At 59.1% G+C, this 56,247-nt stretch carries 52 protein-coding genes and 9 pseudogenes (1 of these 61 only partly in view); 39 read left to right on the top strand and 22 right to left on the bottom strand.

What is annotated here, in order from left to right; translation table 11 throughout:
* Both QDY28_RS25445 and QDY28_RS25450 read left to right on the top strand, forming a co-directional pair.
* Window positions 1-234, top strand: a pseudogene (locus QDY28_RS25445) (transposase domain-containing protein); the annotation flags it as partial.
* 4 nt (window positions 235-238) lie between these two features.
* Window positions 239-411 (top strand): annotated as a pseudogene (locus tag QDY28_RS25450) (IS21 family transposase); the annotation flags it as partial.
* Here the strand turns inward: QDY28_RS25450 and QDY28_RS25455 are convergent.
* A pseudogene (locus tag QDY28_RS25455) lies at window positions 408-1,250 on the bottom strand (aminotransferase class III-fold pyridoxal phosphate-dependent enzyme); the annotation flags it as partial. The pseudogenes QDY28_RS25450 and QDY28_RS25455 overlap by 4 nt on opposite strands.
* Window positions 1,251-1,255: 5 nt before the next feature.
* The gene (locus QDY28_RS25460) at window positions 1,256-1,849 is read right to left on the bottom strand and encodes an amino acid synthesis family protein (RefSeq protein WP_331384161.1); all 594 of its coding nucleotides are present in this window, start codon (window positions 1,847-1,849) and stop codon (window positions 1,256-1,258) included.
* Between the two features lie 165 nt (window positions 1,850-2,014).
* Here QDY28_RS25460 and QDY28_RS25465 point away from each other — a divergent pair, with 165 nt between their 5' ends.
* From QDY28_RS25465 to QDY28_RS25505, 9 genes are all read left to right on the top strand, one after another.
* Entirely contained in the window at window positions 2,015-3,817 is a 1,803-nt protein-coding gene (locus QDY28_RS25465; protein ID WP_331384162.1) for a helix-turn-helix domain-containing protein, read from the top strand.
* 165 nt (window positions 3,818-3,982) lie between these two features.
* Entirely contained in the window at window positions 3,983-4,975 is a 993-nt protein-coding gene (locus QDY28_RS25470) for a flavin reductase (protein ID WP_331384163.1), read from the top strand.
* Between the two features lies 1 nt (window position 4,976).
* Complete coding sequence (locus QDY28_RS25475; RefSeq protein ID WP_331384164.1) at window positions 4,977-6,491, top strand: aldehyde dehydrogenase; 1,515 nt, start codon at window positions 4,977-4,979, stop codon at window positions 6,489-6,491.
* A 39-nt stretch (window positions 6,492-6,530) separates the two neighbouring features.
* Window positions 6,531-7,607, top strand: a complete 1,077-nt coding sequence (locus QDY28_RS25480; protein ID WP_331384165.1) for an LLM class flavin-dependent oxidoreductase — start codon at window positions 6,531-6,533, stop codon at window positions 7,605-7,607.
* 1 nt (window position 7,608) lies between these two features.
* Window positions 7,609-8,418 carry an alpha/beta fold hydrolase gene (locus QDY28_RS25485; protein ID WP_331384166.1) on the top strand — a complete coding sequence of 270 codons (810 nt, stop codon included), beginning with the start codon at window positions 7,609-7,611 and terminating at the stop codon, window positions 8,416-8,418.
* Window positions 8,411-8,800 carry a carboxymuconolactone decarboxylase family protein gene (locus QDY28_RS25490; RefSeq protein WP_331384167.1) on the top strand — a complete coding sequence of 130 codons (390 nt, stop codon included), beginning with the start codon at window positions 8,411-8,413 and terminating at the stop codon, window positions 8,798-8,800. The genes QDY28_RS25485 and QDY28_RS25490 overlap by 8 nt, the downstream gene beginning before the upstream one ends.
* A 144-nt stretch (window positions 8,801-8,944) precedes the next feature.
* On the top strand, window positions 8,945-9,778 hold the full coding sequence (locus QDY28_RS25495; RefSeq protein ID WP_331384168.1) for a transporter substrate-binding domain-containing protein: 834 nt from the start codon (window positions 8,945-8,947) through the stop codon (window positions 9,776-9,778).
* Window positions 9,779-9,839: 61 nt separating this feature from the next.
* Window positions 9,840-10,814, top strand: coding sequence for an amino acid ABC transporter permease (locus QDY28_RS25500; RefSeq protein ID WP_331384169.1), 975 nt, complete (start codon window positions 9,840-9,842; stop codon window positions 10,812-10,814).
* Entirely contained in the window at window positions 10,811-11,557 is a 747-nt protein-coding gene (locus tag QDY28_RS25505) for an amino acid ABC transporter ATP-binding protein (protein ID WP_331384170.1), read from the top strand. Before QDY28_RS25500 ends, QDY28_RS25505 begins: the two co-directional genes overlap by 4 nt.
* Window positions 11,558-11,838: 281 nt before the next feature.
* Here the strand turns inward: QDY28_RS25505 and QDY28_RS25510 are convergent, their stop codons facing one another.
* From QDY28_RS25510 to QDY28_RS25525, 4 genes are all read right to left on the bottom strand, one after another.
* Complete coding sequence (locus QDY28_RS25510) at window positions 11,839-12,756, bottom strand: LysR family transcriptional regulator (protein WP_331384171.1); 918 nt, start codon at window positions 12,754-12,756, stop codon at window positions 11,839-11,841.
* Between the two features lie 357 nt (window positions 12,757-13,113).
* A complete protein-coding gene (gene kynU, locus QDY28_RS25515; protein ID WP_331384172.1) occupies window positions 13,114-14,373 on the bottom strand; it encodes a kynureninase in 1,260 nt (419 codons plus the stop codon).
* A gap of 14 nt (window positions 14,374-14,387) precedes the next feature.
* Window positions 14,388-15,326, bottom strand: coding sequence for a tryptophan 2,3-dioxygenase (locus QDY28_RS25520; protein ID WP_331384173.1), 939 nt, complete (start codon window positions 15,324-15,326; stop codon window positions 14,388-14,390).
* On the bottom strand, window positions 15,326-15,997 hold the full coding sequence (locus QDY28_RS25525) for an alpha/beta hydrolase (RefSeq protein ID WP_331384174.1): 672 nt from the start codon (window positions 15,995-15,997) through the stop codon (window positions 15,326-15,328). Before QDY28_RS25525 ends, QDY28_RS25520 begins: the two co-directional genes overlap by 1 nt.
* A gap of 85 nt (window positions 15,998-16,082) precedes the next feature.
* Between QDY28_RS25525 and QDY28_RS25530 the strand changes: the two genes are divergently transcribed.
* From QDY28_RS25530 to QDY28_RS25565, 8 genes are all read left to right on the top strand, one after another.
* On the top strand, window positions 16,083-16,394 hold the full coding sequence (locus tag QDY28_RS25530; RefSeq protein ID WP_331384175.1) for a hypothetical protein: 312 nt from the start codon (window positions 16,083-16,085) through the stop codon (window positions 16,392-16,394).
* A 105-nt stretch (window positions 16,395-16,499) separates the two neighbouring features.
* Window positions 16,500-17,456 (top strand): ABC transporter substrate-binding protein, encoded by a 957-nt coding sequence (locus QDY28_RS25535; RefSeq protein ID WP_331384176.1) that lies wholly within the window; start codon window positions 16,500-16,502, stop codon window positions 17,454-17,456.
* Window positions 17,457-17,486: 30 nt separating this feature from the next.
* A complete protein-coding gene (locus QDY28_RS25540) occupies window positions 17,487-18,416 on the top strand; it encodes an ABC transporter permease (protein ID WP_331384177.1) in 930 nt (309 codons plus the stop codon).
* Complete coding sequence (locus QDY28_RS25545; protein ID WP_331384178.1) at window positions 18,413-19,207, top strand: ABC transporter ATP-binding protein; 795 nt, start codon at window positions 18,413-18,415, stop codon at window positions 19,205-19,207. Before QDY28_RS25540 ends, QDY28_RS25545 begins: the two co-directional genes overlap by 4 nt.
* A 37-nt stretch (window positions 19,208-19,244) precedes the next feature.
* Window positions 19,245-20,708: an NAD-dependent succinate-semialdehyde dehydrogenase gene (locus QDY28_RS25550; protein WP_331384179.1), complete on the top strand. Its 1,464-nt coding sequence runs from the start codon at window positions 19,245-19,247 to the stop codon at window positions 20,706-20,708.
* Window positions 20,708-21,661: a dihydrodipicolinate synthase family protein gene (locus QDY28_RS25555; RefSeq protein WP_331384208.1), complete on the top strand. Its 954-nt coding sequence runs from the start codon at window positions 20,708-20,710 to the stop codon at window positions 21,659-21,661. Before QDY28_RS25550 ends, QDY28_RS25555 begins: the two co-directional genes overlap by 1 nt.
* Before the next feature lie 42 nt (window positions 21,662-21,703).
* Window positions 21,704-22,255 carry a 3-hydroxyanthranilate 3,4-dioxygenase gene (locus QDY28_RS25560; protein WP_442967584.1) on the top strand — a complete coding sequence of 184 codons (552 nt, stop codon included), beginning with the start codon at window positions 21,704-21,706 and terminating at the stop codon, window positions 22,253-22,255.
* A 105-nt stretch (window positions 22,256-22,360) separates the two neighbouring features.
* Complete coding sequence (locus QDY28_RS25565) at window positions 22,361-23,176, top strand: aspartate dehydrogenase (protein WP_331384180.1); 816 nt, start codon at window positions 22,361-22,363, stop codon at window positions 23,174-23,176.
* 368 nt (window positions 23,177-23,544) lie between these two features.
* On the opposite strand, the pseudogene QDY28_RS25570 reads toward QDY28_RS25565, so the two are convergent.
* A pseudogene (locus QDY28_RS25570) lies at window positions 23,545-24,633 on the bottom strand (IS110 family transposase); the annotation flags it as partial.
* Between the two features lie 349 nt (window positions 24,634-24,982).
* Between QDY28_RS25570 and QDY28_RS25575 the strand changes: the two are divergent.
* Window positions 24,983-25,645 (top strand): annotated as a pseudogene (locus QDY28_RS25575) (IS110 family transposase); the annotation flags it as partial.
* Between the two features lie 340 nt (window positions 25,646-25,985).
* Here the strand turns inward: QDY28_RS25575 and QDY28_RS25580 are convergent.
* From QDY28_RS25580 to QDY28_RS25600, 5 genes and pseudogenes are all read right to left on the bottom strand, one after another.
* Window positions 25,986-26,234, bottom strand: coding sequence for a hypothetical protein (locus QDY28_RS25580; RefSeq protein ID WP_331384181.1), 249 nt, complete (start codon window positions 26,232-26,234; stop codon window positions 25,986-25,988).
* Between the two features lie 64 nt (window positions 26,235-26,298).
* Window positions 26,299-26,383, bottom strand: a pseudogene (locus QDY28_RS25585) (nucleoside kinase); the annotation flags it as partial.
* A 211-nt stretch (window positions 26,384-26,594) separates the two neighbouring features.
* Window positions 26,595-27,089, bottom strand: coding sequence for an SRPBCC family protein (locus tag QDY28_RS25590; protein ID WP_331384182.1), 495 nt, complete (start codon window positions 27,087-27,089; stop codon window positions 26,595-26,597).
* Window positions 27,090-27,109: 20 nt separating this feature from the next.
* Window positions 27,110-27,295 (bottom strand): hypothetical protein, encoded by a 186-nt coding sequence (locus QDY28_RS25595; RefSeq protein ID WP_331384183.1) that lies wholly within the window; start codon window positions 27,293-27,295, stop codon window positions 27,110-27,112.
* A 152-nt stretch (window positions 27,296-27,447) separates the two neighbouring features.
* On the bottom strand, window positions 27,448-27,900 hold the full coding sequence (locus QDY28_RS25600; RefSeq protein ID WP_331384184.1) for an SMP-30/gluconolactonase/LRE family protein: 453 nt from the start codon (window positions 27,898-27,900) through the stop codon (window positions 27,448-27,450).
* Between the two features lie 325 nt (window positions 27,901-28,225).
* On the opposite strand from QDY28_RS25600, the gene QDY28_RS25605 reads away from it, so the two are divergent.
* The 4 genes and pseudogenes from QDY28_RS25605 to QDY28_RS25620 form a co-directional block, all read left to right on the top strand.
* Window positions 28,226-28,825, top strand: coding sequence for a Crp/Fnr family transcriptional regulator (locus QDY28_RS25605; protein WP_331384185.1), 600 nt, complete (start codon window positions 28,226-28,228; stop codon window positions 28,823-28,825).
* A 152-nt stretch (window positions 28,826-28,977) separates the two neighbouring features.
* The gene (locus QDY28_RS25610) at window positions 28,978-29,388 is read left to right on the top strand and encodes a VOC family protein (protein WP_331384186.1); all 411 of its coding nucleotides are present in this window, start codon (window positions 28,978-28,980) and stop codon (window positions 29,386-29,388) included.
* 614 nt (window positions 29,389-30,002) lie between these two features.
* The gene (locus QDY28_RS25615; RefSeq protein ID WP_331384187.1) at window positions 30,003-30,899 is read left to right on the top strand and encodes a phosphotransferase; all 897 of its coding nucleotides are present in this window, start codon (window positions 30,003-30,005) and stop codon (window positions 30,897-30,899) included.
* Window positions 30,900-30,937: 38 nt separating this feature from the next.
* Window positions 30,938-31,294 (top strand): annotated as a pseudogene (locus tag QDY28_RS25620) (RES family NAD+ phosphorylase); the annotation flags it as partial.
* Window positions 31,295-31,419: 125 nt separating this feature from the next.
* On the opposite strand, the gene QDY28_RS25625 reads toward QDY28_RS25620, so the two are convergent.
* Both QDY28_RS25625 and QDY28_RS25630 read right to left on the bottom strand, forming a co-directional pair.
* Window positions 31,420-32,061 carry a peroxiredoxin-like family protein gene (locus tag QDY28_RS25625; protein ID WP_331384188.1) on the bottom strand — a complete coding sequence of 214 codons (642 nt, stop codon included), beginning with the start codon at window positions 32,059-32,061 and terminating at the stop codon, window positions 31,420-31,422.
* A 347-nt stretch (window positions 32,062-32,408) separates the two neighbouring features.
* Window positions 32,409-32,873 carry a BA14K family protein gene (locus QDY28_RS25630; RefSeq protein ID WP_331384189.1) on the bottom strand — a complete coding sequence of 155 codons (465 nt, stop codon included), beginning with the start codon at window positions 32,871-32,873 and terminating at the stop codon, window positions 32,409-32,411.
* Between the two features lie 147 nt (window positions 32,874-33,020).
* On the opposite strand from QDY28_RS25630, the pseudogene QDY28_RS25635 reads away from it, so the two are divergent.
* From QDY28_RS25635 to QDY28_RS25645, 3 genes and pseudogenes are all read left to right on the top strand, one after another.
* Window positions 33,021-33,920 (top strand): annotated as a pseudogene (locus QDY28_RS25635) (Mu transposase domain-containing protein); the annotation flags it as partial.
* Window positions 33,917-34,756, top strand: a complete 840-nt coding sequence (istB, locus tag QDY28_RS25640) for an IS21-like element helper ATPase IstB (RefSeq protein WP_331384190.1) — start codon at window positions 33,917-33,919, stop codon at window positions 34,754-34,756. The pseudogene QDY28_RS25635 and the gene istB, both read left to right, overlap by 4 nt.
* A gap of 737 nt (window positions 34,757-35,493) precedes the next feature.
* On the top strand, window positions 35,494-35,886 hold the full coding sequence (locus QDY28_RS25645) for an ester cyclase (protein WP_331384191.1): 393 nt from the start codon (window positions 35,494-35,496) through the stop codon (window positions 35,884-35,886).
* Window positions 35,887-36,091: 205 nt separating this feature from the next.
* Here the strand turns inward: QDY28_RS25645 and QDY28_RS25650 are convergent, their stop codons facing one another.
* Together QDY28_RS25650 and QDY28_RS25655 are read right to left on the bottom strand one after the other, a co-directional pair.
* Window positions 36,092-36,880: a DDE-type integrase/transposase/recombinase gene (locus QDY28_RS25650; protein ID WP_331384192.1), complete on the bottom strand. Its 789-nt coding sequence runs from the start codon at window positions 36,878-36,880 to the stop codon at window positions 36,092-36,094.
* A 310-nt stretch (window positions 36,881-37,190) separates the two neighbouring features.
* Window positions 37,191-38,186 carry a LacI family DNA-binding transcriptional regulator gene (locus QDY28_RS25655; protein WP_331384193.1) on the bottom strand — a complete coding sequence of 332 codons (996 nt, stop codon included), beginning with the start codon at window positions 38,184-38,186 and terminating at the stop codon, window positions 37,191-37,193.
* A 172-nt stretch (window positions 38,187-38,358) separates the two neighbouring features.
* On the opposite strand from QDY28_RS25655, the gene QDY28_RS25660 reads away from it, so the two are divergent.
* The 6 genes from QDY28_RS25660 to QDY28_RS25685 all read left to right on the top strand — a co-directional run bounded on the left by QDY28_RS25660 (window position 38,359) and on the right by QDY28_RS25685 (window position 43,731).
* Window positions 38,359-39,306 carry a sugar ABC transporter substrate-binding protein gene (locus tag QDY28_RS25660; protein WP_331384194.1) on the top strand — a complete coding sequence of 316 codons (948 nt, stop codon included), beginning with the start codon at window positions 38,359-38,361 and terminating at the stop codon, window positions 39,304-39,306.
* A 125-nt stretch (window positions 39,307-39,431) separates the two neighbouring features.
* A complete protein-coding gene (locus QDY28_RS25665) occupies window positions 39,432-40,553 on the top strand; it encodes an ABC transporter permease (RefSeq protein ID WP_331384195.1) in 1,122 nt (373 codons plus the stop codon).
* 2 nt (window positions 40,554-40,555) lie between these two features.
* Window positions 40,556-41,350 (top strand): ATP-binding cassette domain-containing protein, encoded by a 795-nt coding sequence (locus QDY28_RS25670; protein ID WP_331384196.1) that lies wholly within the window; start codon window positions 40,556-40,558, stop codon window positions 41,348-41,350.
* 74 nt (window positions 41,351-41,424) lie between these two features.
* Window positions 41,425-42,228, top strand: a complete 804-nt coding sequence (locus tag QDY28_RS25675) for a TIM barrel protein (protein WP_331384197.1) — start codon at window positions 41,425-41,427, stop codon at window positions 42,226-42,228.
* Window positions 42,229-42,270: 42 nt separating this feature from the next.
* Entirely contained in the window at window positions 42,271-43,263 is a 993-nt protein-coding gene (gene iolG / locus QDY28_RS25680; protein ID WP_331384198.1) for an inositol 2-dehydrogenase, read from the top strand.
* 129 nt (window positions 43,264-43,392) lie between these two features.
* The gene (locus QDY28_RS25685; protein ID WP_331384199.1) at window positions 43,393-43,731 is read left to right on the top strand and encodes a MurR/RpiR family transcriptional regulator; all 339 of its coding nucleotides are present in this window, start codon (window positions 43,393-43,395) and stop codon (window positions 43,729-43,731) included.
* A gap of 222 nt (window positions 43,732-43,953) precedes the next feature.
* Here the strand turns inward: QDY28_RS25685 and fabF are convergent, their stop codons facing one another.
* Together fabF and QDY28_RS25695 are read right to left on the bottom strand one after the other, a co-directional pair.
* Entirely contained in the window at window positions 43,954-45,252 is a 1,299-nt protein-coding gene (fabF, locus tag QDY28_RS25690; protein ID WP_331384200.1) for a beta-ketoacyl-ACP synthase II, read from the bottom strand.
* 181 nt (window positions 45,253-45,433) lie between these two features.
* A complete protein-coding gene (locus QDY28_RS25695; RefSeq protein WP_331384201.1) occupies window positions 45,434-46,021 on the bottom strand; it encodes a TetR/AcrR family transcriptional regulator in 588 nt (195 codons plus the stop codon).
* 96 nt (window positions 46,022-46,117) lie between these two features.
* Here QDY28_RS25695 and QDY28_RS25700 point away from each other — a divergent pair, with 96 nt between their 5' ends.
* The 5 genes from QDY28_RS25700 to QDY28_RS25720 all read left to right on the top strand — a co-directional run bounded on the left by QDY28_RS25700 (window position 46,118) and on the right by QDY28_RS25720 (window position 52,427).
* On the top strand, window positions 46,118-47,233 hold the full coding sequence (locus QDY28_RS25700; protein ID WP_331384202.1) for an efflux RND transporter periplasmic adaptor subunit: 1,116 nt from the start codon (window positions 46,118-46,120) through the stop codon (window positions 47,231-47,233).
* Window positions 47,230-50,340 (top strand): efflux RND transporter permease subunit, encoded by a 3,111-nt coding sequence (locus QDY28_RS25705; protein ID WP_331384203.1) that lies wholly within the window; start codon window positions 47,230-47,232, stop codon window positions 50,338-50,340. Before QDY28_RS25700 ends, QDY28_RS25705 begins: the two co-directional genes overlap by 4 nt.
* Window positions 50,341-50,365: 25 nt before the next feature.
* Window positions 50,366-51,124, top strand: a complete 759-nt coding sequence (locus QDY28_RS25710) for a TetR/AcrR family transcriptional regulator (RefSeq protein WP_331384204.1) — start codon at window positions 50,366-50,368, stop codon at window positions 51,122-51,124.
* A gap of 83 nt (window positions 51,125-51,207) precedes the next feature.
* The gene (locus tag QDY28_RS25715; protein WP_442967587.1) at window positions 51,208-51,684 is read left to right on the top strand and encodes a MarR family winged helix-turn-helix transcriptional regulator; all 477 of its coding nucleotides are present in this window, start codon (window positions 51,208-51,210) and stop codon (window positions 51,682-51,684) included.
* Entirely contained in the window at window positions 51,681-52,427 is a 747-nt protein-coding gene (locus QDY28_RS25720; RefSeq protein WP_331384205.1) for an NADPH-dependent F420 reductase, read from the top strand. Before QDY28_RS25715 ends, QDY28_RS25720 begins: the two co-directional genes overlap by 4 nt.
* Before the next feature lie 247 nt (window positions 52,428-52,674).
* On the opposite strand, the gene QDY28_RS25725 is transcribed toward QDY28_RS25720, so the two are convergent.
* Window positions 52,675-52,986, bottom strand: coding sequence for a PaaI family thioesterase (locus QDY28_RS25725; RefSeq protein WP_331384206.1), 312 nt, complete (start codon window positions 52,984-52,986; stop codon window positions 52,675-52,677).
* A 380-nt stretch (window positions 52,987-53,366) separates the two neighbouring features.
* Between QDY28_RS25725 and QDY28_RS25730 the strand changes: the two genes are divergently transcribed.
* On the top strand, window positions 53,367-54,176 hold the full coding sequence (locus QDY28_RS25730) for an oxidoreductase (protein ID WP_331384207.1): 810 nt from the start codon (window positions 53,367-53,369) through the stop codon (window positions 54,174-54,176).
* Between the two features lie 457 nt (window positions 54,177-54,633).
* Here QDY28_RS25730 and QDY28_RS25735 read toward each other — a convergent pair whose 3' ends face one another.
* The 3 genes and pseudogenes from QDY28_RS25735 to QDY28_RS31060 form a co-directional block, all read right to left on the bottom strand.
* Window positions 54,634-55,881 (bottom strand): ISL3 family transposase, encoded by a 1,248-nt coding sequence (locus QDY28_RS25735; RefSeq protein WP_442967588.1) that lies wholly within the window; start codon window positions 55,879-55,881, stop codon window positions 54,634-54,636.
* Window positions 55,820-55,975 (bottom strand): hypothetical protein, encoded by a 156-nt coding sequence (locus QDY28_RS31055; RefSeq protein WP_442967589.1) that lies wholly within the window; start codon window positions 55,973-55,975, stop codon window positions 55,820-55,822. Before QDY28_RS31055 ends, QDY28_RS25735 begins: the two co-directional genes overlap by 62 nt.
* Window positions 55,976-56,173: 198 nt before the next feature.
* Window positions 56,174-56,247, bottom strand: a pseudogene (locus QDY28_RS31060) (ISL3 family transposase) (its annotated part continues 100 nt past the right edge of the window); the annotation flags it as partial.

Raw genomic sequence — 56,247 nt, forward strand, 5'->3', positions numbered from 1 at the left:
GCGTTGCGCGGTGTGGCGTTAGGAAGAAAAAACTGGAGCTTCGCCGGTTCCCAGCGTGGGGCCGAGCGTGCCGCCGTCATGCTGACCGTCATTACCACATGCCGGCTTAATGATGTCGACCCAAAGGTCTGGCTTGCCGATGTCTTTGCCCGCATCGCCGATCTTCCCGTCTCCCGCCTGCACGAACTCCTCCCATGGGAATGGAAGGCCCAAAAGACCGCTATTGCGGCGGCGGCCGCGCACGAAGCTGCAGGTCGCCCATATCAAGCTGTCGCACAGCCGGGCGTTTCTGATCAGGGCCTACCTGCTGCAAACGCACGAGATGCTCTTCGACGCCCACTGGCACGGCTTCCGCGTGTTCGGTGGCGTACCGGTCGCGGCATTTACGATAACATGAAGACGGCGGTCGAGCCGAGCATGGTGCCGAGGCGGCCGAAGCCGGTGACGACTTCGTCGGCGACGAGCATCACGTCGTACTTGTCGAGAACCGCATGGATTTTCTGCCAGTAGCCCTTCGGCGGCGGGACGATACCGCCGGTGCCAAGGATCGGCTCGCCGATGAAGGCGGCAACCGTATCCGGGCCTTCGGCGAGGATCATCTCTTCCAGCTTGTCGGCGCAATATTGCGAGAACTGCTCCTCATCCATCGAACGGTCAGGACGGCGGAAGTAATAGGGCGCTTCGGTGTGCAGGATTGGCGCACGCGGCAGGTCGAAGGCCTTGTGGAAGAGCTCGAGCCCGGTCAGCGAACCGGTCATGACGCCGGAGCCGTGATAGCCGCGCCAGAGCGAGATGATCTTCTTCTTCTCCGGGCGGCCGAGGATGTTGTTGTAGTACCAGATCAGCTTGATGTTGGTCTCGTTGGCATCTGAACCCGACAGGCCGAAATAGACGCGGCTCATGCCTCCCGGTGCGCGGTCGATGATCATCTTCGACAGCGTGATCGAGGCTTCCGTGTCGTGGCCGACATAGGCGTGGTAATAGGCGAGGTTCTTTGCCTGGTTGGCGATCGCATCGGCGATCTTCTGGCGGCCGTAGCCGACATTGACGCAATAGAGGCCAGCAAAGGCATCCAGGCTGGTGCGGCCGTTGGTATCGGTGATGTAGGCGCCTTCCCCCGACGAGATGACGCGTGTCGGGGTCTCGCCGCGGGCATGCAATCCCATATGCGTCGAGGGGTGGAAGAAGTGGTCGCGGCCATCTCGCTGAATCGCATCGAGAATTCTGAGGTCGACCGCATCGATCTTCATTGCCGCTAACCCTGCACTACCTTTTCAGCTTCCATCTCGGCAATATCCTGGAAACGATCGGCGATACGCGCATGCGGCCTGCCGCCATCGGCGGCGCCGATCGCCACGATGATTTCGTCCTGGCCAGGCGCGTCGGGGACCACAAAATTCGCGGTCAGGAAATGCGAGCGCTTGCCGCTCTCGCTCTTGTGCATCATCGGCAGCGACAGAAGCGCGCCGGCGCCGTTGCGGGTATTGGCGAATTCCAGGTAGTTGGTGCCGCCGATCGCTTCGCGGAACGGATTGCCGAAGCGCAACGTATGGATCATCGCCGACGCATGTTCGATCTCGCCGTTGATGCCGACCGCTGCCGCCTTGCCGCAGGCCTCGATCTTATCGGCATCCATCTGGCGCAGCAGCCGCGTCGTCATCTCGTGGCTGAGGTCGCCGGCGATGCGGATGATCTCCGGCCGCAGGTTCTCGACGAAGCCGCGCCCGGCCCACGGGTTCTGGATGACGGCCGCGACGACGACCATGGTCACCGGCCGGGCTGCCGCCTTGCCGCCTTCGACATGCGTTTCTTCGAGGAAGGTGGAAATCTTTCTGATGCCGAGTGTCATGCCTTGCGCCGATACGAAATGTTGAAACTCGCAAAAGCCTAGCGGCTAAACGGCGAACGTCTTCCTCCGATCAGCGGAAGTGCATAGCCTTTGCTTTCATCGAAACGGAGTAGATTTCCGCTGAATGCGCGCGCATGATGCGACAGCTAGAGGGAGCCAGGGAGTTTGGATCAGAAGTCTCAGATATTGGCGCTCCGGGACGTCGCAAGCCAGATCAACAGTGGCGGTGATCTGCAGAGGGTGCTGCAGCACCTGATTGCGGCGGCCTGTCGTCATGCCCGTTGGTCGCTCGGTTCTATCATGGGGATCGATGCGGCGCATGGCTATGCTTATGTCATCGTTCGTTATGACCCGACGCTGATCGAGCGGCAGCTGCCGGACAGGTGGGAACTCGCGACCAGCCCGTCGCTGATCGCCCTGCAGCGCAACGAGCCCGTCTATATTCGCGACGCCCGCGAGTCCGTCGAGTTTCCCGGCTACCGAAAGGAAGCCTTCGAGCGCGACTACCGCACAGTCGTCGTCATGCCGATGAACTGCAAGGACGCCGAGGGCCGGCCGATGGTGCTGAGTGTCATTTCGCGCCAGATTACCGAAGTCTCCGAAGACGACCTCGCCTTTCTCGGCGCCATCATCCATATGGGCGCCATCGCGGTCGAGCGCGAACACCGGCTGGAGGCCGAGAAGCGTGGGGCGCAGCGGCTCGAACGGGCGCTGCAGGCGCATACGTTGCTGCTCGAATATGTCTTGAGCGACGGTGCCGTCGCGCCGCTCTCGGCCATGGTCGGCATGATGCTGCCCAACCCGACCGTCGTCGTCGATTTCACTGCTAATCAGGTGATCGCCGGGCGCCCGCCGAATGCGCTCTATGACGAGGCCTCCTGGCAAGCGGCGGCAGCGACGACGCTCGCCCGTTCCTTAATGAAGGCGGCGCGCGAGGCGATCGACCGCGGCGCGACCGATGCCGCCAGCCTGTTTCTCGATGACGGCGCGCAACGCTTCAAGATCTCCGCGCGCATCGAGCCGCTGACGGTCGATAATCAGCTCGTCGGCGCATTGATCATCTTCCCGACCTCGCGCGAATTCAGCGATCTCGATCTCTTGATGCTCGACAGCGCAAAGTTCGCGCTCAGCGTCCAGATGATGCGCAGCTTCATCCGCTTCCGCTTTGAAACCCGCACCCAGACCGAACTATTCTTCGAGATCGTCGAGGCACGCTGGCGCAATGCCGGCGATGTCGCCCACCGCGCTCAGCGGCTGGGGCTGAATTTCTCGCAGCCGCAGCAGATGATCGTCGTCGATTTTCCCGACAAGACGAAAGCCTTCGGGGGGGCCTCCGTCGATGTCGAGCATACGCTTGCCCGCATCATGCAGCAGGCCTCGCTACAGGCAAACCTGATCGCCATCGATGGCGGCGTTGTCTGCCTCGTGCCCTATGATGCCAGCAAGAAGCAGGAGCGGACAGGCAAGCTGACGCGCCGTATCGCCGAGGAGCTCGGCCGCTATTTCGATGAGGCGCCTGTTGTCGTTGCGGGCAATCGTTGCGCCGCGCTGTCCGATTATCCGGCCGCGTGGCAACGTTGCAGCCGGATGATCCGCATCGGCCGTTCCTTCGGCTTGACGGGCGCCGTTTCCGCACAGGATTTCGGGCCGCTGCCGATGCTGGTTGCGGCGTCCGAGGCAGGCGACGTGCGCAGCTTCGTGCAGGAAAGCGTCGGCGCCATCGCCGAGCATGATCGCGAGAATGGCACGCCCTATCTGGAAACACTCTCTACCTATCTGCACGAGGGCTGCCGCAGCCAAGCCTGCGCCGATACGATGGGCCTGCATGTGACGACGCTGCGCTACCGCCTGTCACGTATCCAGGAACTTTTCGGTGTCGATGTCGAAACGCCGGAAAAGCGCTTCGCCGTCGAGCTCGCCATCCGCCTGCACGGCGTCATCGACAATCGCGTCAGCGCCGAAAAATAACATCCGCCAACCGGTATCCGTGGTTTTGCAGCGCATGCTGCTGGCCGCTTTTCGTCTCCTACGGATCACAGCAGAAGTTTTCCGCTTACTCCGTCGAAGCCAAGGAAGAACGGCCGCACCGGCAACGATAGCCTCTCCTCATCAAGCACGAGGAGGCACGAAAGCATGGCGGAGACAGCGGCAAAGGCGGATGCGCCGATCGACCCGATCGCATTGCGGCGGGCGTTCGGAACCTTCGTGACGGGCGTCACCGTCATCACCACCCGTGACGAGGATGGCACGCCGCGCGGCATGACCGCGAACTCCTTCACCTCCGTCTCCCTCGACCCGCCGCTGCTGCTGGTCTGCATCGCAAAGTCGGCTTCCAGCTATCAGGCTTTCACCGGCGCCGGCTGCTTCGCGGTCAATATCCTCCACGAGGGACAGGTCGATGTATCCGCGACCTTTGCCTCCAAATCGCCGGACAAGTTCCAATCCGTCACACACGATCATATTCATACCGGCGCACCCGTCTTGACCGACAGCCTCACCTGGTTCGATTGCACGACCTACGATACCGTCGATGCCGGTGATCATGCGGTTCTGATCGGCGAGGTCCGCGCTTTTGGCACCAGCCCGACGGCGCCGCTCGGCTTCTGCCGCGGCCGTTATGCCAGCGTCAAGGATCCGCTGCCATCAGGCTGGCTCGCATCGCATGGCATGATCATCGGCTATCTCATCGAAGCCGGCGATGGCCTGTTGCTGCGCTCGGATGGCAAGGGTGGTTGGGTGCTTCCGTCGGCGCGCCGCCGCAAGGCCGACAGCCAACTCGTCGTCGAAGGCGGCGATGCACTGCGGTTGATGCCGGAGGAGACCTTCCTCTATTCCGTCTTCGACGTGGCCGATAGCGATCCCGGCTATCTCGTCTATCGTGCCCGGCTGGCGGGTGAGGGCGCCGGCGTCACCCTGCCTGCCGATCTCCGCTTCTTCGCTATCGACGATCTGCCCTATAAGGCGATCGCCACCCACGAACTGCGCTCCATGCTGCGCCGCTATGTGCGCGAGCGACAGGCCGGCAGGTTCGGCATCTACATGGATTCAGACGACGGCGGCCGCGTCGCGATGATCGACGGCGGAGCCCGCGCCTGGATCCAAGCCTCCCAAGACCAAGGACAGTGACATGAAGACGACGGTGAGCTCCATCGAAGGTTCGCGACAGGGCCTGTTCATCAATGGCGAATTCGTGGCGCCGAAGAACGGCAACTATATCGCTAGCTACGACCCGACCACCGGCGAGCGCTGGTACGATCTGGCCGAAGCCGATGCCGATGATGTCGCGGCGGCTGTCGCGGCCGCAAATGCCGCCTTCCGCAATCCGGCCTGGCGGCGCATGACGCAGACTGACCGCGGTGCCCTAGTGCGTAAGCTCGCAGAACTCGTCCGCGCCAATGCCGATACACTTGCCGAAATCGAAACGCGCGACAACGGCAAGCTGCTCAAGGAAACCCGAGCGCAGATGCGCTCGATGCCGGATAGCTACCACTACTTCGCCGGCATGGCCGACAAGCTGCAGGGCGACACCATTCCGATCAATCGGGCCGATACGCTAAACATCAACCTGCGCGAACCGCTCGGCGTCGTCGGCATGATCACGCCCTGGAATTCGCCGCTGATGCTTCTGACCGGCACGCTGGCGCCATGCCTGGCGATCGGCAACACCGTCGTCATCAAGCCATCGGAACATGCGACCGCCTCGACGCTTGCGCTGTCAGAACTCATCCATGAAGCCGGCTTCCCGGCAGGTGTCGTCAACGTCGTCACCGGCACCGGCAAGAGCGCCGGCGAGGCGCTGACCCGCCATCCGGGCGTCGCCAAATATGTGTTCACCGGCAGCACCGCGACCGGCCGCCGTATCGCCGGCAATGCGGCCCAAAACCTCGTGCCCTGCTCGATGGAGCTCGGCGGAAAGTCGCCGCATGTGGTCTTCGGCGATGTCGAGATCGAGCATGCGGTCAACGGCGTCGTCTCCGGCGTCTTCGCCGCTGCCGGGCAGACCTGCGTTGCCGGTTCGCGCTGCTTCGTCGAAGCCAGCATCTACGACAAGTTTATCGATGCGCTGATTGCCCGTACCGCCCGCATCCGCGTCGGCCTGCCGACGGTCGATGAAACCGATATCGGCCCGCTGGCGCTCGCCGACCAGCTTTCCAAGGTCGAGGGTTATGTGGCCTCGGGCGTCAAGGAAGGCGCAAAGGTTGCGGCCGGTGGACGCCGGCCGCAGAAGGAAGGCCTTTCGAGCGGCGGCTGGTACTACGAGCCGACTGTCATGGTCGATGCGCAGAACGACATGGGCTTCATGCGCGCCGAGATCTTCGGTCCCGTGGTCGGCGTCATGCCGTTCCGCGACGAGGCGGAAATGATCGCGCTTGCCAATGACAGCCATTACGGCCTCGCCTCCGGCATCTGGACCAAGGACATCGATCGGGCGCTTCGCTTCGCCAACCAGATCGAAGCCGGCACTGTGTGGGTCAATACCTACCGGTCCGCCTCCTTCATGTCCGCCAATGGCGGCTTCAAGGAAAGCGGTTACGGCCGGCGTGGCGGCTTCGAGGTGATGCATGAATTCTCACGCCTGAAGAACGTCATCATCGATTATTCCGGGGCGATGCAGGACCCCTTCGTCATCCGTCTGAAGTGACGGCTCAAAGAACATAGAGCCCGAAAGGGAGGCTAGCAGATGAAATTCGCAGTATCGCTGACTATGGAACGCTTCTCGCCCGACATTCCGATGTCGACGGTCAAGAACAACCTCCTGGAACTGGCCCGCATGGCCGACGAAGGCGGCTTCGAGGCTTTGTGGACTGCCGAGCACCACACGATCGAGTGCACGATCTCTCCCAATCCGTTCCAGACGCTGGTCTGGCTGGCGCAGCACACTGAGCAGATCCGCCTGGGTACCTCGACGCTGGTTGCGCCCTACTGGACGCCGATTCGCCTCGCCGGTGAATCCGCGCTCTGCGATCATCTGACCAACGGTCGCCTGGAATTCGGCATCGCCCGCGGCTCCTATCAGTACGAGTTCGACCGGATGGCCGGCGGCATGCCGCAGCAGGAAGGCGTCGCCTACATGAAGGAGATCGTCCCGGCTGTGAAGAAGCTCTGGGCCGGCGACTATGCCCATGACGGGCACTACTGGAAATTCCCGACCGCCACGTCGGTGCCAAAGCCGCTGCAGCAGCCGCATCCGCCGATCTGGGTTGCGGCCCGCGATCCGGGCTCCTTCAACTGGGCGATCGCCAATGGCGCCAGCATCCTCTCCACGCCGCTCTCGCAGCCGGCAGCCGAGATCCAGGTTCTGGCCGACAAGTTTAACAAGGCGGTTGCCGATCATCCCGAGGTTCCGCGCCCGCGCTTCATGATGCAGCGCCGCACCTGCGTCTACGACAAGGCCGACGGCTGGGAACTGGCGGTCAAGCACAGCATGGATTACGGCCGCGCCTTCGAAAACCTGATGCAGAATATCGGCAATGTCCGCGAAGGCTTCCCGGAAGCGGTGCCCTATGAAGCGGTCAAGGGCAAGGACAACTACAATCCGGACAATATCCGCAAGAACCTGATGTTCGGCACGCCCGACGAGGCGATCGAGAAGCTGCTGGTTTATGAAGAAGCCGGTGTCGATCAATACTGCCTCGGCCTGACCTTCAACCTGCCCTTCGAGCTGCAGAAGCGGACGATCGAGCTGTTCGTCCAGGAGATCATGCCCTTCTTCGCCGCGCGAGAAAAGGACAAGCACCGCAAGGCGGCGGCAGGCTGACATGGCAGAGGCACAGCGCCATACCGTCGGAGACGTGACGCTCAACTACCGGATCGACGGTAGTGGCGATCCGCTGGTCTGCATCCACGGCGTCGGCTCCTATCTCGAGGCGTGGTCGGGTGTGGTCGAGCGCCTGAAGGACAGATTCACGATTCTGACCTTCGACCTGCGCGGCCACGGCCAATCGAGCCGGGTGAAGGGCCGCTACGAGATCGACGATTTCGTCAACGAGGCGCTGGCGCTGGCCGACGAGGCAGGCTTTTCGACCTTCAATCTCGCCGGCTTTTCGCTCGGCGGGCTGATCGCCCAGCGCCTGGCGCTCACGCACCTGGACCGGCTGGGCAAGCTGGTGCTGCTCTCCACGGTGGCCGGCCGCACGCCGGAGGAGCGGACGCGGGTTCTGGAGCGTCTCGCGGCGCTGCGGGCCGGCACCCCCGCCGATCACCACAACGCCTCGCTGTCGCGCTGGCTGAGCGAAGAATTCCAGGCCGCGAACCCCGAGGTCATCGCAAGGCTCCGCCAGCGCGATGCCGAGAACGATCCGGAATGCTATGCGGCGGCCTACCGCGTGCTCGCCGAGACCGACTTCGGCGGCTTTCTCGACCAGATCCGCTGCCCGACGCTGATCGCGACGGGCGAGGACGATGCCGGATCCAATCCGCGCATGGCCCGCTACATGCACGAGCGTATCCCGGGCTCGACGCTGTCGATCCTGCCGGGCCTGCGCCATTCCATTCTCATCGAGGCGCCGGAAACGGTGGCGAACCTGATGCGCGGCTTCCTGGCCGCCAAGGAGACGAACCATGGATGAGGCGCTCAGAAAAAGCGGTGAGGCCGTTCGCCGCAAGGTGCTGGGTGACGACTATGTCGACCGCGCCATCAAAGGCGCCGACAGTTTCTCGGCACCGTTCCAGGATGTGCTCAACGAATATTGCTGGGGCACGGCCTGGACCGACGAAGGGCTCGACCTCAAGCAGCGCAGCCTCCTGAACCTCGGCATGCTGGCGGCGCTGAACCGTATGCATGAGTTCGGCATCCACTTCCGCGGCGCGATCCGCAACGGCCTGACCGATGACGAACTGAGGGCAGCACTCGTGCAGATCGCGGTTTATTGCGGCATTCCGGCCGGCGTCGAGGCCTTCCGGGTTGCGCGCTCCATTCGCGACGAGATGCGCCAGAAAGGAGAGCTCTGACTTCCATCGATTCAAGGAAGCGACCGGCCTGTGGCTGCTTCAAATCGCCGGAAGACGAAAAGGTCTCTTCGACATCAAGATTTCATGACGGTACGGGAATGAGCCCGGCCAAAAACCAAGAATGACAATAAAGGGAACCATCGCATGAACAGACTGACCAAGATTTCCGCAGCGGCAGCATCGCTTGCCATTGCCTTCGCAGCACTCCCGGCCAATGCCGGTGCCGTCCTCGACCGCGTCATGGCGGCCAAGGACCTGAAGGTTGCGACCGACGCCAACTGGGCGCCGCAATCCTTCATGAACGAGAAGAACGAACTCGACGGCTTCGACGTCGATGTCGCCAAGGATATCGGCAAGCGTCTCGGCGTGAAGGTCGAGTTCGTGACCCCGGGCTGGGACATCATCACGGCCGGCAACTGGGCGGGCCGCTGGGACATGCATGTCGGCTCGATGACGCCGACCAAGAAGCGCGCCGAGATCTTCGATTTCCCGGCCGTCTACTATTATACCCCGGCAGCCGTTGCCGTTCACAAGGACAGCAAGGCGACCAAGCTTTCCGATCTTGACGGCAAGGTTGTCGGCACGACGGCAACCTCGACCTTCGAAGCCTATGCCAAGGGCGACCTGACGCTCGATGCCGCCGGCGCGCCTCCCTTCAAATATGAGTTCAAGCCGAAGGACGTGAGGTCCTACGCGAATTCGACCACCGCCTTCGACGACCTGCGTCTCGGTGACGGCACCCGTCTCGATGCCGTCGTCTCCTCGTTGCCGAGCATTCTCGACGCGGTGAAGGCCGGCTATCCGATCAAGCAGATCGGCGACCCGGTCTTCTACGAGCCGCTCGCTGTTGCCATCGAGCATGGCGACAAGGAATTCAACGACAAGATCGCTGAAGCCGTGAAGGGCATGCAGGCGGATGGCACACTGAGCAAGCTCTCCGTGAAGTGGTACGGCGTCGACTATACGGTCGCAAAGTAACCACCGCCAGAAGCGGACGGTCCGGGCAACCGGACCGTCGATTTGCCGCAAGGGACAAAAAATGCTTTATCCCGATACCGTCGAGTCTGAAGTGCTCGTACATAAGCCCTGGTTCGTCGCGACGCTGTTTGGGGCGGTGCTGGCTTTCTTCCTGATGTTCAACCTGACCGGCACAACGATGGGCGAGCTGATGCGCCCCGTCATCGGCGATCCCGCCACAAGCGGTCTCTACGGACGCTTCGCCATCGCTTTCGTTATTGCCGTGATGTTTGCGCTGAACGTCGTGCTAATCGGTTGTGCGCCATTGAGGGCCCAGATCGCCATCGTCTGGCTCGAGCTTCTGATCCTGTTCCTGGCCTTCTTCGAGACCTTCCATCTCAGCCTGCCCTTCATCGAGGAGAAACTGCCGTTTCTCATCACCCAGGGTCTGGTCACGACGGTTTACGTGTCCGCAATCTCGATCATCATTGCCTCGGCGATCGCCATTCTCGGCGCCGTCGCCAAGCTCTCGACCAATGGCTTCGCCTATGCGATCGCCAGTTTCTACACCTCATTTTTCCGCGGCCTGCCGCTCCTTATGCAGGTCTATCTGATCTATCTTGGCCTGCCGCAGCTCGGCTTCGTCATCGATGCGGTGCCGGCCGGTATTCTCGCGCTGTCGCTCTGCTACGGCGCCTACATGACCGAGATCTTCCGCTCCGGCATCCAGAGCATCGATCGCGGCCAGTGGGAAGCTTCGCGTTCGATCGGCTTTGGCTTCGGCATCACCATGCGCAAGATCATCCTGCCGCAGGCGCTGCCCGTCATCATCCCGCCGACCGGCAACCAGTTCATCTCGATGCTGAAGGACAGCTCGCTGGTCTCTGTCATCGGCGTCTGGGAGCTGATGTTTCTTGCCCGCACGCTCGGACAGAAGACCTTCCAACATATGGAAATGCTGATCTCGGCCGCCATGCTCTATTGGATCATGTCGATCTGCCTGGAGCTCATCCAATCCCGCATCGAGCGTCATTACGCCAGGAGCAAAGTCCGATGAACGGCGACAAGATCATCGAAGCGAAAAACGTTTCCAAGTGGTACGGCGCCTTCCAGGTGCTGAAGGATATCAACCTGACGGTCAGCAAGGGCGAGCGCATCGTCGTCTGCGGCCCTTCGGGCTCCGGCAAGTCGACGCTGATCCGCTGCTTCAACCGGCTGGAAGCGCATCAGGAAGGCGAGATTTCAGTCAACGGCATCACGCTGCACAACAGGATGCGCAATGTCGGCGAGGTCCGCAAGAATGTCGGGATGGTGTTCCAGCACTTCAATCTCTTCCCGCACATGACGGTGCTGATGAACTGCATGGTTGGACCGATGTGGATCAAGGGTGTGCCGGAGGCGGAAGCCAAGAGGACGGCGCTGGAATTCCTGGAGCGCGTGCGCATTCCCGAACAGGCCAACAAATACCCGATCCAACTCTCGGGTGGCCAGCAGCAGCGCGTCGCCATCGCCCGCTCGCTCTGCATGCAGCCGGCGGTGATGCTCTTCGACGAGCCGACCTCGGCGCTCGATCCGGAAATGGTCTCGGAAGTGCTGGAAACGATGACCGGGCTTGCCAAGGACGGCATGACGATGGTCTGTGTGACCCATGAAATGGGCTTCGCCCGCGCCGTTGCCGACCGGGTAATCTTCATGAATTCAGGCCAGATCGTCGAAGAGGGCAAGCCTGACGCCTTCTTCACGAACCCGCAGCACGAGCGGACTAAGCTGTTTCTCAGCCAGATTTTGAGCCACCACTGACTGAGCGGCCAAGCGGACGTTTTCTAGGCGCTCAGCCAGGGAAAAGTTAGCGACTGGAACCCGTATGCGAGCGCTGAATATTCCAGCGCGACCGGCACCGGCTAGTTGCTTGACTTCAACCCGCCGAATAGAGAAGCTCCATAAATCACCGATATGCCACGCGCGGGAAATCGCCGGGTCATTGGTTCGGATCCTTTCAACTGCAAAAAAATCAGATCACAGAGAGATTTTCGAACTGTCCGTCCGACTTCACGACCAAATGATCCTGCCTCTCCGCCAGTCTATCTGTTTTTCGCCACCTCCCTGAGAGTTCGAACCATCGCTTCGGCAGCAGGGGACAGTCCTGCTTGCGCCCTAGTCGAAATTCCAATTGGACGATGCGTTGTAGGCAATGCAACCGGCAAGGAAACGATACCGTATCGCTCCTCTGCCGCAGCGAGCTCAGCGGGCCAAACCGCAAGGTAATCGGTGGCCAGAAGCAAAGCTCTATTTGCCAGTATCGATACCGATTCGACGCTGCAGTGGGGTGGCTCGACGCCCTCCCTTCGGAACGCTTCGTCAAGCTGGCGTCTTAAAGTCGTCTCCTCGCGCGGCATGATCCACGACCAATGAACTAGTTCACGCAAGCTGAGATTCGACCGGCCAATGAGTGGATGCCCGTCGCGCACGACGATCTGCGCGTGATCGTCAGTCAGGATTTCCTGCAATATTCCCGTTCGCTCGCGATACTCGGGCAGGCGACCGATCACGAAGTCCAATTCACCGATACGCAGCAACGGCATGAGTGTGTCGTTCGTGCCTTCAACGATCTTCACTTTGATATTTGGTCTGGCTTCAAGCACCTTGGTGATTGCCAAAGGAAGAAGGCTGACGGTCGCCGAGAGGAGCGTGCCGATTGCAACCCTGCCACCAAGCCCATCACGGAGGTCAGCGAGATCTCGACCCGCATGTCGAAGTTGCGAAATCACGATTCGGGCATGGGAGGCGAGATTTTCTCCGTAGGATGTCGGTACGGTCCCTCGGTTTGTGCGCTTGAATAGCGCCACACCAATAAGAACCTCGACTTCCTGCAGGGCCTTCGTCACCGCCGACTGGGTCATATTCAGCCTTTGGGCGGCACGCACCAAGTTTCCCTCTTGGGCGATAGCATCCACAAGTCGAAGATGGCGAATTGTTAGTCTGCCCTCAAGTGATTGCAAAAACTTCTCCTTGGCTCCCGGCGCCGGCTAAGTTGGAACTACCCTCAGCATGCGACAACTGCTGTAATAGCTGAACGCCGCCAAGAACAGCTTTCGCGACCATTCCCGTTCCCACTATCTCCGGATGAAGGGCAATTTCCAATCCCACGAGTTCATCGGCGATCAATTGCGCCGTCTTAGCAGGCCCATCCTGCTCAGACTGTGGGAGCACGGCCGACATAGCAATCCAGCCGATTGGCCTCATAGCGCGTCATCGAACAGTGCGTGCATCAGCTCGCTCCAGTTCAGCCCTTAATAGCTTAACGAACGTCTCCAGAGGCTTCGAGAGAACTCTCTCCGGTCGTTGTCCACGCCTCCTCAGGTCACGGCCTTGCGGGCCTGGTGTCGGGAATCGTCCCAGACACGACCCTGCATGATCGTCTTCAGTCGGGCGACGGATTCCCAAATGTCCTCGTAGCCGATGTAAAGCGCGGCAAAGCCGAAGCGCATGATGTCGGGGGCCCGGAAGTCACCGATGATGCCCGCATCGATCAGAGCCTGCATGATCGCATAGCCCTCGCCGTGAACGAGTGAGACCTGACTTCCCCGCTCTGCACTGTTTCGCGGGCTCGCCAGCCCGAAGCCAAATTCGGCCAGTTCCTGATCCACCAGACGGATGAAGAGATCGCCCAAAGCCTGGCTCTTCGTCCGTACGACCTCCATGTCGACGTCATCGAACACGCCCAGTGCCTCTTCGAGGGCTAGGAGCGAAAGCTGCGGGGCCGTTCCTATGAGCATGCGGTCAATACCGTCATGGGGTTCGAATTCGTGCGTGAACTCGAATGGCCGCGCATGGCCATGCCACCCTGAAATAGGATTGCGGACCTCAGACAGATGGCGACGCGCAACAAACACATAGGCTGGCGCACCCGGGCCGCCATTGAGATATTTGTAGCCGCACCCCACGGCGAAATCGGCATGGCAGGCGTTGAGGCGGACGGGGAGGGCACCAGTACTATGGCACAGGTCCCAGATGGCTAGCGCGCCCACCTTGTGTGCTTCAGCGGTGATGCGGGCCATGTCATAGACCCGGCCCGACTTGTAGTTCACCTCCGTCAACTGCACGATCGCTAGGCGTTCGCCCAGCTCCGTTATAGTCGGGATGATTTCGTCCGGTTCCACCGCGAGAACTTCCAGCCCGAGGAGGTTTCCGGTCTCGCTTGCGACATAGACATCGGTCGGGAAATTCCCGCGCTCGACCAGCAAGACGGTGCGGTCCGGCCTCAGGCGTGAAGCGGCCACCAGGACCTTGAACAAATTGACAGATGTCGAGTCGCAAACGATCACTTCATCGCTATCAGCTCCGATGAGACGGGCGATCTTGGCGCCCGTGCGTTGGGGCGCGGGGTACCACCCGGCATCGTTCCAGGACCGGATGAGGCCATTGCCCCATTCATTCACGATGGCCCGCTGCATCCGCTCAACAACCGCTTTGGGCAGAGCACCAAGCGAATTGCCATCGAGATAGACCTCTCCATCCGGAAGCGCGAAGCGGGATTTGCATCCGGCGAGCGGATCCTTCTCGTCAAGCGCGATGCAGTCTGCTCGTGAGAGCAAATCTTGAGTAATCTGAATCATGTCCGTTCCTTGTTTCAAAACCGTGTTCTGATGGCCCAGAGTTCGGGAAAGAAGCGCAGCGACGTTACGTGCTGGAGCCAACCAACGCCTGCCGACCCGCCAGTGCCGGGCTTGAAGCCGATGATGCGTTGCACCGAGACGAAATGGCGCCAGCGGTAAAGGGAGATCGCCTCGTCGAGACCGACCAATGCCTCTCCCAGGCGGTAGAGCAAGTTGGTGGCGCTCGGGTCGCGATAGACTTCGAACCATGCCGCCTCCACGGAAGCATTGGGCTGATAGTCGGCGGCCCAGTCACGGTCGAGCGCATCGCCGCCTATGGCATGACCATGCCGGTGGAGCAGGGCAATCGCATCGTCATAGAGGCTGGGGCTTTCCAGCGCTTTTTCCATGGCCGGCCAGACATGTGGCACGTTGCGGTGAGCTGCGGCCAGACGTCGGCTCTTGTTGCCCAGAATGAACTCGACGTGGCGGTACATGAAGGACAACTGCCCCGATGCCGTTCCAAGATAGTCACGAAACTGATTGAAGCCTTCGGGCGTAATTGTTGAAAGCACGTCCCAGGAACCGGTGATGTAATTGACGAAGGCCTTGGCCCGATCCAGCATTACCAGAGCGTTTTCGATTTTGCCGTCCCGAATTTGGAGTTGTGCGTTGGCCAGCTCGAAATGCAGGCCCTTGAACAGGATCTCCTTCACCTGTCCCATGACGAAGAAGCACATTTCGTCATAACCTTCGCTACGCGGATGCTGCAGCGACAGCAATAGATCGATGCTCTGGTAATCGATATACGGATTGCTTTTGCCGTCGAAATCGACGAGGGGCGTGCCGCCCGTGTTCTGAACGGTTTCGGCGCGGCTTGTCGCCGTCGTCATCGGCATCGGCCTCGCGTGGTGACTAGGATTGACCCCAGCCGGATTGACGATTTCCGGAAAATAGGCCTTGTAATCGGGCATTAGATGGTTCCCTTGTTTATTAGTGTGTGGACTTTCGCACCCAGTGCCGTTCCGGGATCGGCGAGGTCGAGAATGACGTCGAAGTGGTTGCGCTTCGACACTTCAAGCGACTGGCAACGTGTTCCCGCCGCCACCAGATGTGCGGCGAAGGCCTGGCTTTGCTTTTTGGCCTGACTGGTCTCAATTTCGCCCCAGGCGATCAGCGACGGCGGAAAGCTTTCAATCTCCTTGAGCAGGGGGCTGTTTTCCCTGATCGTCCGTGATGAAAGCTTTAGGGGCCGATCTATGCTGGTTCCGGTCAGAGGGTTAAGATCGTATATGCCGGAGACCAGAACGGCGCCGCGGATCGAGCGGCGCTTCAATGCAACCATGGCAGCCAGATGCGCCCCTGCGGAGCTCCCTGACACAAATATACGGTTTGGGTCGATACCGACGACCGATGCGAAGGTGGTTAGCCAATCAATCGCCTCCACGCATTCGCTGACAATCTCGTCAAGTGTAGCGTTCGGCGCGAGTGTATAATTGATGGCAGCAAGGGCTGTACCGTTCGCGAGGCAATAAGGAGCCGCGAATGCGGAATCATCTTTCGACAGCTCCTGCCAATATCCACCATGGATGAAAACCAGCAAAGCCGGCTTTCCGGAAGTGTCTTCGGGCAGAAATACGTCCAATGTCTGCATCGACTTCGATCCGTATCGATATGACGCTGGCGGGTGGGCGGCATGCGCCGCTACGCTCAGGCGACGGTAGTCGTCGATGAACGGTGCATATTCTCCACCGATGCAGGAACTCGGCGAGTATTCCCGCTCCCGTTCCTCAAGGGACATCGTCTCCCAACCCAATGACATGTTTCTCGTTCCAGTTACGGTTGATGGCCAGATTATCGGCAGTTTGTCGCGGTTCGAAAATGAAAAACAAGACGTCTTGGTATTCCTTCTGAGAATACACAGGAGGAAGCTCAGTGAGAATCTGCCTTTGCGCTTGCAAGAAGGCACCACTTCAAGCCATCGCCTTGCTTCTGACATTCCCCCTGCTCATATCAACGCGCTGTCAATTCAATTGCGCTGATCGAACGCGTCCTCGATTGTATCGCCGTAACGAGGGGTGCTGCGGGCCTAAGGGGATCGCGGCAATAACAGTAGAACGCAACAGTTCACGCAACGGAGATACAATATGTCCAGGATGTTTTTGGCCAAGACGCTCGCTGGTGTGCTGCTGGCAACAGCGGGTACGTTTCAGTTCGCGCATGCGCAGACGGTGGCTGTGACGCAATTTGTCGAGCATCCGGAACTCGACAAGGTGCGCCAGGGCGCATTGGATGCGCTGAAGGACGCTGGTTACACGTCGGCCAAGGTGGTGTTTGAAAGCGCTCAGGCTGATATCGCCACCGCCTCGCAGATCGCGAGCCGCTTCAACAGCCTCAATCCCGCGGTTATCATCGCGATCGCGACGCCGTCGGCCCAGATGGTCATCAATACTGGAACGTCCGTTCCCGTCGTATTCGGCGCAGTCTCGGATCCAGTTGCGGCCGGATTGGTCAAGAATCTCGAACACCCAGGTGCCAATGTGACGGGAACTTCCGCCCGTCCGGACGTTGGTCCGCAACTCGATCAGATTGCAGCACTGACCCCCAGAGTGAAGCGCATCGGCGTGCTGTTCAATCCCGCTGAGGTCAATTCGAAGGTCCTCGTCGAGGACTTTGCGAAACAAGGCGCCGCACGGGGCTTCGAAGTACGAACCGAGGCGGTAGCCTCATCGGCGGACGTTTTGAGCGCCACGGCCAACCTTGTCGATCGCGTCGATGCCATCTATGTTCCGACGGACAGCACGGTGGTATCCGGGCTTGAAGCTGCCGTGGCGCTGGCGATCGAAAAGAAGCTGCCGCTCTACACAGCCGACACGAACGGAATAAACCGGGGTGCACTCGCCGCCATCGGCTACGACTACTATCAGGTCGGCCGCGACACCGGCACGATCGCAGCGCGAATCCTTGCAGGTGAAAAGCCCGGCGACATCGCGGTCGTCCCTGCCACCAGATCCACCCAACTATTCAACGCCGCGACGGCCCGCGCTATCGGCATCACGATCCCACAAACCCTGTTGGACCAGGCATCGGCTGTTGTCAAATAAGTAGGCTGCCAAGAAGAGGGGAGAGGTCCAATGGGCTATTCAGCATTCATGACGTCGCTCGAACTCGGCTTTGTCTACGGGTTTGTTGCGCTTGGTGTTTTCATTTCCTTCCGTGTTCTGGATTTTCCGGACCTGACCGCCGATGGCAGTTTCCCGGCCGGCGCGGCCGTGGCGGCATCTCTGATCGTCAACGGTCACAATCCGTTTCTCGCAACCGCTGCCGCAGTCCTCGTCGGAGCACTATGTGGCATTGTTACCGCCGCGTTGAATCGCAAGTTCAAGATTCTGCATCTGCTTGCCGGCATCCTGACCATGATCGCAATGTTCTCCATCAACCTGCGCATCATGGGACAGCCCAATACGCCGCTGCTCGGCGGCGATACGGTGCTGACGCCGCTTCGCGGCCTGGGGCTGGAACTCTCCCTGCTCAAGGTTCTGTTCGCAGGTACGGTTGTATTGATCTTCGGCGGGCTGCTTTCCTGGTTCCTTCTCTCCGATGCCGGCCTGGCCATGCGCGCGACGGGAGCCAATCCTCGCATGGCCCGCGCCAACGGCATTGACGTCGATTACAACATCTATCTGGGCCTGGCGCTGTCGAACGGCCTGATTGCACTTGGGGGGGCACTGTTTGCCCAGCTTGCCGGTTTCGCAGACGTACAGATGGGTTCCGGAACAATCCTGATCGGGTTGGCCGCGGTCATCCTTGGCGAAGCCCTGTTCCGCGTGAGAGCGCTTGTAATCATCGTATTCGCCTGCATCGTTGGGTCGATTGCCTACCGACTCGCAATCGGCTTTGCACTGAACTCGCAGTCGCTCGGCCTGCGGTCGTCAGACCTCCGTCTCGTTACGGCCGTTCTGGTTGCAGTTGCGTTCATCGTTTCGACCGCGCGCCGTAATTCAAACTGGATCCCATGGCGCAGAACAGTCCGTAAGGCGGGCCAGGAAGGAGCCCGCTCATGATCGACGTCCAAAACATCTCGGTGATCTTCGGAGAAGGTACACCACTTCAGGCAACGGCACTCCGCAATCTCTCAGTATCGATCGACGAAGGTGAGTTTGTCACTGTCATCGGTTCGAATGGCGCAGGCAAGTCAACGCTGCTCAATGCCATCGCCGGCGAGGTCCGGGTGACGTCAGGCGCTATCCGCGTGGATGGCGATGTTGTTACAGGCCAACCGACTTTCAGGCGGGCCAACCGTATCGCGCGCGTGTTTCAGGACCCCATGGCTGGAACATGTGAAGCGCTCACCGTCGAGGAGAACATGGCCCTGGCATCCCGTCGCGGGACGCGTCGAGATTTTCTGAAGGCGTTGTCCGAGCCGGTTCGGGAGCGATTTCGAGATCGACTCGCAACCCTCGGTATCGGTCTGGAAAAACGGCTCGGAGACTCGATGGGGTTGTTGTCAGGCGGCCAAAGGCAGGCGGTGAGCCTTTTGATGGCAACCTTGACGCCCAGCCGCATACTGCTCCTGGATGAACATACCGCCGCGCTCGATCCGCACGCGAGCGAACTGGTCCTGAGGTTGACGGACCGCTTTGTCGGTGAACTGGGTCTGACGAGCCTTATGGTGACGCATAGCATGCGTCACGCCATCGAGCATGGCAACCGTCTCATCATGATGCACCAGGGCCAGGTAGTTTTCGATGTCCGTGGAGATGACAAGGCGAGGCTCACCGTGGCCGAAGTCCTCAACATGTTCAGCAATCTCAAGGGATCCGCTGTCGAAAGCGACCGGATGTTGCTGGGCTAGTGCCGCGGCTTCGGATCCACAAAATGTAAGGTGTTTGATGACCCAGTACCCCGACCTCCAGCTCTATATCGATGGTTCATGGAGAACATCGCCCGAAAGTCTGCCGGTGATCAATCCGGCCGACGAAACGGCAATCGGCCGTGTTCCCGTGGCATCGCGCGCTGACCTTGATGATGCACTTGCCGCCGCTGCCCGGGGCTTTGCTGTCTGGCGAAACTATTCGCCGCGCAAGCGTGGTGAAATCATCCTCAAGGCTGCCGCGCTCATGCGCGAACGGGCGGATGAAATTGCCCTTTCGATCACGCTTGAGCACGGCAAGCCTCTCGATCAGGCTCGTCTTGAAGTCATACGCGGATGCGAATTTTTCGAATGGGACGCGGGCGAAGGCCAGCGCGACTATGGCCGCGTGATTCCCAGCGAACCGGGCCTATCCTATACGGTCGTCCATCAGCCGATCGGGACCGTCGCGGCTTTTTCACCGTGGAATTTCCCGATGAGTCAGCCGTCGCGCAAGATCGCCGGAGCATTGGCAGCGGGATGCTCGATCATCATCAAGGCCGCCGAGGAAACACCGGCGGGCGCGTTGCACATCGCGCGCGCGTTCCACGACGCCGGACTGCCGCCGGGTGTACTCAATCTGGTGTTCGGCATTCCGTCCGACATTTCGTCCTACCTCATCCCTCACGACCAGATCCGGCTGGTGGCTTTCACTGGCTCGACCGCGGTCGGCAAGCATTTGACGGGGATCGCCGCTCAACATATGACGCCGGTCCTCATGGAGCTCGGCGGCCATGCACCGGTCATCGTCTGCGACGATGTGAACCCGCATGAGGCCGCAATAACCTCGGCCATCCGTAAGGCCCGAAACGCTGGTCAGGTCTGCACCTCTCCGACACGGTTCTTCGTCCATGAGCGGCTGTTTGAAGACTTCGCGCGGACCTTCGCCGAAACGGCGGCGCGAGTAAAAGTTGGCAATGGCCTCGACCCGATGACCGAAATGGGGCCGCTGGCGAATAGCCGCCGTATCGACGCGATGGAGACTCTCGTGGCGGACGCCCGGCAGAAGGGTGCCAGGGTACTGGCGGGCGGAGAACGGGTCAGTGGCAAGGGTTACTTCTTCCCCGTGACCGTCCTCGCCGAGGTGCCGGAAGATGCGCGTATCATGTCTGAAGAACCCTTCGGACCGCTTGCGGTTATCAACCCGGTGAGTTCGCTCGACGAGGCGATCGAGAAAGCAAACAGCCTCCCGTTCGGTCTGGCGGCATATGCGTTCACTCATTCGGCGAACAATGTTGCCCGCCTGATCAATGAAGTCGAGGCGGGTAACCTCTCGATCAACACGCTTGAAGCCTCTGTAGCGGAGACACCGTTCGGAGGCGTCAAATCGAGCGGTTATGGTCGCGAGGGCGGAGCCGAGGGGCTCAGTCACTACACCATCATAAAAAACGTATCACACCGAACAGGCCATCTTGGGGCGGCAACACCGCAGGGCGAGGAATGATGAAGTACTCAAAGAAAGATGCGAAAGCCTATGCTCGTGCCAATTTCAAGGGCATTTGGGCGGCGGCGCTTACCCCGTTCACACGTGAACTGGCAATCGATGAAGATGGCCTTCATAAAAATATGGCGCACTGGATGGACGATCTGGGGATCAACGGTGTCTTCGTGGCCGGCAAGCAAGGCGAATTCTTTTCCATGTCGCTTGAGGAAAGAAAACGCGTGTTCGAGGTGGCGGTGCAGGCTGCCGCCGGTCGCGGTGGAACGATCATGTCCTGCTCCGACCAGAATATGGATGTCGTGATCGACCTTGCCCGGCACGCTCAGCGCGTCGGCGCGGATTATATCGTCGTGCACGCTCCCCTGCTGCATTTCTTCAAGGCCCAGGATGAGACCCTTTACGAGTACTATCGGTATATCGCCGAGAAGGTCGATATTGGCATCGCGCTCTGGAGCCATCCAGACAGCGGCTACCTGATGAGCCCAGAGCTTTGCAATCGGCTTGCCGATATCGAAAATATCGTCGCGATTAAATACAGCGTGCCGCGTCCCATGTACACGAAGCTCTCCCAGTTGGCCGGAGATCGCATTCTTGTGAGCACAGCTTCTGAAGAGGAGTGGCTCGATAACATCGTCGAGCTCAATTGGCAGCTCTACTTGTGTTCATCTCCGCCCTGCCTGTTGCAGACGAAGACCGATAGGCGGATGCGCCAGTATACAGACCTCGCTTTTGCGGGCGACTTTAACGCTGCACGGCTGGTTCGGGATTCGCTTGAGCCTGTTCGCGAGGCTCTGCGACGCACTCGCCCCACCGAGAAGCCTCATGCACATCAGAAGTATTGGCAGGAATTGCTGGGTCAGGTCGGCGGCGCTGTCCGCCGTCCACTGCTCGAGCTAACAGAATCCGAAAAGCAGGCGACCCGGCAAGCTTTCGTGGAATGCGGTTTGAAACTTTAAGACATCAACGCGAGCACCGGATGATCCGGTCGGGAGGTACTAATGACAAAGCTGGGACGCCTTCAGGGATTCAACTTCAATGCATGGATCGAGGAAAACAAGCATTTGCTTAAGCCACCGGTCGGCAATCAGCAGATCTGGAAGGATGCCGAGCTGATGGTAACGGTGGTCGGCGGACCAAACAAGCGTACCGACTACCATGACGATCCGGTGGAAGAATTCTTCTACCAGCTTAAGGGCGATATGGTGCTCAAGGTCGTGGATAATGGCGAGCATTATGACGTGACGATCCGGGAGGGAGAGATTTTCCTGCTGCCGGCACACGTTCGTCACTCACCGCAGCGGCCGCAAGAAGGATCTATCGGTCTCGTCGTAGAACCCAAGCGCCCGGAAGGATGGCTTGATGCCTTCGAATGGTACTGCTTCGAGTGCAAGGGATTGGTGCATCGCGCCGAGCTTGATCTTGTCAGCATCGTCGATGACCTCCCCCCGCTCTACAAGGCCTTCTACCGTAACGAAGAGGCTCGCACATGTCCGCACTGCGGAGCCCTGCATCCAGGCAAAGAGCCGCCTGAGGGCTGGGTCTGCCTGTAACACCTAATGCCCGGCGGGCACGCCGGGCATTTCGACAAGCTGTCTGCCGTCCCACATGAATTATCACGCGGTAGGCTTTTGCCCAGCATTTTGTGAAGGACTATTATGGCGTACAACCACAATCCATTGCGCGTTGGTTTTATCGGCTGGGGCGCTATTAACCGCCGCGTGGCTAGCCTGCTATCTGAGCGCCAGCGCGAGAAGGTCTCCTTCGTAGCGGTCTGTTTACGTGATCTTGCCGAGGCGGTCGACCTGCCCGGCGATGTAGAAGTTATCACGGAGCCCTCGTCTCTGGCTGAGCTCGAACTTGATATCGTGATCGAAGCCGCCGGTCGTGCGGCCGTGGCTGAATGGGGTAAGGCCGCCCTGTCCAATGCCGGAGCATTGGCCGTCGCTTCCGCGAGCGCATTCTGCGATGATGATCTGCTGGAACTGTTCCTTCGGACGGCGAATGAACATGGCAGCCAGCTCCTGATCCCTTCTGGCGCGCTGGCTGGCATCGATGCCATTGCCGCTGCCTCTGCGCTATCGCTTGAAGAGGTGCTGCATCGGATCGTTAAGCCACCGCACGCCTGGTCGGGAACGGCCGCCGAGACGATGTTGGATCTCGCTGCCATAACGAAGGCCGAGACTTTCTTCCGAGGCTCGGCGCGCGAAGCCGCCTCGCGGTTTCCTCAAAACGCCAATGTTGCGGTGATATCTGCATTGGCAGGAATTGGTCTCGACAGGACATGCGTCGAGCTAGTCGCCGACCCCTCTGCAAAAGGGAATCGGCACGAACTCATCGTCAGCGGCGAGTTTGGAAATCTCAACATTTCGATCGAGAACCGCCCACTTGCAAGCAATCCGAAGTCCTCCGATATGGCGGCGCTGTCCCTCGTCAGATTAGTTGAAAACAGAATCCGTGCCTTCGTCATGTGATGTTGCTGTGCCCTAAACGGCATAAGATGCATTACAAATTCGAGTGCCGCGGGTTCGTATCCCTTCACATCAGGTCTTTTGTCAATTGTTCATTCGAGTGGCATCAAATTTCTCCTTGGTGAGCGGATCCGCGGTCTGAGCCCATAGCAACTACCGGCCCGGTTCTCGGGCCTATACAACACATCCGGTCGCCGCTCTCAGCGGCTGCACCATTTTCCCGCATTCGACGGGCACGGGCTCAGGAGAACGGGACCAAACTCAAGATCGGCGTTTAAAAGCCAAAAGGATTCCCGGTCCGTCCACCTGGATCCGTCAGGACTGATCAGGTCCTGAGGATTCGAATTTTCGGTTCACAGACACTTCCGGCTTCAAGCGGTTTTCATGATTGCACCTTCTATCACGACACCGGAGCTCACATACTTCCAGAGAGCCACGAGCAGCTTACGCGCGAGCGCCACGATCATCGGCGTCTTTAAGCGGCCGGCGTTGCGAGCAATGCGCTCTTTGAACCATAACGTTAGTATGGATTTCGGCTGATGCCGCAACCATAGCCAGGCGAGCTCGACCATGGTGGCTCGCAAACGTGGATTTCCTGCCTTGGAGACGCCCTGTTCGCGGTTGACGTTACCGCTTTGCCAAGGGGAGGGGGCAAGGCCTGCGTACGATGCGACTTGGCGTCGGTTGTCGAAGTGTCGGAATAACCCTTCCGTGTAAAGGATCGTGGCGAATTCCGGCCCTATTCCTTTGATGCCCAAAAGAGCGGTTGCTTCCTTCGGCGTCTCCAACGTCTCGCGGACGATCAGGGCATCGCGCTCGGCTTCTACAGCCTTGATTTGTGTGAGCAACAATTCGAGGCGATCGAGTTCTCTGCAGACTTCGGCCTTCAGGTGTTTTGATAGCGGACGGCCATCGCCAGTTCGAAGCTCATCCAGTCGTTGCCGGCGATCTCGATTGACAGGTTCGTAATCCCGTATTCCTTGCGCGAAGAGTAGTCCCTTTATCCGGTTGACGTGGAAGACGCGCTCGGCAATCAGAGTTTTCCGCTCCCGCCCGATCCGTCGGTTGTCGTCTTCCTCGGGTGTGAGAAGCCTAACCATTGAGCACGCACGCGGCTCGCCACGTTTCCATGCAATCAAAGCGCGGATCAGCGTCTCACCGTCGATGCGGTCGGTCTTCGCCCGCCGATGCCGGCGCGGCATGGCAATCGATGCGGCCTCTACAATGTGGCTCTCTATCCAAGCTTCCTTGCTCAGCACCCGTCCCAACCAGAAGCCATCCAGCCCGACCTCTTGGATCACGACCAATGGGTACAATGTGTTCTTTCGCCGTTTGACCTTCTGGCGAAGTGCTGCAAAGCACGCAAACAAACCGGCGATATCGCCTCCAGTGACGGTGTGGCGGGACATCTTCTCGCTGCAAGGTGACAGAGCTGTCACCAGCCAGGTCGATTTACTTAGACCGTCGTCTAATAGCGAGATTTGCAAGCGCCTTTTAGCGACGGATGGCTAGTTGCCGGGATCATGGTCGTCTACGCGGTCGACATAGGTCGCCGCATTATGGTGCTTCGCGGGACAGTCCTTCCAATGTATGTCTCGCACGCTGCGAGCACACTAGCAAACTCGCGGTGCAACGGTCTTAACGGAATGGACCAGCCTCGGTCCCGGCAGGGACGCCTCTTCACGCCATGGGCGCTCACAGAGCTGTATGTTCTCAGGGTGAAGGTGGCTCACCCCCGCGATAAGCTGAGATCGGGGGTTGCTTCGGATCGGCCGAAGCCGAGCCCCAACAGCTTAGCGAGGGTGAACCATGAATCAGAATAACAGGCTTTTTGTCGGTTTGGACGTCTTGAAACTGAAGATTTCTGTAGCCGTCGCGGACGGCGAGCGGGGTGGTGAAGTAAGGTTTTATGGGGACATCGCCTCGGATCCCAACTCCGTGAGGAACATCGTGGAAAAATTGGCGAAGCGAGGAGCTGTCCTCCACTTCTGCTATGAGGCCGGACCGACAGGTTACGAGCTTTACCGTCAGCTTACAGGCATGGGTCACGACTGCGTGGTAGTCGCACCGTCCCTGATACCAAAGCGCCCTGGTGATCGGGTGAAGACGAACCGGCGCGACGCGGTCAGTCTGGCAAGGCTACATCGTGCAGGTGAGTTGTTTGCAGTCTGGGTTCCAGATCGCGGACACGAAGCCATGCGCGATCTCGTGCGGGCTCGAGAGGCTGCCCAGGAGGCTCAGAAGCGGGCGCGTCAGCAGCTTCAGTCATTCCTGCTTCGACATGGTCGCATCTATTCGGGCCGCTCATCCTGGTCGCTGGCACATATGCGGTGGCTATCGACCCTGAAGTTCGAGCATCCGGCGCACTTCATCGTTCTCAAGGAATACTGCCAAGCGATCGAGGATGCCGAGGTGCGCTTGAAGCGTCTGACCGATCTGATCTCGGAGACTGTCAAATCCTGGACGATGGCTATTCCAACGAGACGAAAATTGCGCCAAGATCGACGAGAGTAGCGGTCTGCGCTTGAGATTGATCTGCTGTCATCGGCATGGTTGGCCTCCAGAGAGTTTTCTAGCGACCTCACTCTGCCACCGGGCAGGCCGCTACTCACCCCTGATGGGATCTCAAGGCGCCGGACCTAACGTCGGGCATTGGTAAGGCGGCGAACATGCCGGATATCTATTGAAGCGTATGCCGCCGTCAAAGAACAGCGCGCTCAGGACGGCATCTGGGTCTCGAAACATGATCCTTCCGGCCGAATTTGTCGAGAGCAAGAGTTCTTTGGAGCCAAGCCCGCTCAGCATCGCCGGCCTATTTTGGCCAACATCCTGCGCCTGCAACGCCGCGGGACCTGCAGCACCACATTGCATCCGCGGGCGCATTTCCAGCGGCCGGATTTTCGGTTGGTAGCTTGAAAAGCATGGTCAGATGCTGAACCTGAATGTCCCCGGCCAGATGATCCTGGATGAAGGTGGCGTTATGCAGGAGGTAGCCAAAGCCGGCATCGGCCTCGTCTATGTGACGCTTGACGGTGTCGCAGCCGATATCGCCAGCGGCCACGTGGTCCGGGTTCTCGAGAAGTGGACGCCCCCTATCCGAGGCTCTGCCTTTACTATCCCGTTACATGCCCCCGCCGCTCCAGTTCGGTAGCGACAGACGTTCTTTCCAGTACCCGAGCCGCCTTCGATTAGATAGTTCTTGATGCCCATAGGCCCCTTTTATCACGGTCTTCAATCCGGTGAGAAGACACTCGGCCTCGGTGTGCTCAGCCAACGAGCTCACCTGATCAAGGTCAGCATTCGGTACATTTCGATTAAGGGTGAATGTCTGGCGGGGACGTGCGCCCCTCCGGCCACATAAGGCCGAAGGAGTCACTTCCCAAGAGCAGATGTTCCCTCGATGCGAGTTTTCCGATCCGCGCTATTCGCCTATGCTGGAAAGCAATTCGTCGAGCTGCTTCAACTGCTCCGGCAATGCGGCCGCAGAGCCCTGTAGTGCTTCCTCAAGCGCCTCCTTGGACGGATAGACTTCGTGGGAATTCAGTAGTGTCCTCCCTCCTTGATCCTCGAAGGTAACGGTCGTGATCGCGCCCTCTTCGCCCTCGTCGTTGGTCCAGAGGATGCGCTCGTTCGGCACCACCTCGAGATACTTGCCAAAGAAGGCCATGGTGTCCGAACCGCCGGCGCCGAATTCCAGCCGATATTTGCCGCCGGTACGGACGTCCATATCGCACGACACAAGCGAAATGCCTGATACCGATTTTGGTACCCACCAGCGCTGAAACAGCTTGGGCTGGCTCCATGCCCTGTAAACCGTGCTCGGTGGCGCATTGAATGTCCGCGTTACGACGAGTTCGAGATCCCCTCTGCGCTCGACCTTCTGCGCACCACCCGCATTGTTAACTTCCTGAGTCATCGCTTCCCTCCTGTTCCATCTCAATTAAATGGCCAGCCTGCTCCGGTAACGCTGACGTCGACGGAAACGATTTGGTCTGTGCCAGCCATCTCACTCATTCTGTCCATGCCGAACCATTGCGCGGTGGTGATGAAGAGGCTGGAGCGATCATCGCCACCGAGCATGCAGGAAAAAGCGCCCCGATCTACCTTGACCTCGTCAAGCATTTCGCCGCCTTCTCGTACGCGGCGACAATTTGGGAACATCCGCATACCAGATGGCTCCCTGGCTATCGAAACATTTCCGTCTGGCGGACCGGGAAGCTCTGCCCAGATCCGCCGGTTGAAAAGTCGGCCGTCATTTGCCACATCGAAAGCAGTCAGCCGCTTGGCCAGCTTTCCGCGCAGACCAGTGTGAGGCCATCGGCAGATAGCGCCATGCCGTTCGGGAACTGAAATCCTTCTACCTGCTTCTCAGTGCTGCCATCCGGAAGAACCAGCGTAATCGCTGGTCCATTGACATAGATCCTGCCTGCAGCGTCGATGACAATTTCGTTCCATGCGCCCGGCCCCAGCGTGGCGAATTCCTTCAAGACCTTGCCGTCGAAACGCATGAGTGATGACGATCCGGACTCGACCACGAACAGATCGTTCTTTGGGCTAAAATCGAACGACAACGGTGGAGCTTCCACCGGAAGGACGAGCCGGGATTGGTTTGCCTCTTCAAGGACCCGGATTTCGCCACTCGTCCAATCGGCAAACCAGAGTTCGCCTCGATGCCAACGAGGACATTCGACAAGTCCTCTACCATTCAACAATATATTTGCGGACATATTCCTCTCCTTGCTCCACCTGCACAGGACGTACGACCTTCGATCGCGCCGACAATGTGGGGTAAATATTTTAGCCCCGCCGGACGCAAGCCTCCGACGTCAGCGCTAGCCGCTTGGTTGGCGGCGTCCATTCCGGCTATTGGCGGGTCCCGAAACCATCGAGGTGATTGCGCTTCCGCCCGATCATCCGGCGGCCCCCCATCTGGCGCGCCGACGGTCCGGAACATATGCCTCGCCTTACTTGAGCAAGCCGCGCAAGTTGCCCTTTTCCCACGAGGATGAAATGAGCCAAATTAAGACCATCGCCGACTCGCGGATTGAGCTCATGAACACAGATGCATTCTTCACCAAAATCCGGACCTACACCCATCTGTCAGAGAAAGCCGAGCTGGCCTGGTCGCCGCTCCTGCGGTCTAGACAGTATCGCAAGGAGGAGCCCTTCATTCGAGCGGGCGACGTGCCGACGACCTATGCCTTCGTCGTCGAAGGCCTGCTGTGTCAGCGCTATGTCGGCCGCGACGGCGACATGATCATTAAATGCTTCTTTCCTGAGAACCGCATTGCCTCTTCGGTCAGCGCGACCCTGCTCGGCGAGCCCAGCCCATTCGAGATTACGGCGATCGAGAACAGCACCGTCCTCGAATATGACTTTGCGGCTTTCAAGTCGCTCGTCAGCAACTTTCCCGACATTGCCGCGTTTTATATCACCTATATGGAGCGCCATTGGATTATCGAGAAAGAACCGGGCGAGATTGCGTTTAGGCATGACGACGCGATGCAGCGCTATATCGATTTCATCCGCAGGGAGCCGGAACTGCATAAGCGTTTGAAGCAGCGTCACATCGCCGCCTGGTTGGGCATCACCCCGGAAAGCCTCAGCCGGCTGCGAAAAACAATCGCGATCACAAGGCCCGACAAACGCTGACGCGATTTCTTACCAAACATCAATTCTTTCGCGGCCGGAGTGCTGCATTTCTGCTGGGCAAGCAACCGCCGTGACGGTTGCGGTGGGACATCAAACGGCGGATCTCGACCTCGGATCAAGCCGTATCCTGCCGCGAACAAAGGAAACCTAAGATGACCAAGATGATTTTCGTGAACTTGCCAGTGACCGACCTGGCTCGGTCCAAAGCCTTCTATGAGGCCCTGGGATTTGCCAATAACGCGCAGTTCAGTGACGATAACTCGGCCTGCATGGTGGTGAGCGACGCGATCAACGTCATGCTCCTCACTCATGACAAGTGGCGCGGTTTCACCAGCCGACCGATACCGCCGGCAACCTCGAGCGAAGTAATGCTGGCTATCTCCTGCGAGAGTCGCGAGGCCGTCGACCAGATGAATGATGCGGCCGCCCGAAGTGGCGGGCAAGCTGACATCAATCCGAAGCAGGACCTCGGCTTCCTGTACAATCGCAACCTCGCCGATCCGGACGGACATGTCTGGGAAGCAGTATGGATGGATCCGAATGCGATGTCTGCCGGTGGCTGAGACTTATCGCGTCGTAACCAAGTTCAAATTATAGCAGCCATGGGGCCGGCCCGGACGCAAGCGATTTCATAGGCGGCTGCTGGATCGGAACGTGAGCCCATGGCGGCTTTCGGCAGCCCGCCTGTACCATTGGATGGCCGCGAATGTGCGTAACGCAGACACCCGTCAGTTCAAGAGGGCGCCAATCGCCAGTTCCGGCGTGAGCGGACGTTCAAGCGCCTACATCGAAATGACTGGAACTGGGGCGACCTGCCAGTCCTTAACCGGACCCAAGGCCCGCCAAAGGCTCATGGGCAAACCGTCCACTAACGTGGAGTTGGACATGGGGGGACGGTCTGCCCGCAACCTGTCCGATGTTCCATCCGGTTGTAACCTTGCTGCTCCTCCTGATTGAGGAGCAGCTTGGCTTTGGTGAGAAGATCGAATAAGTCGAGTCACTTGTTTTGAGTTAAGTCGAAGACCATAGCCGCGTATCGAAAGGGAATGATCATTCGCACGTTGCAGAGCAGCTTTTGACCGTCCGCAGAGACATTGCCGACTGCTGCGATCGACTTGCCTCGATTGATTCGTTATGCAGAGCGTCTGATCGAAACGACTCTCCGGAGAAACCCAACATGGCCGCTATGCATGAAGGGCAGGTCCATATCGACGCTGATATCGCCCGTGAGATAATCTCCGATCAGTTTCCGGAATACCGCTTCGAACCGATTATCCCGGTCGCTTCAATCGGCACGGACAACGCCATTTTCAGGGTCGGGTCAGGTGTATGCGCACGATTTCCCCTGCACCCGATGGAAGCCCCGATCTGCGCCGAAAAACTGCACCGGGAGGCGGCTTCGATGAAGGAGCTTGCCGATCATTGCGCCCTCGCAACCCCCCGGCCAATCGCCATCGGCAGGCCGGGACCGCTGTTCGCGATGCCCTACTCACTGCAGAGTTGGATAGAAGGCGATGTCGCCACGCATGATAGCCACGCGGCGTCGGATACGTTTGCGCTCGGCCTTGCTGAACTGATCGCATCAATGCGCGCCGTGGAAACGCGGGATCGGCGCTTCGATCGGCCGGGACGTGGCGGGCATCTGCCGGATCACGACGCATGGATGTCGACCTGTTTCGCCAACAGCCGCGGCCTGCTCGACGTCGAACGCCTCCGTGACCTTTGGCTGCGGTTGCGTGAGCTACCTCGATCCCGGGCGGATCTGATGAACCATGGCGATCTCGTTCCGGCAAATCTCCTTGTCGGTGGTGAACAGCTTATCGGCGTGCTCGATTGTGGCGGCTTCGGTCCAGCCGATCCGGCGCTGGACCTCGTCGCTGGCTGGCACCTGCTCGATCGTAATCGACGCGAAATCCTCCGGGTGCGCCTCGGCGCCGATGAAATCGAATGGCAGCGTGGAGCAGCATGGGCGTTTCAACAGGCGATGGGCCTTGTCTGGTATTATCATTCGTCCAATCCCTCAATGAGTGCGCTCGGCCGTAGCACGCTGACCCGCATCCTCGAGGACGCGTAAAATTAGCTCCTCTCGATTCCGCCTCGTCGGCGCCAGATCTGGTTCTCACCGTGCGCCATTCCGGCCATGATAAATCAGCGCCGAGCCGGCTCAGCGATCCCCGCCGACGTGACGCCGCAAGGCGGTTCGATGTGCTCTATTTGTATTTGGGCGATACGCTCAAGGTGTGCTTTCTGGAGGCCGTGCTTCGCGACCGCCGCGACGGTCTGATCGGAGATCTCCCGATTGAGGAGAACGAATTTCATGCACGGCGGTTCGCCGAGATCGAAACGACAGAAGAACTTCGACTTGTCGACCTGCGCGATGATCATGCTGTCAGAATGGGAATTCCGACGGACGTCGCGAAATCCTCGCGACAAAGCTTGGCGCGTGCGTGGTCGCTGGCGTTTTGCGAGTAAAAATCCCGGCCGGACGGCATCATCTATCCTTCTCGGACAGGTTATTTTGACGCCCAGTCGTAAACGGCCAGGAACCCACTGAGCAACCGGGCGGCGGCGGGCGTCGAGCGCGTTTTTCGTTGTTAAAGTGCGACTTGCGACGCTACCGACATCAGTTCCTTGGAATTCGGGGCCTTGAATGTCTGGAGCCCAGCCTCCAGAACTTCAGTGAAGCTCCAGCGCACGATGCCCTCCCTGTCTATTAGGAACTGACCGACAAGCTGCCCGTGGTCAGCAGTCATCATCTGCTGATCGGCTTTCGTAATTTGATATCCTTCCTTCTCGTTGATAAATTCGTCCATTGCCATCACCCCCATAGGCTCGGGCAACTCGCCCGGGAGATCGATCCGTATCGCCATGACCGTCTCGATCCCGACCTCGCGTAGGCCGAAGGCTTGGTGCGAAGCTCGTGCCGGGTCGGAAGCAGCAAGAAGATCGGGTATCGGATGGTAACGGAAATAGAGCCGCGCCCGTTCGACCGGGGTGTTTACCACAGCCAGGGATTGGACACCTTTCTCACGCAGTACCGGGTTGAGATATGCCATGGCCGCGACATGGCGCCGGCAGAACGGGCAATGCAGGCCTCGAAACAAACCGATCAACAATGGGCTGCGGCCGCGAAAATCGTCAAGTGCGATCTTCCCCTCGCGCGAGATCGCATCGAACACAACGTTCGGAGCCCGGTCGCCCGGTTGTAGCGGATGATCGACATGGTGCGTGGACATGGACAACCTCCTCGCTCGGGATCAGTCGTACAAAGGCGCCACGTCAAGGACTGCGAGGTCGAGATTGAGCGTTGCAGGCCTAACCTCTCGTCTTACCGCACCGCCAGGAACGGATCTAAGAATGAGCCCACATGAGCCCGCGGGCAAGCAGTAAACAGCGAATCGTGAATTTGGGTGAGACGCCTTCTTTACTCGCCTCAGCTCACGGAGCTCGATGCCAATTTCTCGCGCTTGGCGATACGGCACCACCCATGCCGATGTAATGAACTCGTGAGATCCAGAAGGCGACGCTCGCGCGTCGGCCTTTTACGCGCGTCGGAGCGTGCCCGACGCCAAGGCGGCCGTAATCAACGATAAGGCGAATAGCATTGTCGCCGTGGACCGTTGTAAGGCTGGAACGTATTGTCGTAAGCCCGATACGATCTATAGCGCGAGTAGCACCAGCTTGTGTGGCTGCCTCTGCCAGCATAGGCGCCCTGCTGTGAGGCGATTATTCCGCCTATGATGGCGCCGGCTGCAAGACCGCCGATGATCGCGCCGGCATTGTCATGATGGTGATGGCGATAGTAGCGACGGCCGTAGTATCCACCCCGGTCGTAATATCCGCGATGACGATCGCCATAATGCCGGCGGTGCCAGTAGTTCCGGTTCCATTCGCCGCGCATATTGCCGCGGTCGCCTCTGTACTGGATGTTCTGAACGTCGGACATTTGCGTCTGAGGCGGATTGATAATTGGGAAAGCCTCGGCGGATGTGACGACACTGCTAAACGCGGTCACACACGACAAAGTTACGATAGCAAGCCTGATCATGTTGGTTACCTCCATTTCTAAACGTGAAATATTGTCTGAGGTTCCGATTTGATTCCGGAACAGACGCCAATCGCGTTTCGATGATCTCGCTGCGGCGTATCAGCAAGGGGCCAAACTTGCGATCGTGGCGGAGAGTTATTCCGCGCTACTACAGGTTACCGCATCGCCACGGCCCGGGAGCGTCGGCAATCAACGCGTCGATATGAGGAGCTTTGCGCCCACTATCACATGAAGCCGACGCGCAACAATAAAGGCATCGCCCACGAGAACGGCTCGATCGAGAGCGTGCACGGGCATATAAAGGCAGCAATCCGCGACGCGCTGCTTATGCGCGGCAGCAACGACTTCGACGATCTTGCCGCTTACCGTGCCTTTGTCGATGAGATCGTCAGCCGCCGCAATGCCCACAACCTCAAGCGCATCGAAGCCGAAAGGCCTCATCTGCAGGAACTGCCACAGCGCAGGACGACAGACTTCGAGGAGGTCGTCGTCAGGGTCATGCGCACCGGCGGCTTCACCCTGCGCAAGGTCTTCTACAGCGTGCCTTCACGCCTGATCGGTCACCAGCTACGGGTGCGCCTCTTCGATGACCGGCTCGATGTGTTCGTCGGCGGCACCTATCTCATGACACTCTCCAGGGGGCGGGCACATCCAGACGGCCGCCACAGCCAGGTCGTCAATTACCGGCACGTCATTCATTCTCTCCGTCAGAAGCCGATGGCGTTGTTGCGGCTCGTCTATCGAGACCAGCTCTTCCCGAGGCTGGAATATCGCCAAACCTTCGAGGCTTTGCTGGAACGATTGACCGACAAGCAAGCCTGCAAGACCATGGTCGAGATCCTGGCGCTGGCCCATGAGCGGACCTGCGAACGTGAACTCGCCGAACGGCTGGCCAGAACCCTCGATGCCGGAGAGCTTCCCGATATGGCCGAATTGCGCAAGCACTTCGCACCAGATCCTGCCACCTTGCCCGTCGTTTCCGTGCATCTCGCACCGTTGAGTGGATACGAGGCGCTGGTCGCTAGCCATGCAGGAGAACGCGCATGACCAATCCCAACGATATCGATGCCGGCCGCCTGAGCATTTTGCTGAACGAGCTTCGCCTGCCAGCAATCAAGATGCTCTGGGCAGACTTCGCCGAACAGGCCGACAGAGAGGGCTGGCCTGCTGCCCGTTTCCTGTTGGTCATAACGGAGCATGAACTTGCCGAACGCGACAGGCGCAGGATCGAGCGCCATTTGTCAGAGGCCAGATTACCGCCTGGCAAGACCCTCGACAGCTTTGCCTTCGACGCCGTGCCGATGATCTCCAAGGCACAGATCATGGCGATGACGGCAGGCGATAGCTGGTTGGCGAAGGGGGCCAATGTCCTCATGTTCGGGCCGCCGGGCGGCGGCAAGAGCCATCTTGCGGCAGCCATCGGCCTGGCGCTGGTCGAGAACGGCTGGCGCGTGCTGTTCACCAGGACGACAGACCTCGTTCAAAAGCTGCAGGTTGCACGACGCGAGTTGCAACTGGAATCCGCCATCAACAAGCTCGACAAGTTCGATCTGCTTATCCTCGACGATCTCGCCTATGTGGCAAAGGACCAAGCAGAGACCAGCGTTCTCTTCGAGCTCATCTCGGCACGCTACGAGCGGCGATCCATCCTGCTGACCGCAAATCAGCCTTTTGGCGAATGGAATCGAGTTTTCCCGGATCCCGCTATGACGCTCGCCGCGGTGGACCGCCTCGTTCATCACGCCACGATCTTCGAGATGAACGTCGAAAGCTATCGTCGCCGCTCCGCCATGGAAGCAAAACGACAGCGCGCGCGGCCTCCGGTCTACGCGACAATCAACGAGGCGGCCCAGATTGACGCTCCGCGACAATTAGAAGAGTAAAGACCGCTTGCCAGCGTCAATCAGGCTGCTAAATTGGCAACCGTCCGCGACACAACAGTCCCATCCAGATTGTCGCGCAAGTTCCTCCCAGATCGCCGCGCTATAACACTGCGATCGCCATTCGTGAAGATGGCAAGCGGATCTGGCGAGGAAACGCCTGCTGCGTGGCGGCAGCCCTGTGGCCGGAACGGATCGGCGGCTTGGTGTCCTATGCTCGCTACGACATCATCGACGTCAACGGGCAACGGCACCCTGTGGTCCTGCATTGGAAAAAGTCTCTGGTATCAGTACCTGTTCCAGACGGAGCGCGGACGCGAGTGCCTGTCGCAACACCGCCGGGATCTCTGCCGGATACTATGGAGCGAATAGTCTCCGGGCTGGCGGTTCGATGATGCCACGTTTGCAAGGTCGGCCGACGCGTTCGAAAATCCTGACTTCGTGGACGTCGTGATTAGCTGCTATCGGCATTCTTTCGGCCTTAAGGCCGGTGAGATTGCAATGCAGGAGTTCGAGGTCCGGCTGGCCCAAAAGCTTGAAATAACCGTACCGGCTGTAACCATTGACGGGACTCCCGGAAGCCAGGAGGGACGTCGGACCAGCAAAAATGTTTGTCCGGTTCACGAACATCGCGTCGTCAACGCCGGACAGAACGTGCCACAGGAGCAACCCGAGGAGTTCGCGCGCGCTGTCTCCTGAGGGTCCACGAGCAGATCAATTGAAGCCCAAGGAGGAACGAGATGACCGCCCCACTTTCGGAATTGTATCAAGAATATATCGATTGCCTCAATAGCCGGGACTGGGACAATCTGGCGAACTACGTCCATACCGAGGTCGCCTACAACGGAGAGATCGTCGGACTTGATGCGTATCAACAGGCGCGGGAGAAAGAGGCTCGTGATATCCCCGACCTGTACTACAAAATCCGCATCCTGGTCTCCGACTACAATACGGTGGCGAGCCGCCTCGAATTTGACATCAGCCCGACCGGTGAGTTTCTCGGCCTTCCCGTCAATGGCCAGCGCGTGTCGTTCTGCGAAAACGTCTTTTACGAATATAAGGGCGGCAAGATTGTCCAGGTATGGTCGGTGCTCGACAAAGCCGCGATCGAGGCTCAGCTTTTCCTAAGGTAAACCAAGCCGACTGCGACTAGGCTTTCCAGGGACGATGCCCTTGGCATCAGGTGCCATCGATGGAATCATGGGTTTCATCGTGGTCGACGACCGACGCTTCACAATCAACATTTTTCGGCATCGTTTCAGGATATGGTTCAGGGGGCGATGTCACCTTAACTTGAATTCGGATGCACGTTTGACGTTCGGCCTTTTGGGATTGATCTCAGGCCATGGCTCCCGCCGCAGCTTTCCACTCTGCGATCGCGTGGATGCGGTGAACGCGGTTTTGGAATGCGGAGCGTTGTGAGCTGGGCGGAACGAAGAGGCTGCGGACAGCGGAGAAGACAAAGACGAAGCGCTGAAGGCCTCCCGGCGATCGGAAGCCTTGCATCATCCGCTCGCGTTTTCGCAGCAGCACATGAGAGTGCTCGGCCCGGTTGTTCAGACCTTTTTGGGGTCGGTGTTCGATGTGCGGCATGACCTGTCGCCGGGCTGCTCCATAGGAGCGCAATTTGTCAGTGATCATCCGCTTCGGTGCGATACCCTGCTTCTTCAGAAGACGGGTCAGCAATTGCTTGGCGGCCTGCCCGAGAACCTCGTGACGCTTGCGCTTTTTGTTCACCGTCTCGCGTGTGGAGCCGATCTCATCGGCAAACTCGTCTGCGGACAACATCTCGGGCCGCTTAAGGATCTCAGCGACACGCTCGCTCCCGCGCTGCTTTGCGGCCGCGAGGGCTATATCCAGAGCGTCCTTTTGTGGTGTGATCTCCTCGATCTCGATTTCGGGTTCTTCGTCCGAGGATCGAATGACATATGTCACACGAACGGTGCCGCCTGTGTTCTTGGCGCGTATGACACCTTCGGAAACGCCAGAAAGCACTCGCGCAGCGGTCGCGCGGGCCGCTGCTTTTTTCTCAAAGAGTAGCTCCCATTTACCAGCATATCCGGTAATTAGATTGCCGCGACGCTCGGTGCGCTTGCGGGAACCACCTTTCTTATCGGTCATAGCCATAGGGCACCTCCGCATAGAATATGGAGTATCTCGTCAACTTCGTCAGCCAAATTCCATCGAACTTGAATCATAGGTGCGAAGGATAGCGGACGCGGGATATTGATGTTATGAAATGACATACCGCATAATGCGGTTTCTGCAAATAACTATTGAGGTCTCAATGACTTAGGTTTGGCAGATTGGTGCCGCGGGTTCTAATCCCTTCAACTGCAATAGACGCCAAACTACCGCGCCTGAGGTTCGACTCCGATCAAGGCGGTCTATCTGCCGCTTGCAAGTTTGAGCCGATATGCGTTTTATAAGGGGCGCGTCAAGCCGATGATCTTGGCACAAGGCTGCCCGGCAGAAGGACCATTTCGGCGCTACGCTTGCCGGTTATCATCGCGACCATGACGTTGATCATCTCTTCGGTAGGCTGCTCGTAACTGGTCAGCCCGTATGCGGGAACGCCCCCGAGTTCTATATTGTCGAAACCGACGACAGCGAGGTCCTGCGGAACTCGAAGTCCAAATTCGCTCCTGGCGGCATCCATTGCTCCAAGCGCCAAGATGTCGTTTTCACACATCAAGACGTCGATGCGGTGGCCCGGGGGGATGTCGCTCAAATAAATCCGCGCTGCCTCTGCGCCGGCCTGAACACTGTATCTTTCCGCGGTCAGTTCCACGACGCGTTCAATGCCCCTCTGCCGCCAGTAGTTCGCAAAGTGACGGCGTCTGCCCAGAGCGGTGGAAAGGGTTCTCGCTCCCGTCATGAATCCAGGGCGGCTGTATCCCTTGTGGAACAAATAGTCAACGATTTCGCTGAGAGCGAGGTCGGTGTCACACGCGATTGCGGGCACGCCGGGGATTTGACTGTCTCTCGCAAGGACAAACATTGGCGGGAGGCCCGGACCGAGCCTGCGATCACCCAGCGTTTCCTCACGAAAGGCCGTGCCGAATAGGATGACGGCATCGAATTGTCGCTGATCGGCGTTGATCAGCGCGTGAATATGATCGAAATGCCGATTGATATTGATCAGTACCGTCAACAGACCCTCCGCCTGCAGGCGCTCGGTGAGCAATTCCAGAACCGGAAGCTTGTGCGGATTGGCAAAGTCGTCGACGAAGACGGCGACCTGATGGGTGGTGTTCGTCGCAAGGCTGCGGGCGAGCAGATTGGGCGAATAGTTCAACGCTTCGGCGGCCTGAAGCACTTTTTGCCGGCTGGCGTCGGTGATCGACGCGCCGGGCGTAAACGCACGGATGACCGTCCATTTCGATACGCCGGCGGCTTCCGCCACCTCTTTCGCCGTCGCCCGTTTGCGCATTCTCGTCTCCTCCCGATGGAATGAATATTCCACAAAAAAATAAAAATGGAATGGATGCTTGATTTTTGTCGACAATAAAGTAACTTTGCTGAGCTTGCTACCGGGTGCAAAAGGAGTTGCTACCGGTAGCAACTTCACGGTCCGCCCACGGCGGATGTTTTGGGAGGGTAAAATGAAATTCGGTTTGAAATCGCTTCTCGGGGGTGCGGCCGTCGCTGTTGCGCTCATGTGCTCTGCAGCAGCTGTTAGCGCTGCGGACATACGCATCGTTGCCGTCACTCACGGCCAAGCCAATGATCCTTTCTGGTCCGTTGTTAAGAATGGCGTTAACGCGGCCGCCAAGGACGTCGGCGTCAGCGTCGACTATCGCGCACCGGAAACCTTCGACATGGTGTCGATGGGGCAACTCATCGATGCGGCCATCAATCAGAAGCCTGACGGGCTCATCGTCTCCATTCCGGACGCCTCGGCGCTCGGCCCGTCCATCAAGAAGGCCGTGGCCGCTGGCATTCCGGTCATCTCGATTAATTCCGGCTCGGATGTATCCAAAGAGCTTGGTGCACTTCTGCATGTCGGCCAAGACGAATACACCGCCGGCAAGGCCGCCGGTGCGAAGCTGCATGAGCTCGGCGGCAAGGAAGGCTTGTGCGTCAATCAGGAGGTCGGCAATGTCGCGCTCGACCTGCGCTGCAAGGGCTTTGCCGACGGTTTCGGCGGCAAGGTCACGGTTCTGCCCGTGAGCAATGATCCGGCCGATGTCCGCGCAAAGGTCAAGGCGGCGCTGAGTTCCAATTCGGCGGTTGATACCATCATGGCGCTTGGCGCCGGTACCGCCGGCGAGCCGTCTCTGGCGGCTGTCGAGGACGTCGGAATGACCGGCAAGATCAAGGTGGCGACCTTCGACCTTTCGGCAGATTTCCTGAAGGCCGTGGCTGCCGGCAAGGCAGCTTTCGCGATCGATCAGCAGCAGTTTCTGCAAGGCTACCTGCCCGTCGTATTCCTGGCCAACTACGCCAAATACGGGCTGATCCCAGGGGGTAACGTCCCATCCGGCCCGAACCTGATCACCAAGGAAAAGGCGGCCCAGGTCGTAGATCTTTCCGCCAAGGGCATTCGCTGAACAGAATTGCCGAAAGGCATTCTCCCAGAATCTCCTCCCCTGAACGGGGGAGGGGGTTTGGCTGATAGAGCGCGGTGCCAAGCAGCGCCGCCGTTACCCGAAATTACGATCCCGTGGGAGGAGTTATGGCTTCGCTTGAGCAAAAGGCAGCGGCTGCGACGAAAGCCGATGAGCGCGTCAAACAGGTGAGTTTTTTGACGCATATGATGCGGCGGCCCGAGCTTGGTGCCGTGGCTGGCCTTGTACTCGTCATCGTCTTTTTCTTTCTCACCGCCGATTCAACAATGTTTTCCCTTTCAGGCGTGATGACCATCATGGCGCCGGCGTCGCAATTGGGAATCCTTGCTATTGCCGCGGCACTTTTGATGATCGGAGGGGAGTTCGATCTTTCGATCGGCTCGATGGTCGCCTTTGCGGGGCTGGTCTTCGGTGTCATCCTGACGAATTTCGGTCAGCCGCTTTCGGTTGCTATCGTCATGACGATGCTCTTTGCGGCGTTCATGGGGGCGATCAATGGGCAGATCGTCATTCACACGCGTCTTCCATCCTTTATTGTGACGCTGGCATTTCTCTTCATCCTGCGCGGCCTGACGCTCGTCGGCCTGAAGTGGGCGACAGGCGGCTCGACGCAGCTTCGCGGCATCGGCGACCATGTGAAGGACAGCCCGCTGCTCGGGCTCTTTTCCGGCGATGCGCTGAAGAGCCTATTCGTCTGGCTCGCGGATCACGATCTGATCGACAAGTTCCCCAATGGCCTACCGAAGGTCACGGGCATCCCGGTATCGGTCTTGTGGTTCGTTGCTCTTGCATTGGTGGCGACCTGGCTCCTCCTGCGCACTCGCATGGGCAACTGGATCTTTGCCGCTGGTGGGGATCCCAATGCCGCAAGAAATTCCGGCGTCCCGGTCCATCGGGTGAAGACGGGCCTGTTTGCGTTGACGGCGTGTGCCGCGGCGCTGGTCGCCATCATCACCGTCCTGGATGCGGGTTCGACTGACGCCAGACGCGGCTTTCAGAAAGAGTTCGAGGCGATCATCGCCGCCGTGATTGGCGGGTGCCTGCTCACGGGTGGCTATGGTTCGGCGATCGGCGCCTTCTTCGGCGCGATCATCTTCGGCTCGGTTTCCATCGGGCTGACCTATACAAAGTTCGACTCAGACTGGTTCCAGGTCTTCCTCGGCTCGATGCTGCTTTTGGCCGTGCTCTTCAACAATTTCATCCGCCGCAAGGTTACCGGGGAGCGCTGATCATGCCAGACGTCAATAACCGAACGCCGATCATCGAAGTGACCGACATCGTCAAGCATTACGGCTCCGTGATCGCTCTCAATGGTGTCTCGATGCAAGTGTCGGCCGGCGAGGTGCTTTGTCTCCTCGGCGACAATGGCGCGGGCAAATCCACCTTGATCAAGACGCTGTCTGGTGTCGTCCGGCCGAGCGGCGGTGTATTTCGGGTGGATGGCAAGCCGGTCGATTTCCGCAGCCCGCGCGACGCCCTCGATGCGGGGATTGCGACGGTCTACCAAGATCTCGCCATGATCCCGCTGATGTCGATCACCCGTAACTTCTTCATGGGACGGGAGCCACGCAGAGGTATCTTTCCATTCCGTCGCTTCGACCTGGCGCACTGCAATGATGTCACGCGTGAAGAGATGCGCAAAATCGGCATCGATATCCGCGATCCCAATCAGGCGGTCGGGACTTTATCGGGCGGCGAACGTCAATGCGTCGCTATCGCGCGCGCCGTCTATTTCGGCGCCAAGATCCTCATTCTCGATGAGCCGACTTCGGCGCTCGGCGTGGCGCAAACCTCGATGGTGCTGAAATATATCCACCAGGTCCGGCAGAACGGACTAGGGGTGATCTTCATCACCCACAATGTCCGGCACGCCTATGCGGTCGCGGACCGCTTCACCATTCTCAATCGCGGCCAGACGCTTGGCACTTTTGCCAAGGCCGATATCGCGATGGACGAGCTTCAGAACCTCATGGCTGGTGGCAAAGAACTGCAGCAACTGTCCGAAGAGCTCGGCGGCACGATCTAGCACCGCTTATCCCGCGGCACCCGCTTGGCTCTGGCAGGCTGCCGCATTCTCAATCATCAAATATGGAAATGGTCATGAACGACGGTTCGTCGAATACATCATCCCCTTTCACGCTCGCCGTCTGCGCCGAGATGGTCTTTAAGTCGCTTCCTGTTGTCGACAGGCTGAAGCGTATCAACGAACTCGGCTTTCATGCCGAAATCTGGGATTGGACGAAACACGACATCGCCGCGCTTGCGCGGTCGGGAGCGGTCTTTTCGTCAATGACGGGCTATGTGTCCGGGACGCTTGCCGATGACGAAGGCGCGGAAGAACTATTGCGAACCGCGAAGCTGTCGATCCCCGTCGCCCGACAGCTGAATTGCCCGCGCCTTAACCTGCATGGCACCGGTCTTGACGGCAATGGACTGCCGGTCGTCAAGGCTGATCAGGTGACGGGCGCCATGTGGCTCAAGGCACGCGATACGCTGAACCGCGTTGCCGACCTCGCAGAGCAGGAGGGCGTGACCTTCGTGCTCGAGAATCTCAATCAAGCCGTCGACCACCCCAAGACGCCCTTTGCCAGGGCCGAAGATACGCTGGCGCTCGTTTCGTCCGTGAATCGACCGGCGTTAAAGCTCAACCTCGATCTCTACCACGCTCAGATCGGCGAGGGAAACCTGATCGAGCTGTGCCGGCGCGCGTTGCCCTATATCGGCGAAATCCAGGTGGCCGACGTTCCCGGTCGCATGGAACCGGGCACCGGAGAGATCAACTACAAGGCAATCGCCCGCGCGCTTAAGGACATGGGGTATCGCGGCACGATCGGCATGGAGGCATGGGCTTCCGGAGACGACGAGACGGCGCTTGCCCGCTTCCGCGACGCGTTCACCGTTTAAATATTTCGATAGCCAACGCTTACACATCATGGAGAAATATAGATGATCAGATTTGGAGTGATCGGCGCCGGCCGGATAGGCAAGGTGCATGCCGCGACTATCGCGGCGAACCCGAAGGCGAAGCTTGCCTATGTGGCGGATGCCTTCAGGGCATCGGCGGAGACTCTCGCAGCGCAGACTGGCGCCGAGGTTGCCGAAGTGGAGGATGTCATCAGGTCTCCGAACGTGGATGCAATCCTTATCGCGACGCCGACCCCGAGCCACGCAGACCTCATCGAGGCGGCCGCGAGAGCCGGCAAGGCAATCCTTTGCGAAAAGCCGGTATCGCTTTCGGTCGAACGCATCAATACCTGCCTCGACGTCGTTGAGAAAAGCAGGTCGACCTTGATGATAGGCTTTAATCGCCGCTTTGACCCGAACTTCGCGAGTTTGGAAGCGCGCCTTCGCCGCGGCGATGTCGGCGCAATCGAGATCGTGACGATCACCAGTCGGGATCCCGCGCCGCCGCCTGCTGACTACGTCAAGTCCTCCGGCGGTCTGTTCCGTGACATGATGATCCACGACTTCGATATGGCTCGCTTTCTCATGGGTGAGGAATTCATCGTCGTGAACGCGCTTGGGTCTTCTCTCGTCGACAAGGCAATCGGCGCCGAGGGCGATGTGGATACCGCCGCTGTGCAGATGCAGACGGCTTCGGGCCGCATTGCCGTCATCACCAATTCGCGCCGGGCGACTTATGGATACGACCAGCGCATCGAAGTGCATGGCGCAGCCGGTATGCTTGCAGCGAAGAATATCGCCGCCACGAGCGTCGAACTTTCCAACGCGAACGGCGTTAGCGGTGATCCCGTTCAGCATTTCTTTCTCGAGCGCTACGCCCAGGCGTACGCCAATGAGATCAATGCTTTCATTGATGCGATCGACACAGGCACTAGGTCACTGAGGCCCGGTGGCCCCGATGGACTTCAGGCGCAGAAACTGGCGGAAGCCGCAACGGCAAGCTGGCAGACAGGGAGACCCGTGACCGTCGGCTAACAAGCGTCGATGCGATGCGGCCAAGTCCTCACATTGCCGCATCGCCACACAGCTGACGTGCCGCCGACGAAAGTACACCCGGGTCGCACCGAGATTGCCGGAAGACGACGTTTGGGAAAGGCGAGCGCAATGATGAAGGATAGAGACCTCTTTCCTCCCGAGACCCTGCAGGAACTAAAGTACCTGATCGCTAAAAGGCATATTGTCTTTCCCGACAGTCTCGAGCGCGTCGCAAGGGAGATCATGGACCGCCCAGAACTGATGGCCTTCGAAAGCGCCGCAGCAATCGCGCGCCATTGCGGGGTGTCTCAAACGACGGTTCACAGACTTGCGCAGCACATCGGGTTTGGCACTTTGCGCGAGTTTCGTGCGATGATGAAAGATCATATTCGTCAGACCGCCGCGAAACGGTCATATTATCTCGCCGAGACGATGGTTGTCGGGCGCAGGTTTCCAACCTCACCCTAGCGCTTGAGCAGTCGATTCTGTCCCATATTCCAACGAAGCTGCCAGGCCATGGGCAAGCGCATATCTGCTTCTGCCATCGCTACGGTGGCAAGCGGCGGCACCCATGCCCGGGGAAAGCCACTGCCGCTTCAGAAGAGCCTGGTCGGCGTGACCCTCAATTGCTGCCCAACTCTGTGCTCTTAGTAACCTTCGCCGGTTTGCTGCGAAGGTGGTGATGAACCATCAGCCGATGGGGGATGTCCGACGATTGCTTTCCGTCGGCCAGCGTCGAAAAAGTGCGCTGGCGTTGACCCCGCCAAAACCGAAGCCGTTGGATATCGCGTATTCGGGGTCGATGCGGCGTGCTTCATTTGCGACGATATCGATGCCGTTCGCCTCCGGATCCGGTGTATTCAAGTTCAGGGTCGGTGGTGCGACCCGGTTCTTGAGCGCTAAGATCGTAAAAATTGCTTCCAGACCTCCGGCTGCGCCGAGCAGGTGTCCGGTTGCTGACTTCGTTCCACTCACCGCGACGGATTTTTCGCCGCCAAATAGGCTCTTGATCGCTCTGATTTCTCCGAGATCGCCCACCGGTGTCGACGTGGCATGCGCGTTCAGATGACCCACTTCACGAGGGGCCACGCCGGCTTGCAAGATGGCAAGCTCCATTGCTCTGCGCGCTCCGCTTCCGTCTTCGGGACCGGAGGTGATGTGGTGGGCGTCGGCTGTCGTGCCGTATCCAACGAGTTCGGCAATCGGGGTGGCGCCGCGAGCAAGAGCGTGGCTCAGTGCTTCGATGACGAGTATGCCTGCCCCTTCGCCCATGACGAAGCCGTCACGCGACATGTCGAAGGGACGCGACGCCTTGCTCGGCGTTTCGTTGAATCCGGTCGACAGTGATCTTGCCGCGGCGAAGCCGCCAAGGCTGACGATGTTCATGCAGGCTTCCGTTCCACCGCAAATGGCAATGTCGGCTTCATTGGATCGAATAAGCCTGGCGGCATCGCCGATGGCCTGAACGCCAGCGGCGCATGCCGTCACAGGTGCACCAAGGGGGCCTTTGAAGCCGTGGCGGATTGAGACTTGCCCGGCCGCGAGATTGACGAGGAAGGACGGAATGGTGAAGGGCGAGAGGCGGCGCACACCACGTTGATCGACGGTGCGGACGGCCTCGGTTATTGCCGGAAAGCCACCGATGCCGGACGCGATGATCGTCGCGGTTCTCAACCTGTCTTCATTCGACGTCGGCCTCCAGTTCGCCTGCGCTAGCGCCTCTTCTGCGGCTGCCAGCGCGAAGATGATGAACCGGTCGACCTTGCGTTGATCCTTCGGCAGCATGATCGTATCCGGATCGAAACCTCCTTCAGGGTCTTCGGCTAGAGAGGGGACCACGCCTCCGACTTTCGAAGGCAGATCCCCGACCACATCGTCACCCAGTCGACGAATGCCGCTTTTGCCCGCGAGAAGGCGCGCCCAGGAAATATCAACGTTTGCTCCAAGGGGACTGACTGCACCCATACCGGTAACAACAATACGACGCATCTGTTTTCCACCTGCCTTTGCTATAGGAATAGGCATGCAATCAGCGTCCAAACCGACAACGGGGTCAGGGCCTATTCTCCAAACATGTAATTCCTCAAAGGTCCAAGAACGCTCTCACCCCATACGGTCGGCAGCTACATCTCGGCCCATGTCGGTGCCGGCTCCGGAGCCGACATAGCCTTCAGGCAACATCGTCGCGATGCGCGATACGCCTGACTTCACCTGTGGCCGCGTCGAGTACACCCTGCGACAACTTCTCATCCTCGATGATGCGAGAGAGCGTGACGGCACCAACCATAAGAGACAGGATCGCCATTGCCTTATCGCTCGGACTTGCGCTGCTGGCATCTCCCATCAGTTCATCCAACACCTCAAAGTGAGCTCGAATGCCATCCTCAAACGGCCGCCTGACTTCCCTGCTTTGCCGAGCTGCGTCCGCTCCCAGCGCCACCAGGGGGCAACCCTCGGCCTTCTCTCCTTTGTGATCCTTGGAGAGATAGAATGCCATGACGGCTTCCAAGGGATCGGAGGCGTCCGCCGCCGCACTCGACCATCTCCTTGTGGCGCTTTCCAGCGCGCGCCTCGATGCAAGTGCGGCAAGATCGTCCTTCGATGCGAATTGTTTGTAGAACGCGCCTTGGGTGAGGCCGGCGCCCTTCATTAGGTCCTTCAGCCCGATCCCATCGAATCCATGCTCCCGAAAAAGCCGGCTTGCCGCGTTGATGACCGCTTCGCGATTTGCCTCTGCCTGAGCCCGACTGACTCTCATATCGATCTCCATTTAGATTTCACTTGACATCTATAGCATATTTAGAGTTAGATCGCAATCTAATTTAACTGCACCCGTCAACAAGGGTCTAATGACATGAAACGCAAAATTCTCCTCGCCTCCGTCGGCATATTGGCGGCCGCTGGCGCTACCACGTTCGTTCTCCTTGCTGAGTCCTCGGAAGGAAGGGCGCAGGCCACGGACCCCCGCGTCGCGCCGCCACTCGTCAGTTTGGTGGATGCAAAGAGACCGGACACAATGATACGCACTTTCACAGGGACGATCGCCGCTCGGGTGCAAAGCAATCTGGGATTTCGAGTGCCGGGCAAGATCATGGAGCGCTATGTTGACATCGGGCAGCAGGTGAAGGCCGGTCAGCCTCTGATGCGCATTGACGAGACCGACCTGCGTCTGGCGCTTGCCGCAAAACGCAACGCGGTCGCTGCGGCTCAAGCCGTCCTCACCCAGGCGCAAGCTGACGAGAGACGTTACGCCGCTTTGGTGAAAAACGGATTGGCGGCCGCTTCTCCGCAGCGTTATGAACAGGCGAAGGCAGCACTAGACACCGCAACTGCACAACTTGCCGCAGCGCAAGCCGATGCAAGCGTCGCCGAAAATGCGGCAACTTATTCACTGCTGATTGCCGATACCGATGGCACCGTCGTCGAAACGCTGGGAGAGCCGGGGCAAGTGGTCACGGCTGGACAGACGGTCATCCGGCTCGCCCAGGCCGGGCCTCGCGAGGCTGTGGTCTGGCTTCCGGAATCCATTCGGCCCCAGATTGGGGACCTAGCCGAAGCCAGCATCTACGGCAACGAAAGCCGCCAAGACAAGGCGCGGCTTCGGCAGATCTCGGATGCCGCCGATCCTCAAACCCGCACCTATGAAGCACGCTGGGTCCTTGACGGCGCGGCAGCGTCGGCCCCGCTCGGCGCGACGGTGACGATCAAAATTGCCAGCGATGGCGGTCAGGCGCATGCGGCGGTGCCGATTGGTGCTGTTTTTGACGATGGCAGCCGAACTGGCGTGTGGGTCTTCGACCAAAAATCGTCGACCGTGCACTTCCGGCAGGTGAAGGTCGAGAAGATGGGTGAGGAGGTTGCGGTGGTTTCCAGCCTGAAGGCAGGCGAGCCGATCGTCGCTCTCGGAGCGCATCTCCTGCAGGACGGTGCGAACGTCCGTGCGGAAAAAACAGAGGCGGCCAACCAATGATCTTCAATCTTTCCGCGCTCGCGGTTCGCGAGCGAGCCGTTACCCTCTTCTTCATCATGCTGCTGGCTGCGGCCGGCGTCTACGCTTTCGCCAAGCTTGGACGAGCGGAGGATCCCTCGTTCACCATCAAGACCTTGACCGTGACGGCCGTATGGCCGGGCGCGACGGCGCGCGAAATGCAGGATCTTGTCGCAGAGCCTCTCGAAAAACGCCTCCAGGAGCTCACATGGTACGACCGCGTCGAGACGACCACGCGGCCGGGATATGCCTTCCTGACCGTCACGCTGAAGGACAGCACGCCGCCCACAGCGGTCGAAGAGGAATTCTACCAAGCCCGAAAGAAGCTTGGAGACGAGGCACGCAACCTGCCCCAGGGCGTGCTCGGTCCCTTCGTCAACGACGAATATTCCGACGTCAGCTTCGGTCTGTATGCGCTGAAGGCCAAGGGCATGCCGATGCGCGACCTCGTGCGTCAGGCCGAGGTGATCCGCCAGGACCTTCTGCATGTGCCGGGCGTCAAGAAGATCAACATTCTCGGAGAACGGCCTGAACAGATCTTCGTCGAATTCTCCTATGCCAAGCTGGCCACTCTCGGGATTTCGGCACAGGACATCGCAGCCGCCTTGCAGCGGCAAAATACCGTGACGCCAGCGGGATCGATCGATACACGCGGTCCGCAGGTCTTCATTCGCTTCGATGGCGCCTATAACAACATCCAGGCGATCGCCGACACGCCGATCGTCGCGGCCGGGCGCACGATGAAGCTCTCGGATTTTGCCGAAGTGCGGCGAGGCTATGAAGATCCGGCCACCTACCTTATCCGTCATGACGGCGAGCCTGCCATCATGCTTGGCGTTGTCATGCAACAGGGCTGGAATGGCTTGGAACTCGGCAAGGCACTGGAAGAAAGATCAGCGACGATCGCCCAGGGTCTTCCGCTCGGCATGACGCTCGCCAAGGTCAGCGACCAGGCCGTCAACATCCAGGAAGCCGTCGGCGAGTTCATGCTGAAATTCGCCATGGCGCTTGGCGTCGTGCTGTTCGTAAGTCTGATCAGCCTCGGGTGGCGTGTCGGTATCGTCGTCGCTCTGGCCGTTCCGCTCACGCTCGCCGTCGTCTTCCTCATCATGCTGGAGACCGGTCGGTTCTTCGACCGCATCACGCTGGGCGCGCTCATCCTGGCGCTTGGTCTTCTGGTCGATGACGCCATTATCGCCATCGAGGTGATGGTGGTGAAGATGGAGGAGGGGATGGATCGCATCAAGGCGGCCGCCTATGCCTGGAGCCATACGGCGGCGCCCATGCTGTCCGGCACGCTCGTGACGATCATCGGGCTGATGCCGGTCGGCTTCGCGCGCTCGACCGCCGGCGAATATGCCGGCAACATCTTCTGGGTCGTGGGTTTTGCCCTCATCGTTTCCTGGATCGTCGCCGTGGTTTTCACACCCTATCTTGGCGTCAAGATGCTGCCGGCGATCAAGCCGGTCGATGGTGGCCACCACGCGATCTACGACACGCCCAATTATCGCCGCCTTCGGGGGTTGATCGAGTTTGCCGTGCGGCACAAGTTCGTCACCTGTGCGGTGGTCGGCATCACCATGGGAATCTCCGTCGTTGGTATGGGCGCCGTCAAGCAGCAGTTCTTCCCGACGTCGGACCGTCCCGAAGTACTGGTCGAGGTCCGCTTGCCCGAGGGCACCAGCATCGAGACGACGACGGCGACGGTTGAAAAGCTTGAGGGATGGCTGCAGAAGCAGCCGGAGGCAAAGACTGTCACGAGCTATGTGGGGCAGGGCGCTCCTCGCTTCTTCTTCGCCATGGCGCCGGAATTGCCGGATCCTTCCTTCGCCAAGATCGTCGTGCTGACACCTGATGCCGAAGCCCGCGAAGCCCTGAAGCAACGTCTCCGGAGCGCCGTGTCGGACGGCCTCGCTCCCGAAGCCTATGTCCGCGTCACGCAGCTCGTATTCGGCCCTTACACGCCGTTCCCGGTCGAATTCCGCATCATGGGATCCGATCCTCAGCAACTGTACCAGATCTCCGAAAAGGCTTTGGAAATCATGAAGACCGTGCCGGATGTCCGCCAGGCAAACCGCGACTGGGGCAACCGCACACCTGTGCTGCGCTTCGTCCCAGATCAGGATCGGCTCAATCTGATCGGTCTCTCGTCGGCGGAGGCCGCCCAGCAGATGCAATTGTTGCTGAGCGGAATTCCGATCACACAGGTTCGCGAGAACATTCGCACCGTGCCTGTCATTGCCCGCAGCGCCGGTGAAAACCGCCTCGATCCCTCCAGACTGGCAGACTTCTCGCTGATGAGCCGCGATGGCCGGCAGGTTCCGCTCGACCAGATCGGCCACTCGGAAATCCGGTTTGAAGAACCGATCCTGAAAAGACGCGATCGAACGCCTGTCATTACCGTCCGCTCCGACATCAACGAGGCAACGCAGCCCCCGGAAGTTTCGCAGCAGATTCTGAAGGCGCTTCAGCCGCTGATCGCATCGCTTCCAGCCGGATATCGTATTGAGATGGGAGGAAACATCGAGGAATCCTTGAAGGCCAATGTCGCCCTTGTCCAGATCTTCCCGGCGATGATTGCCGCGATGCTGATCGTCATCGTCTTGCAGGTCCGCAGCCTGTCGACGATGTCCATGGTCATGCTGACGGGACCGCTAGGCCTTGCGGGCGTGGTTCCGATCCTGCTCCTCTTCCATCAGCCGTTCGGCTTCAACGCCATTCTCGGATTGATCGGGCTGGCGGGAATCCTTATGCGCAATACTTTGATCCTGACCGAGCAGATCAAGGAGAACAAGGCAGCCGGTCTCGACGACTATTACGCCGTCATCGAGGCGACGGTGCAGCGGACCCGCCCGGTCATGCTGACAGCCCTTGCGGCCGTTCTTGCCTTCATTCCTCTCACCCATTCGGTGTTCTGGGGGTCGATGGCCTACACGCTGATCGGCGGTACGGCGGTCGGGACTGTAATGATCCTGCTGTTCCTTCCTGCTCTCTACGCAACTTGGTTCCGCATCAAGCCGACTAAGGCAGAAGCACATCATCCAGAGCAAAAGGCTCCCGAACTGCAACGCGCTATGGCTGCGGAGTGAGATCATGTTTCGGATATGTACTAACGTGACCGCCCAAGGCGTGAAGGAGAAAGCTGACGGTCCAGCATCGACGGTCCAGGATGCTGAGGGGTCGTCCGATCGGCAGGAACCGGAGTTCGAGGAGCAGGGACCTTATTTCTCGGCTTCAGATGAAGCCCTTTTAGCGAAGGAGCGTGATCGCATCCTGGATATTGCGGAAAAACACATTCGCCGGATCGGACATCGGAAGACAACGATTGCAGACATTGCGTCCGACCTCGGTACAAGTCGGGCGAACGTGTACCGCTTCTTTCCCACAAGGGCCGCAATCGACAATGCTGTGTGTGGGCGGATCTTGAAGGCGCAGACTGAAATTGCTTTTTCCATCGCACGGACAGACGCGGCAGCGAGCAAAAAGCTCGCGCAACTTTTGAGCGTCCTTCATCGGCACAGCAGGAGGATGCTGATGGAAGAAAAACCCGTTCACGAACTGTTTGTCGCTGCCACGAGCGAAAATTGGGCAACGATAAATGCGAATAGTGAGCGAATGCGGGCGATCCTGGAAGGGATTATCCGCCAGGGCGTGCGATCGGGCGAATTCCAAGTTGAAAACATCGACGATGCCGTACAAGGAGCGATCACAGCGTTCCTGCCGTTTTCCCACCCGGTCTTGGTCGCCCAATGCTTCCAAGGGGAAGACGAGATCGCTGCGTCGGTCAATGCCCAAATTCGTTTCATCATGCGTGCGCTCGACGAACCTGTCTCGCGACCTGCCGAGGTTTCCGGGGCACTCATAACCGCTTAAATCTGCTCAGCCATCTTGATTCCGTTGAGATGAGAATTATCTATCGCGCTAGATAAATGTGCACTAGATAAAGAATCATCTCGATGAATGCGATGAACTCCCGCCGTGAGGTGGGTACCCAGCTTTCCTTTGCGCTCTATGGCGCAGCCAATCGAATGGCTCGTCTTCACAAGCCATTTCTGCAGCCGCTTGGACTGACGTTTCCGCAGTATCTCGTGATGCTTGAGCTCTATGGCAGAACGCCACGTGCGGTCGGAGAGCTGGGAGCAACGCTCGACATGGACACTGGAACGATCACCCCGCTTCTCAAGCGTCTCGAAGCCGCCGGCATGGTGACGCGCACGCGCGATCACGATGACGAGCGTCGCGTCTTGATCAATCTGACGAAAGCAGGCGAAGCCTTACGCGATGAACTTTGGTCCATCACGGACAAGATTAAGACGGCTTGCCAGCTCACCGATGAGGGGTTGGTGGAACTCCGTGATATCCTTCATGGGTTCGCTCGCCCCGCCACCGTTGCAATGACCGCCTTCCCAACTCGCAGAAAGGACATTCCATGAAAATCGGGATTATTGGGGCCGGAAACGTTGGCGCGACCCTGGCGAAAAAACTTGCGGCCAGCGGCGACAAAGTCAAACTGGCCAACTCGAAAGCTCCGGAGACGATCCGTGATCTTGCCCGTGATGTGGGTGCAGTCGCAGTCTCAAAGGAAGAAGCAGTTCGTAACGTCGAGGTGATCGTACTGTCCATTCCCTTCCGAAACTATTCCGATCTTGCCGAACTCTTCCATGATGTGCCTGACGACGTCGTCGTGATCGACACTTCGAACTATTATCCGTTCCGCGACGGCGCGATCGCAAAAGTCGATAGAGGTATGCCGGAAGGCGTTTGGGTAAGTGAGCAAATTGGCCGCCCGCTCGTCAAAGCTTGGAACGCGGCCTTGGCGGTAACATTGGCAGAGAAGGGGCGGCCCCAAGGAGAAAATGGGCGGATCGCCCTCCCGGTTGCAGGCGATGATCCCAAGACGAAGGCGATCGCGATGACGCTGGTGGAGGCGACCGGTTTCGACGCTGTGGATTCAGGTGCGCTTTCGGAATCATGGCGTCAACAACCCGGAACTCCCGCCTATTGCACGGAACTTTCGGAAGCGGAACTGAAGGAAGCTCTGCTGTTTGCGGATCGATCTCGAGCAGCCGAAAATCGCGATTCCCTGATCAAGGAGTTCATGGCAGCCGGTGGTGGCTTGACCCACGACGAAATCGTTTCACGCAACCGCGCGGGAACCGCCCTCATGAGGCATTAAGTCGTTGGGTGTTTCCACCTTCGCACATCGCCGCGGTCCTTCGGTAAAATCGCTGCACTGCAAATACGTTGCAGCGATCCGCCGCGACGGTGCTCAAACAGCTAATACTTCCGCGACCTTCACGGTCCGGGTCGAACGATCAAGCAGGTTGACGTGCCGTGGGCGTGTAGCTTGCCTTGAAGGCTTTCGATTCTGCCCTCCAACGTGATGACTGTCCGGCCGCAAGAGATCACCTTTCCGGTGACCCTCACTTCGCCGCAGTCGGCAAAAATCGGATGTATACAGAAGTTTCTTGCGAAGGGCAGACTTCGCCAGGCTTCAACATTGTTTGCGCGGCAAGCGACATGGAGGTGTCGAGCATCGTCATGATCCATCCGCCATGGACTGTATTCATCATATTGAGAAAACGGGCCTCCGGCTTGGCGAGAAGCTCGACATGACCGTCCCCAGGCGGAAGAAGTGTGAATGGCAGCAAATCTGCCATCGGTGGGCGATGGAAGATACCCTTCGAAAGGCCCGTCACAAGCTCGAAACCATTCATCAGCGCAGTGTCAGGCAAGGACTTCTCCTCGTTTGCTCGATCGTCCATCGGCCATCATAGCGTGCCGCATAAGTCGCGGCAGCGAACATAATCCGTGGTGGTGCTAGCACGCTGGCGGTGCTTCGGCTCTCATCAATCGACTGAGCAGTCTTGCCCAGGCCTCTCCGACCGCCGAACCCCGGCACGATCCAGCCGTCACCGCATTGAAAATTCTCCCAAAACAGCCGCAGCTTCATTTTATATGTTGATCGACATCCAAAATTAAGTTAGATTGCGATCGAAATCTAACAGAGACGCGTGCGAAGCAAATGCGGAATCCTCACCTGACAAAGGAAGGAAAAACCCGATCCCGTTCAAAGCTTGCCAGCACTCGCTCGCTCAAAACCTCAGGAGTATGCATGTCCAATCAGAAAGTCGTCGTTATTACCGGCGCGTCATCCGGAATTGGCGAGGCCACGGCGCGCCTTCTCGCACAAAATGGCTTCAAGGTGTTTGGGGGCGTTCGCAACCCGAACCGCGCCAATTCAATCCCCGGCGTGCGCTTCGTAACCGTTGACGTCAACGACGACGCATCGGTTACGAACTTTGTGGAATGGGTTCTGTCCGAAACAGGTAAGATCGACGTGCTGATCAACAATGCCGGCGTTTCCCTGATCGGCCCGGTCGAGAATACCTCCACGGCGGAAGCTCAAAGAGTATTCGATACCAATGTGTTCGGCCCATTGCGCATGGTACGGGCCGCTCTGCCATCCATGCGAGCCGCCCATAGCGGGCTGATCATCAATGTCAGCTCGGTCTTAGGCTTCCTGCCAGCGCCGTTCATGGGACTATATGCCAGCAGCAAGCATGCGCTTGAGGGGCTGTCGGAGTCGCTGGATCATGAAATCCGCGAGTTTAACGTCAGGGTCGTGCTGCTCGAACCCACCTTCACCAACACGAGGCTGGACGTAAACGCGGCACATACCGAGGCCCCTTTGGGCGTCTATGAGAAGCAGGCCCATGCGACCATCGAGACGGTTCAGGCGCAGATCAAATCAGCGCCGTCACCCCAGGTCGTCGCCGCGAAAATCCTGGCCGCCATCAACGGTCCGTACCGCATGCGCCAACCGGCCGGCGGCAACGCGGCGCTTCTCAACCGCTTGCGCAGATTCATGCCGGCGAATGCGGTCGACAAGAGTTTACGCAAGACATTCGGCTTCGTTAAGTGAAGGGCGCGGTTTCAAGCGATGCCAGATTTTTTCATTTCCGGCATTGCTTGGCTTGCTCTGCACTTCGCCGACGATGGGTAATTGGTTGACGCTTATTTGCGAGGTGTCGCGACACCTCGCCGTCGACAATCCATCATTTGGCGAAGGCGCTCAGGCCGAATTTCGGAGACCGCAGAAACTCGGTCGGAAATGAACTGCCCGAAGTCACCAAAACTCAGTCTTGCTGACGTCGCAGCCAAGCGCAGGACGACTGCTTTGCGCCTCTGTTTCGAACGTTCACAAATTTGCCCACGTCGCCGCAAGCAGACGTTCTTGGCGACGAGCCCGAAGATGGGAATAAAGCAGAGTGTCGGAGTTAGCTTGGTAACGTGGCCAACTTTCAGACCTACACCGGAATCGACGGTGTCGCTGCCGTCCGAGAGCGCCAGAACGCGTTCCCGTTAAAACCGGGTCTTCCTCAATTTGTGTGGAGATCAGTCGATTTAATTGGCATCATCCGCGCCCTGAGAAGCTCTGGTCCCGCCCTGCCGTACATTGCGCGCTTGATCGTCTTTAGTCGGTTGATCTGGCCTTCTGCCTGACCGTTGCTCCAGGGCAGGTCGATGGCGTTACAGACGGCGCCTATATCACGGCGAAGTACACGGGCAAAACGGGCTAGGAGGGCGAGACCAGAATGAATGGCATCGTCGATCCATTGGTCGAGTTTCGCCGAGGTTCGGCCGCGAAATATGCCGCGAAATCGCATGGCGAAGCTGCGCAAAACAGCAAACGTCCGTGATCCCTGTTTGAGGGCATCGACTTTCCGCGCCTGATTGATGGTCAGTGCGCCGCGCGGCTTGATGCAAAGAGTAGCCGCGACAATGGGTGAGATCAAATGACCGGTTTGCGGATCACGGACAGGCAAATTGTCAGGTGCTCTGTCGGAGGGCCCAATCCGAGCCGACGCCGCATCATCCTTATCTTTATCCTCATCCGTTTCCGGCCTCTCGGCGCGGCGCCATGTTGCCAGGAGGCGTTCAAGATTAGAAAAGCTGCCGGTGTATCCTCGGTGTTTTATGTCATGAAACAAATGCCGACCACGGCGGTTGCCATCCTTCCAACACTGGGTGAGGAACGCTTCGAAGAAGAGGGGAGATGTCGGCTGTAGCGCGCCCCTGCGTCGATCGGGTGGGGTTTCGAACGTCAGCCATTTCGTGATGCTTCGTCGGCCGTATCCTGTGTGACGTGCAATGTCCGAGCAGGTCAGGCCTTCCTTGCTCAAGGCGTGTACCGTCTCGAACACATCCTTCCGCGACTGTCGATGCGCCCGGCGAAGCTGATTGCGCCAAGGCGTCTCAGGCGTCCCCTCATGCGAAGCCCGATCGTCATGATCGTTCTCTATGTCCTCGTCTGGTAGCAGTGCCCTGCCTGTAGCTCGGCCGGAGAGGCTCATCTGTTCCTCGATAGCAAGACGAAGATTCTGGATGAGATGAAAGCGGTCCGCCACCTGAGACGCTTGTGGGGCACTTTCACGAGCGGCCTGCGCGTAAAGCCCGCATCGATCTCGGCTGACCACCTCAATAGACGGGTGCCGCTGCAGCCATCGTGCAACGCTTGCCACGCTCCGGTCTTCGAGAATATCCAGGACCGTTCGGCGTTCGAGATCAACGATGATCGTGCCGTAGCGCCACGATTTCCTCCAACTCCAGTCGTCGATCCCGATGATCCGCGCCGGGGGGGTCGTCGTCGACCCTTGAAGCATTGCGCTTCAAGTGCCGAAGGATGGTGTCGTCGCTGATCGGCATCCCAAGCCGTCTCATCAAGCGCTCTCCGGGCCGCCCGCCGGCGCTGTGCCCCAGCAGGCCAACTATTTCTGCGACTCTCCTTGTTCCGCGGGCGTAGGGCGAGGCAATCGCCGGGAGCGGGTCGGTGAATGTTTGCCGTTTGCACTGCCGATATGTGCAACGCCAGCGGCTCAACTGAAGCCTTACCGTCACCTCATTGCCTTGGACCGGCAGGTCCTGAAGACTGCGGTACGACCAGCCATGCCGACTTCTGCTCTGGTGCTGGCAATCTGGGCATGTGCCAGAGG

It is taken from the genome of Rhizobium sp. BR 362 (genome assembly GCF_036528765.1).
GTDB lineage: Bacteria > Pseudomonadota > Alphaproteobacteria > Rhizobiales > Rhizobiaceae > Rhizobium.

What these genes read in the sequence shown, in the direction of transcription:
- istB (WP_331384190.1), top strand. Translation starts at nt 33,917, where the DNA reads ATGACCAATCCCAACGATATCGATGCCGGCCGCCTGAGCATTTTGCTG.
- fabF (WP_331384200.1), bottom strand. Translation starts at nt 45,252, where the DNA reads ATGCGTCGTATTGTTGTTACCGGTATGGGTGCAGTCAGTCCCCTTGGA.
- QDY28_RS25660 (WP_331384194.1), top strand. Translation starts at nt 38,359, where the DNA reads ATGAAATTCGGTTTGAAATCGCTTCTCGGGGGTGCGGCCGTCGCTGTT.
- QDY28_RS25730 (WP_331384207.1), top strand. Translation starts at nt 53,367, where the DNA reads ATGTCCAATCAGAAAGTCGTCGTTATTACCGGCGCGTCATCCGGAATT.
- QDY28_RS25670 (WP_331384196.1), top strand. Translation starts at nt 40,556, where the DNA reads ATGCCAGACGTCAATAACCGAACGCCGATCATCGAAGTGACCGACATC.
- QDY28_RS25565 (WP_331384180.1), top strand. Translation starts at nt 22,361, where the DNA reads ATGGCGTACAACCACAATCCATTGCGCGTTGGTTTTATCGGCTGGGGC.
- kynU (WP_331384172.1), bottom strand. Translation starts at nt 14,373, where the DNA reads ATGATTCAGATTACTCAAGATTTGCTCTCACGAGCAGACTGCATCGCG.
- QDY28_RS25545 (WP_331384178.1), top strand. Translation starts at nt 18,413, where the DNA reads ATGATCGACGTCCAAAACATCTCGGTGATCTTCGGAGAAGGTACACCA.
- QDY28_RS25610 (WP_331384186.1), top strand. Translation starts at nt 28,978, where the DNA reads ATGACCAAGATGATTTTCGTGAACTTGCCAGTGACCGACCTGGCTCGG.
- QDY28_RS25645 (WP_331384191.1), top strand. Translation starts at nt 35,494, where the DNA reads ATGACCGCCCCACTTTCGGAATTGTATCAAGAATATATCGATTGCCTC.
- QDY28_RS25615 (WP_331384187.1), top strand. Translation starts at nt 30,003, where the DNA reads ATGGCCGCTATGCATGAAGGGCAGGTCCATATCGACGCTGATATCGCC.
- QDY28_RS25505 (WP_331384170.1), top strand. Translation starts at nt 10,811, where the DNA reads ATGAACGGCGACAAGATCATCGAAGCGAAAAACGTTTCCAAGTGGTAC.
- QDY28_RS25560 (WP_442967584.1), top strand. Translation starts at nt 21,704, where the DNA reads ATGACAAAGCTGGGACGCCTTCAGGGATTCAACTTCAATGCATGGATC.
- QDY28_RS25605 (WP_331384185.1), top strand. Translation starts at nt 28,226, where the DNA reads ATGAACACAGATGCATTCTTCACCAAAATCCGGACCTACACCCATCTG.
- QDY28_RS25550 (WP_331384179.1), top strand. Translation starts at nt 19,245, where the DNA reads ATGACCCAGTACCCCGACCTCCAGCTCTATATCGATGGTTCATGGAGA.
- QDY28_RS25535 (WP_331384176.1), top strand. Translation starts at nt 16,500, where the DNA reads ATGTCCAGGATGTTTTTGGCCAAGACGCTCGCTGGTGTGCTGCTGGCA.
- QDY28_RS25590 (WP_331384182.1), bottom strand. Translation starts at nt 27,089, where the DNA reads ATGACTCAGGAAGTTAACAATGCGGGTGGTGCGCAGAAGGTCGAGCGC.
- QDY28_RS25650 (WP_331384192.1), bottom strand. Translation starts at nt 36,880, where the DNA reads ATGGCTATGACCGATAAGAAAGGTGGTTCCCGCAAGCGCACCGAGCGT.
- QDY28_RS25675 (WP_331384197.1), top strand. Translation starts at nt 41,425, where the DNA reads ATGAACGACGGTTCGTCGAATACATCATCCCCTTTCACGCTCGCCGTC.
- QDY28_RS25685 (WP_331384199.1), top strand. Translation starts at nt 43,393, where the DNA reads ATGATGAAGGATAGAGACCTCTTTCCTCCCGAGACCCTGCAGGAACTA.
- QDY28_RS25485 (WP_331384166.1), top strand. Translation starts at nt 7,609, where the DNA reads ATGGCAGAGGCACAGCGCCATACCGTCGGAGACGTGACGCTCAACTAC.
- QDY28_RS25500 (WP_331384169.1), top strand. Translation starts at nt 9,840, where the DNA reads ATGCTTTATCCCGATACCGTCGAGTCTGAAGTGCTCGTACATAAGCCC.
- iolG (WP_331384198.1), top strand. Translation starts at nt 42,271, where the DNA reads ATGATCAGATTTGGAGTGATCGGCGCCGGCCGGATAGGCAAGGTGCAT.
- QDY28_RS25630 (WP_331384189.1), bottom strand. Translation starts at nt 32,873, where the DNA reads ATGATCAGGCTTGCTATCGTAACTTTGTCGTGTGTGACCGCGTTTAGC.
- QDY28_RS25595 (WP_331384183.1), bottom strand. Translation starts at nt 27,295, where the DNA reads ATGCTTGACGAGGTCAAGGTAGATCGGGGCGCTTTTTCCTGCATGCTC.
- QDY28_RS25460 (WP_331384161.1), bottom strand. Translation starts at nt 1,849, where the DNA reads ATGACACTCGGCATCAGAAAGATTTCCACCTTCCTCGAAGAAACGCAT.
- QDY28_RS25625 (WP_331384188.1), bottom strand. Translation starts at nt 32,061, where the DNA reads ATGTCCACGCACCATGTCGATCATCCGCTACAACCGGGCGACCGGGCT.
- QDY28_RS25520 (WP_331384173.1), bottom strand. Translation starts at nt 15,326, where the DNA reads ATGCCCGATTACAAGGCCTATTTTCCGGAAATCGTCAATCCGGCTGGG.
- QDY28_RS31055 (WP_442967589.1), bottom strand. Translation starts at nt 55,975, where the DNA reads ATGAGACGGCTTGGGATGCCGATCAGCGACGACACCATCCTTCGGCAC.
- QDY28_RS25705 (WP_331384203.1), top strand. Translation starts at nt 47,230, where the DNA reads ATGATCTTCAATCTTTCCGCGCTCGCGGTTCGCGAGCGAGCCGTTACC.
- QDY28_RS25495 (WP_331384168.1), top strand. Translation starts at nt 8,945, where the DNA reads ATGAACAGACTGACCAAGATTTCCGCAGCGGCAGCATCGCTTGCCATT.
- QDY28_RS25480 (WP_331384165.1), top strand. Translation starts at nt 6,531, where the DNA reads ATGAAATTCGCAGTATCGCTGACTATGGAACGCTTCTCGCCCGACATT.
- QDY28_RS25490 (WP_331384167.1), top strand. Translation starts at nt 8,411, where the DNA reads ATGGATGAGGCGCTCAGAAAAAGCGGTGAGGCCGTTCGCCGCAAGGTG.
- QDY28_RS25700 (WP_331384202.1), top strand. Translation starts at nt 46,118, where the DNA reads ATGAAACGCAAAATTCTCCTCGCCTCCGTCGGCATATTGGCGGCCGCT.
- QDY28_RS25530 (WP_331384175.1), top strand. Translation starts at nt 16,083, where the DNA reads ATGAACGGTGCATATTCTCCACCGATGCAGGAACTCGGCGAGTATTCC.
- QDY28_RS25715 (WP_442967587.1), top strand. Translation starts at nt 51,208, where the DNA reads ATGAATGCGATGAACTCCCGCCGTGAGGTGGGTACCCAGCTTTCCTTT.
- QDY28_RS25540 (WP_331384177.1), top strand. Translation starts at nt 17,487, where the DNA reads ATGGGCTATTCAGCATTCATGACGTCGCTCGAACTCGGCTTTGTCTAC.
- QDY28_RS25665 (WP_331384195.1), top strand. Translation starts at nt 39,432, where the DNA reads ATGGCTTCGCTTGAGCAAAAGGCAGCGGCTGCGACGAAAGCCGATGAG.
- QDY28_RS25470 (WP_331384163.1), top strand. Translation starts at nt 3,983, where the DNA reads ATGGCGGAGACAGCGGCAAAGGCGGATGCGCCGATCGACCCGATCGCA.
- QDY28_RS25600 (WP_331384184.1), bottom strand. Translation starts at nt 27,900, where the DNA reads ATGTCCGCAAATATATTGTTGAATGGTAGAGGACTTGTCGAATGTCCT.
- QDY28_RS25555 (WP_331384208.1), top strand. Translation starts at nt 20,708, where the DNA reads ATGAAGTACTCAAAGAAAGATGCGAAAGCCTATGCTCGTGCCAATTTC.
- QDY28_RS25655 (WP_331384193.1), bottom strand. Translation starts at nt 38,186, where the DNA reads ATGCGCAAACGGGCGACGGCGAAAGAGGTGGCGGAAGCCGCCGGCGTA.
- QDY28_RS25475 (WP_331384164.1), top strand. Translation starts at nt 4,977, where the DNA reads ATGAAGACGACGGTGAGCTCCATCGAAGGTTCGCGACAGGGCCTGTTC.
- QDY28_RS25695 (WP_331384201.1), bottom strand. Translation starts at nt 46,021, where the DNA reads ATGAGAGTCAGTCGGGCTCAGGCAGAGGCAAATCGCGAAGCGGTCATC.
- QDY28_RS25720 (WP_331384205.1), top strand. Translation starts at nt 51,681, where the DNA reads ATGAAAATCGGGATTATTGGGGCCGGAAACGTTGGCGCGACCCTGGCG.